The 57,671-nt window shown below is 33.9% G+C and carries 50 protein-coding genes and 1 riboswitch (2 of these 51 only partly in view); of the genes, 20 read left to right on the plus strand and 30 right to left on the minus strand.

Annotated features, from left to right (window positions below; all coding sequences use genetic code 11):
- From FA045_RS04315 to FA045_RS04325, 3 genes are all read left to right on the plus strand, one after another.
- Window positions 1–525, plus strand: the 3' portion of a protein-coding gene (locus FA045_RS04315) for a 3-hydroxybutyryl-CoA dehydrogenase (protein WP_136874833.1). The gene continues 363 nt to the left of window position 1, outside the view; only the last 525 of its 888 coding nucleotides appear in the window; its start codon lies off the left edge, out of view; the stop codon is at window positions 523–525.
- A gap of 72 nt (window positions 526–597) precedes the next feature.
- Window positions 598–1,620: a Holliday junction branch migration DNA helicase RuvB gene (ruvB, locus tag FA045_RS04320; RefSeq protein ID WP_136874835.1), complete on the plus strand. Its 1,023-nt coding sequence runs from the start codon at window positions 598–600 to the stop codon at window positions 1,618–1,620.
- Between the two features lie 79 nt (window positions 1,621–1,699).
- Window positions 1,700–3,208 carry a carbon-nitrogen hydrolase family protein gene (locus FA045_RS04325; protein WP_136874837.1) on the plus strand — a complete coding sequence of 503 codons (1,509 nt, stop codon included), beginning with the start codon at window positions 1,700–1,702 and terminating at the stop codon, window positions 3,206–3,208.
- 42 nt (window positions 3,209–3,250) lie between these two features.
- On the opposite strand, the gene FA045_RS04330 is transcribed toward FA045_RS04325, so the two are convergent.
- Window positions 3,251–3,472, minus strand: a complete 222-nt coding sequence (locus tag FA045_RS04330; RefSeq protein ID WP_136874839.1) for a hypothetical protein — start codon at window positions 3,470–3,472, stop codon at window positions 3,251–3,253.
- A 101-nt stretch (window positions 3,473–3,573) separates the two neighbouring features.
- Here FA045_RS04330 and queG point away from each other — a divergent pair, with 101 nt between their 5' ends.
- Complete coding sequence (gene queG / locus FA045_RS04335) at window positions 3,574–4,509, plus strand: tRNA epoxyqueuosine(34) reductase QueG (protein ID WP_136874841.1); 936 nt, start codon at window positions 3,574–3,576, stop codon at window positions 4,507–4,509.
- The gene (locus tag FA045_RS04340; RefSeq protein WP_136874843.1) at window positions 4,509–5,351 is read left to right on the plus strand and encodes a hypothetical protein; all 843 of its coding nucleotides are present in this window, start codon (window positions 4,509–4,511) and stop codon (window positions 5,349–5,351) included. Before queG ends, FA045_RS04340 begins: the two co-directional genes overlap by 1 nt.
- 186 nt (window positions 5,352–5,537) lie before the next feature.
- On the opposite strand, the gene FA045_RS04345 is transcribed toward FA045_RS04340, so the two are convergent.
- Both FA045_RS04345 and FA045_RS04350 read right to left on the minus strand, forming a co-directional pair.
- Entirely contained in the window at window positions 5,538–7,430 is a 1,893-nt protein-coding gene (locus FA045_RS04345) for a M1 family metallopeptidase (RefSeq protein ID WP_169305015.1), read from the minus strand.
- Window positions 7,431–7,572: 142 nt separating this feature from the next.
- Window positions 7,573–8,529: a 3'-5' exonuclease gene (locus FA045_RS04350; RefSeq protein ID WP_136874846.1), complete on the minus strand. Its 957-nt coding sequence runs from the start codon at window positions 8,527–8,529 to the stop codon at window positions 7,573–7,575.
- Window positions 8,530–8,698: 169 nt separating this feature from the next.
- Between FA045_RS04350 and FA045_RS04355 the strand changes: the two genes are divergently transcribed.
- Entirely contained in the window at window positions 8,699–10,675 is a 1,977-nt protein-coding gene (locus tag FA045_RS04355; RefSeq protein WP_136874847.1) for a transglutaminase domain-containing protein, read from the plus strand.
- Window positions 10,675–12,573 (plus strand): DUF3857 domain-containing protein, encoded by a 1,899-nt coding sequence (locus tag FA045_RS04360; protein ID WP_136874848.1) that lies wholly within the window; start codon window positions 10,675–10,677, stop codon window positions 12,571–12,573. Before FA045_RS04355 ends, FA045_RS04360 begins: the two co-directional genes overlap by 1 nt.
- Here FA045_RS04360 and FA045_RS18810 read toward each other — a convergent pair.
- From FA045_RS18810 to FA045_RS04380, 5 genes are all read right to left on the minus strand, one after another.
- Window positions 12,557–12,718 carry a hypothetical protein gene (locus tag FA045_RS18810; protein ID WP_169305010.1) on the minus strand — a complete coding sequence of 54 codons (162 nt, stop codon included), beginning with the start codon at window positions 12,716–12,718 and terminating at the stop codon, window positions 12,557–12,559. The two genes, FA045_RS04360 and FA045_RS18810, sit on opposite strands and share 17 nt — an antisense overlap.
- Window positions 12,719–12,855: 137 nt before the next feature.
- Window positions 12,856–13,401: a redoxin family protein gene (locus FA045_RS04365; RefSeq protein ID WP_136874849.1), complete on the minus strand. Its 546-nt coding sequence runs from the start codon at window positions 13,399–13,401 to the stop codon at window positions 12,856–12,858.
- A 4-nt stretch (window positions 13,402–13,405) separates the two neighbouring features.
- A complete protein-coding gene (locus FA045_RS04370; protein WP_225871274.1) occupies window positions 13,406–13,909 on the minus strand; it encodes an NlpC/P60 family protein in 504 nt (167 codons plus the stop codon).
- Between the two features lie 60 nt (window positions 13,910–13,969).
- Window positions 13,970–16,579, minus strand: a complete 2,610-nt coding sequence (gene mutS, locus FA045_RS04375) for a DNA mismatch repair protein MutS (RefSeq protein ID WP_136874853.1) — start codon at window positions 16,577–16,579, stop codon at window positions 13,970–13,972.
- A 126-nt stretch (window positions 16,580–16,705) separates the two neighbouring features.
- Window positions 16,706–18,364: a DUF4172 domain-containing protein gene (locus FA045_RS04380; protein WP_136874855.1), complete on the minus strand. Its 1,659-nt coding sequence runs from the start codon at window positions 18,362–18,364 to the stop codon at window positions 16,706–16,708.
- Window positions 18,365–18,482: 118 nt separating this feature from the next.
- On the opposite strand from FA045_RS04380, the gene FA045_RS18940 reads away from it, so the two are divergent.
- A complete protein-coding gene (locus FA045_RS18940; protein WP_205943095.1) occupies window positions 18,483–19,049 on the plus strand; it encodes a hypothetical protein in 567 nt (188 codons plus the stop codon).
- Window positions 19,050–19,159: 110 nt separating this feature from the next.
- Here the strand turns inward: FA045_RS18940 and FA045_RS04390 are convergent, their stop codons facing one another.
- The 4 genes from FA045_RS04390 to FA045_RS04405 all read right to left on the minus strand — a co-directional run bounded on the left by FA045_RS04390 (window position 19,160) and on the right by FA045_RS04405 (window position 22,434).
- Complete coding sequence (locus FA045_RS04390; RefSeq protein ID WP_136874857.1) at window positions 19,160–19,882, minus strand: menaquinone biosynthetic enzyme MqnA/MqnD family protein; 723 nt, start codon at window positions 19,880–19,882, stop codon at window positions 19,160–19,162.
- A gap of 66 nt (window positions 19,883–19,948) precedes the next feature.
- The gene (locus FA045_RS04395; protein ID WP_136874859.1) at window positions 19,949–20,560 is read right to left on the minus strand and encodes a histidine phosphatase family protein; all 612 of its coding nucleotides are present in this window, start codon (window positions 20,558–20,560) and stop codon (window positions 19,949–19,951) included.
- A 61-nt stretch (window positions 20,561–20,621) separates the two neighbouring features.
- The gene (mqnE, locus tag FA045_RS04400) at window positions 20,622–21,815 is read right to left on the minus strand and encodes an aminofutalosine synthase MqnE (RefSeq protein ID WP_136874861.1); all 1,194 of its coding nucleotides are present in this window, start codon (window positions 21,813–21,815) and stop codon (window positions 20,622–20,624) included.
- Window positions 21,816–21,942: 127 nt separating this feature from the next.
- Complete coding sequence (locus FA045_RS04405) at window positions 21,943–22,434, minus strand: lipocalin family protein (RefSeq protein ID WP_136874863.1); 492 nt, start codon at window positions 22,432–22,434, stop codon at window positions 21,943–21,945.
- 101 nt (window positions 22,435–22,535) lie between these two features.
- Between FA045_RS04405 and FA045_RS04410 the strand changes: the two genes are divergently transcribed.
- The gene (locus FA045_RS04410) at window positions 22,536–23,651 is read left to right on the plus strand and encodes a trans-sulfuration enzyme family protein (RefSeq protein WP_136874865.1); all 1,116 of its coding nucleotides are present in this window, start codon (window positions 22,536–22,538) and stop codon (window positions 23,649–23,651) included.
- A gap of 195 nt (window positions 23,652–23,846) precedes the next feature.
- On the opposite strand, the gene cysM is transcribed toward FA045_RS04410, so the two are convergent.
- Window positions 23,847–24,719: a cysteine synthase CysM gene (gene cysM, locus FA045_RS04415; protein WP_136874867.1), complete on the minus strand. Its 873-nt coding sequence runs from the start codon at window positions 24,717–24,719 to the stop codon at window positions 23,847–23,849.
- A complete protein-coding gene (gene epsC / locus FA045_RS04420; RefSeq protein WP_136874869.1) occupies window positions 24,716–25,516 on the minus strand; it encodes a serine O-acetyltransferase EpsC in 801 nt (266 codons plus the stop codon). The genes cysM and epsC overlap by 4 nt, the downstream gene beginning before the upstream one ends.
- A 235-nt stretch (window positions 25,517–25,751) precedes the next feature.
- Window positions 25,752–25,864: riboswitch (SAM riboswitch) on the plus strand.
- 277 nt (window positions 25,865–26,141) lie between these two features.
- Between epsC and FA045_RS04425 the strand changes: the two genes are divergently transcribed.
- The 3 genes from FA045_RS04425 (at window position 26,142) to FA045_RS04435 (ending at window position 29,885) form a co-directional block, all read left to right on the plus strand.
- The gene (locus FA045_RS04425; RefSeq protein WP_136874871.1) at window positions 26,142–27,470 is read left to right on the plus strand and encodes an O-acetylhomoserine aminocarboxypropyltransferase/cysteine synthase family protein; all 1,329 of its coding nucleotides are present in this window, start codon (window positions 26,142–26,144) and stop codon (window positions 27,468–27,470) included.
- 32 nt (window positions 27,471–27,502) lie between these two features.
- A complete protein-coding gene (locus tag FA045_RS04430; protein ID WP_136874873.1) occupies window positions 27,503–28,552 on the plus strand; it encodes a homoserine O-acetyltransferase family protein in 1,050 nt (349 codons plus the stop codon).
- Window positions 28,553–28,643: 91 nt separating this feature from the next.
- A complete protein-coding gene (locus FA045_RS04435; protein WP_136874875.1) occupies window positions 28,644–29,885 on the plus strand; it encodes a homoserine dehydrogenase in 1,242 nt (413 codons plus the stop codon).
- A gap of 550 nt (window positions 29,886–30,435) precedes the next feature.
- On the opposite strand, the gene FA045_RS04440 is transcribed toward FA045_RS04435, so the two are convergent.
- Genes FA045_RS04440 through FA045_RS04450 form a run of 3 tightly spaced genes read right to left on the minus strand, consistent with a single transcriptional unit; the run spans window position 30,436 to window position 35,671 of the window.
- On the minus strand, window positions 30,436–31,773 hold the full coding sequence (locus FA045_RS04440; RefSeq protein WP_136874877.1) for a dihydrolipoamide acetyltransferase family protein: 1,338 nt from the start codon (window positions 31,771–31,773) through the stop codon (window positions 30,436–30,438).
- Window positions 31,774–31,829: 56 nt separating this feature from the next.
- Entirely contained in the window at window positions 31,830–33,077 is a 1,248-nt protein-coding gene (locus FA045_RS04445; RefSeq protein ID WP_136874879.1) for a competence/damage-inducible protein A, read from the minus strand.
- Window positions 33,078–33,082: 5 nt separating this feature from the next.
- Entirely contained in the window at window positions 33,083–35,671 is a 2,589-nt protein-coding gene (locus FA045_RS04450; protein WP_225871276.1) for a putative LPS assembly protein LptD, read from the minus strand.
- A gap of 203 nt (window positions 35,672–35,874) precedes the next feature.
- Here FA045_RS04450 and FA045_RS04455 point away from each other — a divergent pair, with 203 nt between their 5' ends.
- The 3 genes from FA045_RS04455 (at window position 35,875) to FA045_RS04465 (ending at window position 38,591) form a co-directional block, all read left to right on the plus strand.
- Entirely contained in the window at window positions 35,875–36,753 is an 879-nt protein-coding gene (locus FA045_RS04455) for an N-acetylmuramoyl-L-alanine amidase family protein (RefSeq protein WP_225871277.1), read from the plus strand.
- Window positions 36,754–36,794: 41 nt separating this feature from the next.
- A complete protein-coding gene (locus FA045_RS04460) occupies window positions 36,795–37,568 on the plus strand; it encodes an N-acetylmuramoyl-L-alanine amidase family protein (protein WP_136874885.1) in 774 nt (257 codons plus the stop codon).
- 69 nt (window positions 37,569–37,637) lie between these two features.
- The gene (locus FA045_RS04465) at window positions 37,638–38,591 is read left to right on the plus strand and encodes an MlaD family protein (RefSeq protein WP_136874887.1); all 954 of its coding nucleotides are present in this window, start codon (window positions 37,638–37,640) and stop codon (window positions 38,589–38,591) included.
- A gap of 406 nt (window positions 38,592–38,997) precedes the next feature.
- Here the strand turns inward: FA045_RS04465 and FA045_RS04470 are convergent, their stop codons facing one another.
- The 5 genes from FA045_RS04470 to FA045_RS04490 form a co-directional block, all read right to left on the minus strand.
- Entirely contained in the window at window positions 38,998–39,909 is a 912-nt protein-coding gene (locus FA045_RS04470; RefSeq protein WP_136874889.1) for a ribonuclease Z, read from the minus strand.
- Window positions 39,910–39,912: 3 nt separating this feature from the next.
- Entirely contained in the window at window positions 39,913–40,299 is a 387-nt protein-coding gene (locus FA045_RS04475) for an STAS domain-containing protein (protein WP_136874891.1), read from the minus strand.
- Window positions 40,300–40,335: 36 nt separating this feature from the next.
- Complete coding sequence (locus FA045_RS04480; RefSeq protein ID WP_136874893.1) at window positions 40,336–41,289, minus strand: phosphoribosylaminoimidazolesuccinocarboxamide synthase; 954 nt, start codon at window positions 41,287–41,289, stop codon at window positions 40,336–40,338.
- Window positions 41,290–41,511: 222 nt separating this feature from the next.
- The gene (locus tag FA045_RS04485) at window positions 41,512–41,793 is read right to left on the minus strand and encodes a hypothetical protein (RefSeq protein WP_136874895.1); all 282 of its coding nucleotides are present in this window, start codon (window positions 41,791–41,793) and stop codon (window positions 41,512–41,514) included.
- Between the two features lie 42 nt (window positions 41,794–41,835).
- Entirely contained in the window at window positions 41,836–42,807 is a 972-nt protein-coding gene (locus FA045_RS04490; RefSeq protein ID WP_136874897.1) for a PhoH family protein, read from the minus strand.
- 103 nt (window positions 42,808–42,910) lie between these two features.
- On the opposite strand from FA045_RS04490, the gene FA045_RS04495 reads away from it, so the two are divergent.
- From FA045_RS04495 to FA045_RS04505, 3 genes are all read left to right on the plus strand, one after another.
- The gene (locus FA045_RS04495) at window positions 42,911–43,690 is read left to right on the plus strand and encodes an SAM hydrolase/SAM-dependent halogenase family protein (RefSeq protein ID WP_136874899.1); all 780 of its coding nucleotides are present in this window, start codon (window positions 42,911–42,913) and stop codon (window positions 43,688–43,690) included.
- A gap of 333 nt (window positions 43,691–44,023) precedes the next feature.
- The gene (locus FA045_RS04500) at window positions 44,024–44,308 is read left to right on the plus strand and encodes a putative quinol monooxygenase (protein WP_136874901.1); all 285 of its coding nucleotides are present in this window, start codon (window positions 44,024–44,026) and stop codon (window positions 44,306–44,308) included.
- 11 nt (window positions 44,309–44,319) lie between these two features.
- A complete protein-coding gene (locus FA045_RS04505; RefSeq protein ID WP_225871278.1) occupies window positions 44,320–44,853 on the plus strand; it encodes a hypothetical protein in 534 nt (177 codons plus the stop codon).
- Between the two features lie 240 nt (window positions 44,854–45,093).
- On the opposite strand, the gene FA045_RS04510 is transcribed toward FA045_RS04505, so the two are convergent.
- From FA045_RS04510 to FA045_RS04545, 8 genes are all read right to left on the minus strand, one after another.
- Window positions 45,094–46,044, minus strand: coding sequence for a D-2-hydroxyacid dehydrogenase (locus tag FA045_RS04510; RefSeq protein ID WP_205943096.1), 951 nt, complete (start codon window positions 46,042–46,044; stop codon window positions 45,094–45,096).
- 91 nt (window positions 46,045–46,135) lie between these two features.
- On the minus strand, window positions 46,136–47,206 hold the full coding sequence (gene serC, locus FA045_RS04515; protein WP_136874903.1) for a 3-phosphoserine/phosphohydroxythreonine transaminase: 1,071 nt from the start codon (window positions 47,204–47,206) through the stop codon (window positions 46,136–46,138).
- Between the two features lie 114 nt (window positions 47,207–47,320).
- Window positions 47,321–49,759: a TonB-dependent receptor gene (locus FA045_RS04520; protein WP_136874905.1), complete on the minus strand. Its 2,439-nt coding sequence runs from the start codon at window positions 49,757–49,759 to the stop codon at window positions 47,321–47,323.
- Between the two features lie 9 nt (window positions 49,760–49,768).
- Window positions 49,769–50,440 (minus strand): ribulose-phosphate 3-epimerase, encoded by a 672-nt coding sequence (gene rpe / locus FA045_RS04525; protein WP_136874907.1) that lies wholly within the window; start codon window positions 50,438–50,440, stop codon window positions 49,769–49,771.
- 96 nt (window positions 50,441–50,536) lie between these two features.
- Complete coding sequence (locus FA045_RS04530; RefSeq protein ID WP_136874909.1) at window positions 50,537–50,716, minus strand: hypothetical protein; 180 nt, start codon at window positions 50,714–50,716, stop codon at window positions 50,537–50,539.
- 647 nt (window positions 50,717–51,363) lie between these two features.
- Window positions 51,364–53,499, minus strand: a complete 2,136-nt coding sequence (gene pnp / locus FA045_RS04535; RefSeq protein WP_136874911.1) for a polyribonucleotide nucleotidyltransferase — start codon at window positions 53,497–53,499, stop codon at window positions 51,364–51,366.
- A 117-nt stretch (window positions 53,500–53,616) separates the two neighbouring features.
- Entirely contained in the window at window positions 53,617–53,901 is a 285-nt protein-coding gene (gene rpsO / locus FA045_RS04540) for a 30S ribosomal protein S15 (RefSeq protein ID WP_136874913.1), read from the minus strand.
- Between the two features lie 362 nt (window positions 53,902–54,263).
- Entirely contained in the window at window positions 54,264–56,534 is a 2,271-nt protein-coding gene (locus FA045_RS04545; protein ID WP_136874915.1) for a M60 family metallopeptidase, read from the minus strand.
- A 123-nt stretch (window positions 56,535–56,657) separates the two neighbouring features.
- Between FA045_RS04545 and FA045_RS04550 the strand changes: the two genes are divergently transcribed.
- On the plus strand, window positions 56,658–57,077 hold the full coding sequence (locus FA045_RS04550) for an acyl-CoA thioesterase (RefSeq protein ID WP_136874917.1): 420 nt from the start codon (window positions 56,658–56,660) through the stop codon (window positions 57,075–57,077).
- A gap of 327 nt (window positions 57,078–57,404) precedes the next feature.
- Window positions 57,405–57,671, plus strand: partial view of an MATE family efflux transporter gene (locus tag FA045_RS04555; RefSeq protein ID WP_136874919.1) — the 5' end (the start) only. 1,158 nt of this gene lie beyond the right edge of the window; only the first 267 of its 1,425 coding nucleotides appear in the window; it begins with the start codon at window positions 57,405–57,407; its stop codon lies off the right edge, out of view.

The raw sequence follows: 57,671 nt of genomic DNA on the forward strand, positions 1-57,671 counted from the left end.
ATCACTAAAATTGCATCAGTAACCAACCGTGGAGATAAAGTTATTGGTATGCATTTTATGAACCCAGTGCCGGTAATGAAATTGGTGGAAGTAATTAGAGGTTACGCTACAAGCGATGAATCTACAGCATTGGTGATGGAGCTTTCTAAAAAATTAGAAAAATCTCCTGTTGAGGTTAACGATTATCCAGGTTTTGTTGCAAACAGAATTTTAATGCCGATGATTAACGAAGCAATATACACTTTATATGAAGGTGTAGCTGGTGTAAATGAAATTGATACGGTAATGAAATTAGGGATGGCGCACCCAATGGGTCCATTGCAATTGGCCGATTTTATTGGTTTAGATGTTTGCTTGGCAATTTTAAATGTCCTTCATCAAGGTTTTGGCAATCCTAAATATGCACCTTGCCCATTGTTGGTAAATATGGTTACCGCTGGTAAAAAAGGAGTAAAATCTGGCGAAGGTTTTTACGATTATAGCAATGGTGTTAAAGAAGCAAAAGTGGCGGCTAAGTTTCTATAATTATTGTCCATAGCTTATAGTCAATGGTCCATGGACTATTAACTATTAACTATTATCTACTATCTTTACAAAATGAACGAAAATCTTGACCCTTCTTCAGAAAGTTTAACTCCTATTGAACGTGATATTGAAAAGGTACTACGTCCGCAAGAGTTTGAGGATTTTACGGGTCAGGATAAGATTTTAGAAAACTTAAAAATTTTTGTTAAAGCTGCTAAACTACGTGGCGAGGCATTAGACCATGTACTTTTGCATGGTCCACCCGGATTAGGAAAAACCACACTTTCTTATATTATCGCCAATGAAATGGGTGTTGGTATTAAAGTAACATCTGGTCCGGTTTTAGATAAACCAGGCGATTTAGCTGGTCTTTTAACTAATTTAGAAACTGGCGACATTCTGTTTATCGATGAAATTCACCGTTTATCGCCTTTGGTAGAAGAGTATTTATACTCAGCCATGGAAGATTTTAAGATTGACATTATGTTGGAGAGCGGACCAAACGCTCGTTCGGTACAAATTGGTTTAAATCCATTTACTTTAGTTGGCGCCACTACTCGATCTGGTTTGTTAACGGCACCTTTAAGAGCAAGATTTGGAATTAATTCTCGCCTAGCTTATTACGATGCTAAAATATTAACTACCATCGTTTTACGTTCATCTGCCATATTAAACACACCAATATCAGATGAAGGAGCGTACGAAATAGCTCGCCGTAGTAGAGGCACTCCTCGTATTGCCAATGCATTATTGCGTAGAACAAGAGATTTTGCACAAATTAAAGGAAACGGCAGCATTGATACCGAAATTGCTCGTTATGCTTTAACTGCTTTAAATGTTGATGAACACGGTTTAGATGAAATGGATAACAAAATTTTGTTGGCCATTATTGATAAATTTAAAGGCGGACCAGTTGGATTAAAAACCATTGCAACCGCAGTTGGTGAAGATGACGGGACTATTGAAGAAGTTTACGAACCTTTTTTAATTCAGGAAGGTTACTTGATGCGTACCGCTCGTGGCAGGGAAGTTACCGAAGCTGCCTACAAACATTTAAACAGGATTAAATTAGGGCAAACAGGCAAACTTTTTTAGTGCTTATTGTGTTCTTTAATTAACAACATTTTTTTCTGAACTTAGGTAAGAAGTTTCTTTCTGCCTTTTAACATATTTTATGAATATAGAAATACGAAAACTCACCATAGAGGATTATAAGGATTTACGCGAATCGATGGTGCAAGCTTACGATACCAGTGGTAATGGAATTTGGAGCAAAGCCAACATACAAAATTTACTTAATATTTTTCCAGAAGGCCAGCAATGCATCTCAGTTGATGATAAAGTTGTAGCTTGTTCGCTATCAATTATTGTAGATTACGATATTTTTGGTGATAACCATACTTACGAACAAATTACTGGTAAATATACCTTCTCTACACATACTGCTAGCGGCAATGTATTATACGGAATTGAGGTGTTTGTACATCCTGAATACCGCGGTTTACGTTTAGCCAGAAGATTATATGAGGCTAGAAAAGAGCTTTGTGAAACTTTAAATTTAGAAAGTATTATTGCCGGCGGCAGAATTCCTGGCTATCATGAACATGCAGAGAAATTAGATCCTAGACAGTATATAGATAGAGTAAAATCAAAAGAAATTTACGATCCAACTTTAACTTTTCAAATCTCCAACGATTTTCACGTTCGTAAAATTTTAAAAAATTATTTACCCGGCGATTTAGAATCGAAAGAATTTGCTACGCTAATTGAGTGGAACAATATTTATTATCAAGATAATGTATCTGCCCGATCTGCAAAAACCATAAGATTAGGTTTGGTGCAATGGCAAATGCGTTTGTTTCCAGATATTGACGCTTTTTACGAGCAGGTAAAGTTTTTTGTTGATGCAGTAAGCGGTTATAAATCAGACTTTATCATGTTTCCTGAATTTTTTAATACGCCATTACTAGAGCCATACAATCACTTACCAGAAATGGAAGCAATGCGTAAATTGGCAGAAAGTACCGAAGAAATTGTAAAAAGAATTCAAGAGTATGCTGTTTCTTATAATGTAAATATCATATCGGGCAGTATGCCAATTATTGAAGATGGTAAACTTTATAACGCCACCTATTTATGCCATAGAAATGGATTAACTGAAGATTATAGAAAAATTCATATCACACCGAACGAACAAAAATACTACGGCATGAGCGGTGGGGACAAAATCGGCGTTTTTGATACTGATTGTGGTAAAATTGGAATTTTAATTTGTTATGATGTTGAGTTTCCTGAATTGAGCAGAATATATGCCGACCAAGGAATGCAAATTTTATTTGTTCCCTTTTTAACTGATACTCAAAACGGTTATACCAGGGTTAGAAGATGTGCACAAGCTAGAGCCATAGAAAACGAATGTTATGTAGCAATTGCCGGTTGTGTAGGTAATTTACCAAAAGTAAACAACATGGATATTCAGTTTGCGCAATCCGCAGTATTTACCCCATCTGATTTTGCTTTTCCTACTAATGCAGTTAAAGCAGAAACTACACCAAATACAGAAATGATGTTAGTAGTAGATGTTGATTTACATTTATTAGATGAATTACACCATTTCGGGACGGTGAAAATATTAAAAGATAGACGAAAAGATTTGTATGAAGTGAGATTGTTAAAATCTTAAATTTAAAGGCAGAGATTTTAAAACATCTCTGCCTTTTTGCTTTTAGTTAGAAACGTTATTTCTAAAGAAAAGGAAATATACTACAAGCAGTACCACTACAATTATTGGAATAATCCATTTCATAGCTTGTCCTGCTCCTTCATTATCAGGTTCGTTAACTGTTGGCGCTGGCCCTGGGTTTTCTTTATGTTTCTCGTAATCAGTTTCAATTGGCGGAACTGGTTTGTTTGGATCTTCGGTATGGTTTGGCGTTGAATTTTCCATGATTTTATAATTTAAATTTATGAGATTAGATTTTTCCAATCAAATACTAAACAAGCAGAAAGCTTAAAAGGTTTTTTGTTCAAAAGCCTATCTTTACCAAAATGTTAAATAATTCTGCAAAATATAGTCGAATGATTAAAGCCGAGGCTTTACGCCTAGGTTTTATGGCGTGCGGAATTAGCAAAGCTGATTTTTTAGCAGAAGAAGCGCCAAGATTAGAAGATTGGTTAAATAAAAATCATCATGGCGAAATGGCTTACATGGCTAATCATTTTGATAAAAGACTTGATCCTCGTTTGTTGGTTGATGGAGCAAAGTCTATAGTTTCGCTAACCTTAAATTATTTTACTGATCAACAACAAGCAGATATTAATGCTCCAAAAATATCTAAATACGCTTTTGGAACCGATTATCACACTGTGATAAAAGAAAAACTACAAGAGTTAATGGCTTTTATAAATGATAACATTGGCGAAGTTGGTGGGCGATGTTTTGTAGATTCTGCTCCAGTAATGGATAAAGCTTGGGCACAAAAAGCTGGCTTAGGTTGGCGTGGTAAAAACTCGAATTTAATTAGTAAATATGCAGGTTCTTTCTTTTTTATAGCAGAGCTGATTATAGATTTAGACTTAGATTATGATACTCCTTTTGCAGCTGATCATTGCGGCTCTTGTACACGTTGTATAGACGCCTGCCCTACCGATGCTATTGTTGCTCCTTATACAGTTGATGGCAGCAAATGTATTTCCTACTTAACTATAGAATTAAAAAACGAAATACCAACTGAATTTAAAGGTAAAATGGATAATTGGATGTTTGGCTGCGATGTTTGCCAAGATGTTTGCCCATGGAATAGATTTGCAACCCAACACAAGGAACCAGCATTTGAACCGGCTATGGAATTGCTAAATCTTAAAAAAGAAGAGCTAATAGAAATGACCGATGAAGTTTTTAAACAGGTTTTTAAAAATTCGGCTATAAAACGAACAAAGTTTAATGGGTTAAAAAGAAATATAGATTTTTTGAAGGAGTTGTAATGAAATATTTAACTATCATATTTATTTTAATCTCGCAAAATTTAACTGCCCAAGTTTTACATTTAAAACCACTCAAAGCGGATGCAATAACTGGTTCAGCATTTGCGAAATCAATTGCTGATAGCTCGCTTACTTTAGAACAGAGAGAAAAAATCATTTTTAATGAAATTAAGAATGGAAATGTGCCTAATTTTTTAAGAAAACTAACGAAAGTAACTCATAGTAATGAATGGGATTTAGGAGATGATAAAATTTCTGTTAGTTATTATGTGTTACCAGATTACTTTTGCATTGGTAGCGATGAGGATTTTTTCTATGTACCAATGACGCCATTATTAGCTCAGAAAATAGCGTATTTAACCAAATGCAGCCTACTCACGAGGAAAATGGTTGATAAAGTTTATAAAAATGCTACGATTAAATTAGAACCAAAACCTATTCCGCCTACAAAAGCTATGACTACTGTGCCTGTTTTTATTGCTCACAATGAAATCATTAAAACACAATTGAAAGATTTTGATGCTCAACATAAAAATAGTGAACTAACAGCTGGACACAAAAAAGACATCATCATCTCAAACAAAATTTATGGTGAGCAAACACCCAGAGTGGTGATTTATGGTTGGCACAAATTAGACGGAAAACCAATACAGCCGATGTATAATAAACACACAAATACTTGGGCAGATTATAGTCACGGTGTTAGATTAGTACAACAAAACGTTTGGATTAACGGTAAAAAGACAAAAATTGCTAAAGTTTTAAAAAATGAAAAATTGAGCATTTTACTAAGTGATGAAGGAAGGATAGAAAAACCTTTCTATCCTGCGACTAAATATTAGCACTTTGCAACACTAAATAATTACAATGTTTTTTCTTAAATAAACAGGATTGAAGCGGAAATACTTTTTGTTGCATCGGCACTTCGACTACGCTTAATGTGACAAAGGCAAAAAGATTGCAGCAAACCTGCCTTCCGGCAGGCAGGAAGCCCGACTAGTATCAATCGGGCTTGTGTTTTTGCTTTACTAATTTTTAACCGTAAAGGTATTATCGCTTTTGTCTTTATCAGGTACGTGACTACTTCCCAAAATAACTTTTTTTAAGCTTTTATTGGTTTCAATATTTTTAATAAACTCTTTACTTCCATCTTTCCAGGCTACAATACTGGTGTTTATTTTTTCGGTAGTGCCATCTTGATAAGTTAACATTAGGTGAACTGGCAAAGGATTATTGCTTTTATTTTGCACAACAATTTGATAACCTTTTGCAGTTTTAACCACATCTTTAATTGCCAAATCTAAAATACCAGTTTCAAAAAACCATGGTTTCCAAAACCAATCTAAATTTTCTCCAGCGCCAGTATTTATGCTGTAAAAGAAATCAAATGGCATTGGGTGTTTTCCACTCCAATTTTTAATATAATGATGCAAGGCTTTCGTGAAGCGCTCCTCACCCAAATATTCCTTTACGAAAAGGTAACCAAAACCAGGTTTAGGGTAATTATTGATAAATGCTCCCGCTCCTTTTAGTTCAGTTGTTAAAGTCACAATCGGCACATCATCCTTTCCACCAGAAAGGCTGCCAGTTTGTGCAACTCCATAATCATCAACAATTGTGGTATCTATCATTGGCGAGATCAACCACTCTCCTATGGTTGCCCAACCTTCATCCATCCAACCATATTTGGTTTCATTTATGCCCATGTAAAATGGAAACATGGTATGAAAAATTTCGTGATCTGTTAAAGTAATGGCATCAAAAGTATTGTCAGTTGGGTTATCATTTACCATCATTGGGTATTCCATTTGGTCTAAACCATCAAAAACTGTAATGTGAGGATATGGAAATGGCCATTTTGGAAAATCATAACTCATGGCATGAACAGTTTTACGAGCAAAATCTATTACTTCATAATAATCTTTATGTTTTGCATTAAAAACTGCATCAACCCTAGTTCTACGTTTTGTTACGGGATCTACGACCAAACTATTCGATTTCCATAAATAATGATTGCTGGTTGCAAAAGCAAAATCAACTACATTTTTAGCATCAAATTTAAAAGTATTAAAAGACTTTTGAGCGGTTACAGCGTTATTAGCTAAATCGCTACTATCAATTACATCAATGGTTGTTTCACTTTTTTCGGCTGCTTGTAATTTTTTAAAAACGTTCTTGCTTAAAACTTCGGCTCCATTTACCAAATCTCCAGTGGCCCAAACGCCATAATTTTTTGGCACTGTAATGGCAACTTGGTAATTTCCAAAATCGTTATAAAACTCTTCTGCTCCGCTATATGGTATTTTATTCCAACCATCAACATCATCATAAACCGCTATACGGGGAAAGAAATAAGCAATAAAATGTGCGCCATCATCAACTTGTCCGGTTCTTTGGTGCGAACCTTTATTTAAAACATATTGATAATCAATTTTAAAACTCATTGATTTTCCAGCAGACAAAGTTGGTACTTTGGTATGCATATTGGTGCCATCAATAATTAAGCTAGCTGTATCCCTTGATTGATTATTTACAGAAATGCTAGTTATTTTTACACCTTCACCTAAATCGCGTTCGTTAAATTTGGATTTACGAGGTACTCCTTTTTTATAGAGATTGGGATATAATTTAAACCAAATTCCCTCTAAATTATCTGGACTGTTGTTGGTGTATTTAATTTCCACCGTTCCTTTAATCAACCTTGTTTCTGGATTGAAGTTGATTTGCATTTGATAGTCAGCTGTATTTTGCCAATAGTTTTTTCCGGGAGCGCCTGAAACATTACGAGTGCCTTTTTGGTAAGCACTTTGAAAAACAGGAGCTACAGGAAGTTGGGCATTTACATGGCTAGATATTGCAATTGTAAGCATCAAAGAGGCGAAGATGCTAAAGCAGAAATTATGATAAATTTTATTGATCATTGATATTATAATGTTGTAATAAGTTATTTTCACCACCTAAGAACCCTAAGATCACCCTAGCTAATTTTAAGTCTATTTCTATTCGTGAGACACCAATGCATAGAAAGAGGATACTGAAATAAATTCAGTATGACGAAGTGCTCTATTTCCCAAATTTCATTTTCAACTGCTCTAACATATCAGTGTTAATAGGTTTTGCAGGTTCTTGAGGTTTTGGCGTACGTGGGGTTTCTGGTTTTCGAGTGTCTGCTTTTGGAGTTTGACTTTGTTGTTTAGCTTGTTTAGCTTCTTCTTTCTTTTTGCTCCAACGAGCCCAAATTTCATCTAACTTCTTTTTTGTGTACAACGGAAAATCGCCTTGTTTCATCCAAGCATAATAGCTAGGTTCTACATCTAAAACAGACTCTACAGTTCTACCTTTATGTTTACCGAAATTAATTACTTCTTCGCCATTTTCGTTATAAACCATTCTTCCAGCAAAATCTACCACCTTGTTCATATTGGTAAATTCATGCAAAGCATCAACGTTGTTTTGTACAGGTTTACTTCTTACACCTTTTTTATCTTCAAATTCAGTATGCTGATATTTATCCAATTGCGCCAATAAAACTTCATAAGTTGCTTTAATATCAGCCTCAGCAGAGTGTGCATTGATAATATCTTTTTCGCAATAAAATTTATAAGCAGCTTTTAAAGTTCGTTGCTCCATTTGGTGAAAAATGTTTTGCACATCAACAAATTTCCTATCAGACATGTCAAAATCAATCCCCACGCGTAAAAATTCTTCTAACAACATCGGGATATCAAATTTATTTGAATTATAACCAGCTAAATCAGCATCGCCAATAAATTCTGCAACCTCTTTTGCCGCTTGTGCAAAAGTCTGTGCATCTTTTATATCTTCATCATAAATACCATGTATTAATGAGGTAACCAATGGAATTGGGATTTGTGGATTAATTCTTTTACTTAGAATTTGCTCAGTACCATCGGGCATCGCTTTTAAAATAGCAATTTCTACAATTCTGTCTGATCCAACATTTATCCCTGTTGCTTCTAAATCGAAAAAAGCTAACGGACGTTTTAAGTTTAATTTCATTTTTTTAGCTGTAAATATTTAAGCTAGGCTGATGCAACAGCTATTACTTATAGTTTCAAAAATGCTAAAAAGGTTTGGTTAGTTTGCTACAAACCATCTAAAATTTTACTTCATTTAAATTTCATATTGTAAACTCGAAGATTTAAATTGCTAAAAATAATATTCCTTTATGAAATCCTTTTTAACGCTGTTCTCAATTCTAATTTTAACGCATTTTTCTACAAAAGCACAAGACTTTACATTTGGTGCTATCGATTATGATGAGTTTAGCTTTGATAAAAATAAAATTGATAGCAATGCAAACGCAGTAGTTTTAAAAGAATTTGGTACCGCCAGATTACAAATTGATGATGCAACAGGTAGTTTAGTGTTAATCTATGATTATCATGTTAAAATAAAAATTTATAATAAAGAAGGTTTCTCTCAAGCTAATATTGTTGTTCCGCTATATAAAGATGGAAATAGACAGGAATATTTACGCGATTTAAAAGCAAGCACATTTAATTGGGTAAATGGCAATCCGGTAGAATCTGTAATGGATAAAAAAGCTTTGTTCGAAGAAAATAGATCTAAATATACAACCTTAACAAAATTTACACTTCCAAATATTAAAGATGGATCGATTATAGAATACAGATACAATGTCCAATCGCCGTTGCTATTTAATTTTAGACAATGGGATTTTCAAAGTGACATACCAAAAGTAAACAGCGAATATGTAGCTTTTATACCTGCAAACTATAACTATAATGTTGTTTTAAGAGGATTTTACAAATTAAGTGATCAAAAATCTGAAATAAATAGAGAATGTTTGAGAATTAACGGAGTGAATATCGATTGCTCAAAAATGACTTACATTATGAAGAATGTTCTGGCATTTGTGGAGGAAGACTACATGACGGCCGCGAGTAATTTTAAGTCGGCCATGTACTTTGAGTTGTCTGATGTGCAAATGCTAAACGGATCTAAACAAAACTATACCAAAGATTGGAAAAGTGTAGATTACGACCTTATCTCAGAAAAAAGATTAGGAAGCCAAATGAAACGCAAGGATCTTTTTAAAGATTTAATGCCAGAAATATTAACTAATACCACAGACGATTTAAGCAAAGCAAAAGCCGTTTATAACTACATTAAAAAGCAAATTAAATGGAACAATTATTATGGAAAATATAGCGAAGAAAGTATTAAAAATGCACTAGATACCAGATTTGGCAATGTTGCAGATATCAATTTAAGCCTTATTTCTGCGCTTTCTGCTGCAAATTTAGATGCTGAGGCTGTAATTTTATCTACAAGAGATAACGGAAACGTAAATAAACTGTATCCTGTAATTTCCGAATTTAATTACTTGGTTGCTAAAGTAAATATTGGCACAGAAAGTTACTTGTTAGATGCCACCGATCCTTTGTTGCCATTTGGTTTATTACCCTTACGTTGTATCAATGGTCAAGGGAGGGTTATCAATCTAAAAAAACCATCTTATTGGATAGATTTAAAAGCAGCTCAGAAAAGTACAACTAGTTATGTTTTAACAGGAAAATTAGGTGATGATGGTAAAATTAAAGGTTTATTAACCTCTACAACTGTTGGATATGCTGCTTTTAATCGTAGAAAAGAGATTAAAAAATATAATTCAATTGATGAGTTTGTAGAAAAATTGGATGAGTCTTTACCGAAACTAAGTATTAAAAATCATGAAATTTTAAAAGTTGATAGTGTAGAATTTCCGCTGATTGAAAGCTACGAGGTAGAATTTGCAGTTTATGATGGTGCTAAAAAAGAACAGCTTTTTATTAATCCATTCTTCATTAATCGAATTGCTAAAAATCCTTTTAATTTAAACGAAAGAACTTACCCTGTAGATTTAGGTTCAGTTTCTGATGAAAGAATTGTAATTAACATTAACCTACCAGATAAGTATGAAATGGTTGAAAAACCAAAAGACATGGCGATTGGTTTGCCAAATGGCGGAGGAAGGTATTTATTACAATCTACTGTGAGCGATAATCAGTTAAGTTTAAACCAAATGTTGCAGTTTAATAAAGCAATATATAGTTCTGATGAATATTTATATTTAAAAGAATTTTACAGCAAAATTATCCAAAATCAGAAGACAGATTTAATTATTAAATCGACTAAATAATGAGATTTATCATCTTGCTAATTTTTTTAACTACATCGCAAATAGCGCTTGCACAAGACAATTATGATGCAGATTTAATTCCATCCGCTTTGCGCAACAGAGCAAATGCAACCATTAGAAATGAAGAAACAGTTGTTGATATGCGAGCTAGAGATAATGTACTCTATTCGGTAAAACAGGCCATAACTGTATTAAATAAAAATGGTGATGAAAATGCAAGGTTAGTTTTATTTTATGATAAAAATACTTCAATAAAAAGTATTAAAGGTGAGGTATTTAACGAAGTTGGAAAATTAACGCAAAAATTTTCGCAAAGCGATTTTAAGGATGAAAGTGCAGTACAAGGTTTTTCGTTATTTGAAGACAACAGGGTAAAGCATTTTTTACCAGCAGTTAATTCTTATCCTTACACAGTAGTTTACACCTACGAAATTCGCTTTAAGCAAAATTTAAACATCCCGAATTGGATACCAAAACCGGCAAGTGATGTGTCTGTAGAGAAAAGCACTTATACTTTTATTTGCAAGCCTACCGATACTGTTAATATTAAAACACAAAGTATAGCAAAGGCTGAAGAAAAAATTGATGATAAACAGAAAATAATGATTTGGCAGGCCAATAATTTAATGGGGGCTAAATCAGAACCTTTTAGTCCGCTTGCAGATACTTACCAAACCTATGTAAAAATTGCCCCTCAACAATTTAGTTATTACAATTATAAAGGAAGCTACTCAAATTGGCAAGAGCTTGGCAAATGGTATTATGACAACCTTTTAAAAGATAGAGATGAACTGCCTATTCAAACCATTAACTTAATTAAAAATTTGGTTAAGGATGAGAAAAACGACAAAGATAAGGCTCGAAAAATCTATCAATACCTTCAAGAAAAAACCAGGTACATTAGCATACAGGTTGGCATTGGTGGTTACCAGCCTTTTAAAGCAATTGATGTAGATAAAACGGGTTATGGCGATTGTAAAGCACTGGTTAATTATATGAAAAGCCTTTTAATCGTAGCAGGCATAGAATCATATTATTGTGTGGTGCAAGCTGGCTCCGAGAAAAAAAGTTTAGATGCAAGTTTTGCTAGTATGAACCAAGGAAATCACATCATTTTATGCCTACCATTAGAGGGCGATACGACTTGGTTAGAATGCACCGACCAAAAAATACCTTTTGGGTTTTTAAGTGATTTTACTGATGACAGATCTGTTTTAGCTTGTACAGAAAATGGAGGTAAACTCTTAAAAACACCAAAATATACTACCTCTCAAAATTTACAAATTCGCAAAGCGATGTTGGTAATTGAAAAAAATGGAGATATTAAGGGTGATGTAATTACAAAATTTAGTGGTACACAATATGATAATCATTTAGAGTTGGTAGAAAAATCTGCGATTGAACAGAAAAAATCATTAAAAGCTTATTATAATTTAGATAATATTAACTTTTCTACTGCTTCCTATGAGCTTGAAAAAAATATTAACCCAACTTTAACTGAGAAATTAAATATTGATATTAGAAGTTATTGCAGTTTGAGTGAAAATAAAATGACCATTGTTTTAAATGCATTTAATGTAAAGTCTGCCATTCCAGAAATTAGAAATAGAACAATGCCGATTTATTTAAATAGAGGTTACACCGATGTTGATAGCATTACTTACACATTACCTGAAAATGTTGTTCCTTTTATCGAGCCAATTAGCAAAGAAATTAAAACCAACTACGGTACTTATAACATAACTGCAATAGTGAAAGATCGAAAATTGATTTATTACAGAAAGTTTGTTCTTAATGAAGGAACTTATCCAGCAGCTGAATATGAACAGTTTTTTAAGTTTATTAACGATGTTAATATTTCTGATACGCTAAAACTGATTTTTAGCTTAAAAAAATAATGCCCAAAGTAATACCGATAATCATGATGAGGTACATTAAAATTTCGGTACTGGCAAAACGTTTGTATTTAGACCAAAATGAATAATCTTCTTTAGGTTTAGGCATAAAAAATCCCGAATGTTTGTTCGGGATAAATTTAATCAATTATTAATGCTTGTGCCTTCTTTTTTACATTTGATGCTGCATTAATAAATTAATTATTTGGAACTTTAGTATATTCATTAAATAGTTTAGGTACACTATTTAAACGTAACATTATCTTAATTAATGCATTAACAGTGTTAAAGCATTTTATTAACCGTTTGCTCTACAAATTTGTTTTTGGCAACTTTTTTAGTATCCATTTCATCATCAATTCTGCCGATGTATTTAATTAAGTAACCCTTGGCATTCTTTTGTAGTACAACAGCAGTTGGAGTTTGCTTAATACCTAACAATGTGGTGTATCTAAAATTATCATCTGTTAAATAAGGAAAAGTAAAGCCTTTTTTAATGGCTACTTTTTTCATTTCTGGCATCGCATCTAGCGGATATTTGATTGGATTATCGCCATACGGACCAATAGCAACAACCGGAAAACCTTTTGTTTTATATTTTTTATCCAATGCCATCACCCTATTCTCATACATAATGCAATGATCACAAGTTGGCGTCATAAAAACCACAATAAAACCTTTACCATTCTTTTGGGCATTAAAATCATAAACAGTTCCTTTAGTACTTAGCAAGGCTATATTTGGTAAAGTTTGTCCAACTTTTAAAACCTGCTGCGCAAAAAGGTTAGAAAATAAGCTAACAAAACAAAGGGTGAAGATAAGTTTTCGCATAATTTTAATTTAAAGTTCCTGTTTTAACAATTGCTTTCTGGTAAACAGGCAAATTCAGATCATCAACAACAACACCTCTGGTAGTTGATGCATGTACAAAAAAGTTATTATTTAAATAAACGCCAACATGATCAACAACACCTCCACCAAAAGCAAAAAAGATTAAGTCTCCTTCTTTTAAACTACTTTGGTTTACTTTTTTTACAGCATCAGCTTGATCTCTTGATCTTCGAGGTAAGCCATGTCCATAAATATCCTTTTGAAGTAACAAAGCAAATCCAGAGCAATCAATTCCTTTTTTATCTAAACCTCCTAAACGATATTTAACCCCTGTCCAATCGGTTATGAAACGATATAAGTCTTTGCTTTTTAAATTCGCCATTGCATCTGCAGCTTTTGAAGCTTTACTATCAGATTTAACCGTATATTTTTTAGATCCGCAAGAAGATAAAGCAATTGTAAAAAATAAAAATATCGAAAAGAAAATTACCGTCTTTAATTTTATCATTCTATACATTTTAACTTTAAACTTAGCAAAGCCCTTCACTTTAGGGAGGGTTTGGGGATTTTAGGTCTTAATCAACCTTTGTATTTCGTCTAATTTTAACAAAGCTTCTACAGGAGTTAACGTATTTACATCTAAATTATTGAGGGTATCTCTAATTTTTACCAAAACTGGATCATCAATGGCGAACATTTGTAACTGGTAAGCCTGATTTTGAACTTTTTTGATACTGTCTTTGACACTTTGTCCTTCGGTTCTATCAATTTCTAAACGCTTTAAAATTTCGTTAGCACGATTAATTAATTTTGATGGCATACCCGCCATTTTTGCCACGTGGATACCAAAACTGTGTTCGCTACCACCAGGAACCAACTTACGCAAGAAAATCACTTTGTTGCTCATTTCTTTAATGGTTACATTAAAATTTTTAATGCGGCTCATGGTATTTTCTAACTCATTTAATTCATGGTAATGCGTTGCAAAAAGTGTTTTAGGCCTTGCTGTTGGGTGTTCATGTAAAAATTCAGCAATTGCCCAAGCAATAGAAATACCATCGTAAGTACTTGTTCCGCGGCCAATTTCATCCAGCAAAATCAAACTCCTATCCGAAATGTTATTTAAAATACTGGCCGTTTCGTTCATCTCTACCATAAATGTACTTTCGCCACTCGATAAATTATCTGAGGCTCCAACTCTGGTAAAAATCTTATCAACCAAACCAAAACTAACATCTTTTGCAGGCACAAAACATCCCATTTGGGCCATTAAAACAATTAATGCAGTTTGCCTTAAAATGGCCGATTTACCCGACATGTTTGGACCAGTGATGATAATAATTTGTTGATTATCGTTATCTAAAAAAACATCATTGGTAATGTATTCTTGTCCAATAGGCAGCTGTTTCTCTATTACTGGGTGGCGTCCGCCTTTAATGTCTAAATCTTTTGTATTGTTTAGCGTTGGTTTTACGTAATGATTTTTAACAGCCAACTGAGCAAAACAAAGCAACACATCTAATTTAGCAATAAGGTAAGCATTTAACTGAATGGGCTTAATATATTGCGCAACTTGATACATCAACTCGCCATATAAACGTATTTCAATCGCCTGTATTTTTTCTTCAGCCCCTAAAATTTGTTCTTCGTATTCTTTTAGTTCAGGCGTAATGTATCGCTCTGCATTAACCAAAGTTTGCTTACGTATCCAACTTTCAGGTACTTTATCTTTATGAGTATGTGTTACTTCTAAATAATAGCCAAAAACATTGTTAAATGATATTTTTAAAGATGGTATGCCAGTTACAGCAGCTTCTCTTTTCTGTATTTCAACCAAATATTCTTTTCCGCCAAAGGCGATTTTTCGCAATCGGTCTAACTCATCATCAATACCATCGGCAATTACATTTCCTTTAATCAGCAAAGCTGGAGGATCTTGATTTAGTTCACGTTCTAATTTTTCTTTAATGCTTAAACACGGATTTAATTGAGAAGCTAACACAGAAAGAAACTGATTTCCAGTTTTTTCGGCAAGATTTTTAACTTCATCAATATGAGAAAGTGCTCTTTTCAATTGCACCAATTCTCTCGGACCAGCCTTTTGCAAACCAACTTTAGAAATTAATCTTTCTAAATCGCCAATTGGTTTAATGTGACTTAAAAATTCTTGCAATAAATCATCATGGTTAACCAAATACTCCACCATCCCAAGGCGCTCCTGTATAGGTTTAAGTTCTTTTAGCGGCATAATGATCCACTTGTGCAACATCCTAGCTCCCATCGGCGTGCTAGTTTGGTCAAGCACATCAAAAAGTGTTACACCATTATCATTTGCAGTACTTACCAACTCTAAATTTCTGATGGTAAACCGATCTAACCACATGTAACGGTCTTCTTCCAATCTCGAAATTGAAGAAATATGCTGCAAATTGCGATGTTCGGTTTCACCTAAATAATAAAGCACAACTCCAGCAGCTACAATACCCGATTGTAATTTATCAACCCCAAAACCTTTTAAAGAGTTTACTTCAAAATGTTTCGTTAATATTTCATTCGCATAGTCATTTGTAAAAGCCCAATCATCAAGCGTGTAGGTGTAAAATTTATCACCAAAAAGATTTAAAAATTCTTGCCTTTTACTTTTCTGAAAAACAACTTCTGTTGGTCTAAAACCTTGTAAAAGCTTGTCTATATATTCTGAATTACCTTGTGCAACCAAAAATTCGCCAGTAGAAATATCGCAAAATGCAACACCTAAAGTTTGTTTATCAAAAAATACTGCAGCTAAATAATTGTTAGATTTCTGACTTAAAATATTGTCGTTATATGCAACACCAGGAGTTACCAATTCCGTTACACCACGTTTTACGATTGTTTTTGTTGTCTTTGGATCTTCTAATTGGTCGCAAATTGCAACTCTTTGTCCAGCTCTAACTAGTTTAGACAAATAATTTTCTAATGAATGGTGCGGAAAACCTGCCAATTCTAAAGCGCCATTTGGTCCAGTTCCTCTTTTGGTTAAAACGATCCCTAAAATATTGGCGGTTTTAATAGCGTCTTCTCCAAAAGTTTCGTAAAAATCGCCTACTCTAAATAACAATAATGCACCAGGATATTTCGCCTTAATGGTATTGTATTGCTGCATTAATGGGGTTACGGTTTCTTTTGCTTTAGCCAAAATCTTAAAAAATTACTAAGTTGTAAAGATAGCATCTTGAGCCTAAGCCATGAAGTTTTTGTTGATAAATTATTAGCTTGTGGAGAGGCAAAAGTATTTAATATGAATAGTTAATATGATTTATTGTTAAAATAAACTTTGCTGAGCTTCTTGTTTGGGTGGCTTACCTAAAAATTTAAAATCTGCTGAAAAGATATCATATTGCTTTTTTTCAAAATTGAATTTTCTTAACACAAGATTTTCGCAGTCAAAATCCAAATTTACATCCTTAAAAATTTTCAATGCTTTTTCAACATTTTCTGAGCTTAGTTTTCTCCCAATTGAAATATGAGGATCTTTACTATTATAAGATTTTTTAAGTGTAAGTTCTTTCTGAATTCTAATCATCAGAGCTGTTAATGTTATTTTAGTTTCTCCATGAGGTTTTAAAAATACAGCACCGTTTGAATAATTGCCTACCCCATCAAACTTCAGATGTAATGGTTTTTCATGACTAGCAATCTCCTTAATATTTTCAATAATTTCATTAAGATCATCCTCCTTCGCAGTAAATTCTACAATTGTAAGATGTGCTTTTGAATTTCTACTATTATACCAGTTTATCTCATTAAATAACTCATCTTTAAGTTTAGTTACATATTCAATTCCTTCTAGTGATGGTACAATTACTAAAGAATATAAATCTTCCATTATTTGATAATTAACATTCCTTCCATCACCCAAAAAAGGAAATATTCCTAATTCATTTAAGGACTGTAAATCTCTAGTTGCTGTTGCTTTTGAAGCACCAGTAATACTCATGTATTTTTTGGCAGTCATTCCTCCTTCAAAACCACTTACTCCAGCATTAAACATCTTATTAATCGCTTTAACTTGTCTCGAATTTAATTCATTTTTATATGCATCAAAAAATTTAACTTTTTGGATCGTAAAATCTATTAACTCCCTAATTTGCTCTTGTGCTTTTACAGTTATCTCTGCAAAGTAGACTAACCAATTTGTAATTTCATTACTTATTGAACCTTTTTGCAAAGCGCTATAATAAGCTTTTCTATCTTCTTCAATAACTTTAGATAGACTTAAAATAATTGGGCGTTTTAACGTTTGAGATAATGCTTTTTGGGCGATAGCTCTTCCAATCCTGCCATTCCCGTCTTCAAAAGGATGGATACTTTCAAAATATAAGTGAGCAATTGCAGCTCTAATTATAGCATTTGATATTTCCATTTTTCCATTTGGAGCTGTATCATTAAACCAGGTAATAAATTTCACCATTTCAGTTGGAACTTTTGAAGATGGAGGAGCTTCAAAATGAATATTTTCTTTTCCTACAGTTCCAGATATTACTTGCATCGGCTCATCTCCTTGTCTCCAATCACCAATTATTATCCTCCTTTGTTTAAAAACCAAATAAGAATGCCATTCAAATAATTTTTCTTTTGTTAAATTTTCTTTATAACTATATCTAACATCAGTCATTAATTTGGCAATACCTGCCGCTTTTTTATCACTTACATGTTCTAATTTATCGTTAAGATCTAAATTATTTTTAATGGAAGACATTACATCTTGCCTACTTAAATACTCATTTTCAATTTCAGATGTTTTTAGTGCCTCCATTAATATTGTTTGCACTAAAATCTCATTATGAGAATTTTGATCTGTCGCTTTTAGCATACCATTTACCAACCCTAATTCTTCAGCGAATTTGTAAAAGCTACTTTGTATAGTATCCTGATTGAAACTAAAATTTGGCCAGTCTGGCAGTTCCCAATTATACTTCATGAGCCGAATAATTTAAATAATCGGCTCAAATATAATCAAAAAATGAGCCGATTAATCAAATTATTCGGCTCAAAATATTTTTTTAATATACCTATATTTGCCACTCATAAAAAATAGAATGGCAATTTTACATCATAAAGAAGAAAAAATACAAGTAGTGTTAGGTAGGCTGCCTAATAAATATACGCATGAACAGTTTGTAGAAATGTTTATTAAGCTATATTCTAAAGATTGGGGCAAAATTAAGTCGGCATTTAATAAACAAAATCAAGATAAAGAACCTGGTACAGTAATTAATATGCCTAAACCAGATCTTTATTTGAAACAACTTTTAGAGACTTACGTAGCTGCTAATCCAGCGAAAGCTGAAGTAATGGAAGTTGAGGCAACTCCACCAGTAAAGCCTAAAGCTGCTCCAAAGAAAAAAGCTATAGTAATTGAAGAGGCAATAGTTGAAGAAGTTCCTGTGGTAAAAGCAAAAGCTGCTCCAAAGAAAAAAGTTGAAAAAAATGTTGAAAACGAGGAAGTTGCAGATCAGAAAAAAACTGTAGCGAAAAAGAAAGTAGCTAAAGAAAAAGTGGAAGAAGTGAAAGAGCCAAAGAAAAAAGCTGCCGCAAAAAAAACAGTTGAGACAGAAGAAGTTGCTCCAACAAAGGCGAAAAAAGTAAAAGTTGAAAAAAAATAAAAAAAATTAACATCCAACACAACAATTTTAATTTTTGGATGTTTATATATACGAGAGCGTTAATTTAGATGACGGGGATAAAATCGGTATGATTTAATCCCCGTTTCTTTTTACAGCTTTTTGATATAATCTAGAAACAAATCAAGCGCTTTTCTCTTCTCTTCAGTTAGCTCAAAATCTAATTTATTGAACAAATAATCTTTGAGGTCAAAATTATCAATTGAAGGAAGCTCTTTTAGCACTTCATCTCTATGCGCTAATCCTAATTTTAAAGCAGTGTCAAATTCTTCAATAAATAAAGCTGAAATTTCTTTATTAGCAACCCAAGCTGCGTAAACAAAAGGCAAACCAGTAAATTTCATCCATTCCTCGCCCAAATCATACGCAAAAGCAAAATCATCTTTTTTGCCAAAAGTTCGGTCGCCTATTAAAACTATGGCATCTGTTTTGGAATCATTAGTAACAAATTCAACATCTTGTTTAAAATGAAATTTCAGTAAAACTTTGGCCAAGTTATTTGATGTTCTCGACTGCGAATCAAACTTAATCGTTTTGATTTTACCCACTTCTACATCGGAAAAAATAAACACCGAATTAACGGCTCCCACAGAACCGATACAATACGAACCGATAATATTTGCATTAGGCACAAATGGAATAGCAGCTACGGGAATTAAACCTATATCAACTTTATAATCAATTAGTTTGGCAGCACAATCTGAAGGAATATCTAAGCTTAAATCAATCTGGTTGATGATTTCGCTGTGCTCAATTCCATAAATAAATGGTTTGGTATTGGTGTAAGAAACTGCTGATATTTTTATTTTATTCACTTTTTGATTTATTCTTTTTAACCACCTAAGAAACCTTAGAAAACCTAAGAAATAAGCAGTATAACTTTAATCTTTTAAATGGATCGTATTGTTAAAATCTAGAACAGAAAATTTACCATTTTCATAACCCATTCTGTATAGAGTTGTATTTTGATGAGGGAATTCGCCCATTTCACTTAGCTCTTTTTCCATCAATAAACACAACAATAAACGCATTGCTCTGCCATGCATACAAACTAAAACACATTGTTCGTTGGTGTTGCTCGTAATTACATCCATAGCTTCCTGCAATCTTACCTTTACCTCATTCGGACTTTCGCCTCCTTCAAATTTGGCCTCGTAATTTCCACCAATCCATTTTTCGGTTACTTCTCTAAAAGCAATTCTAGCTTCTTCCGTATTCGGCTGCCCTTCCCACAATCCCCAAGCCAACTCATCTAAGCCGCCTAATTTTTGCCATGGCAAACCCAAATCTAAAAAATGTTGCACGGTTTGATGCGTTCTTTTTAAATCGGAAGTATAAATTTTATCAAACTTGATGTTTTTATAATGATGATAAAATGCTTCGGCTTGCGTTCTGCCTGTATCATTTAAATCGCTATCTACACCTCTGCCTTGTACAATCCCTAACCTGTTTAATTCTGTTTCGCCGTGGCGGATAATGTATATTTCTTTCAATTTTTTAAATTTTGAATGATAGAATGAGTGAATTTTGAATGAAAAATTTCATCATTCTAAATTAATTTATTACCGGTAATTTATAGTAAGATGGTTTTACTTCGTTTTCAAAAACTACATCAGTATAGTCAGTTACTACATTGTATAAAGTATCTCTTTCAATAGGTTTTCTGCCTACTTGTTTAATCAGAGCCACTAATTCTTGCGTACTCATTGCCGGATTTTGCTCTTCAGCACCAGCCATGGAGTAAATTTTGGTCGTATCATCTAAAGTACCGTCAATATCATCAACCCCAAAACTTAGCGACATTTGTGCAGTTTCTCTACTAATCATTGCCCAATAGGCTTTAATGTGATCAAAATTATCTAAGTAAATTCTACCAATGGCATAATTTCTCAAATCTTCAATAACCGAAACCTCAGGCACATTACTCATTTGGTTGTGCTGATTTCTAAATTTCAATGGAATAAAGGTCTGAAAACCACCTGTTTTACCTTGTAGTTGACGCAATTGCTCCATGTGATCTACACGGTGTTCGAAACTTTCGATATGACCATAAAGCATTGTTGCATTTGAGCGCATCCCGAGTTTATGCCATTCTTCATGTATAGCTAACCATTGTTCACCTGTACATTTATCTTTTGCAATTTGTTCTCTAATTTCTGGATGAAAAATCTCTGCTCCACCACCGGGAATAGATTCTAAACCTGCGTCTTTCATCAATTTCATACCCGTAGCGTAATCAATTTTCGCTTTTTTAAAGATATAATGATATTCTACTGGCGTTAATGCCTTTACATGCAACTCTGGTCGGTGTTTTTTGATGGCTGTAAACAAAGCTGAATAAAATTCAACATCGTATTGCGGCAATACACCACCTACAATGTGAACTTCGGTAACAGGTTCATTATCATACTTTTTAACCACATCGAGCATTTCATCTAAAGTTAATGCCCAACCTTCTTCTTTTTGCTTAATTAAACGAGAGTATGAACAGAATTTACAATCGTAAACACATAAATTAGTAGGCTCTAAATGAAAATTACGATTAAAAAAAGTTTTATCACCATGCTTTTTTTCTCTAATGTAATTGGCTAAAACTCCTAAATAACTTAACTCTGCATTTTTATATAAGTAAACGCCATCATCAAAAGTGATACGTTTTCCATCCGCTACTTTTTGAGCAATTGCTTTTAATTCAGATGAAATATTTTGATGGTTAAGAAGAATAGCTAAATCTTGCACGGTGTAAATTTATTGTTCATACAAAAGTACAATATTGCCCTAATTCTAAATCATTTTGTTGTAAAAATGGCTAATTTAGCAATAAAAAAAAGCCTTCCGATTATTCGAAAGACTTTCTAAAATTTATTTTGATGTCTTATTTTGCTGCTTTTGTAAAATTCATTACAATATATGCAGTTCTGTTGCCGTATTCAATTGGCGATTTGATGACCATATTGTTTCCATCAGCAGATGCTAAAGCCAAACGGTAACCAGAAGTAACTTCTTTAGCTTTTTCTCCTTCAAATATTTGCTTGTATTGGAATGTTCCATCAGCAGGACTAACAGACCAGAAAATAGTTTGTGTTTTAGCTGCACATGTTGTACTAGATGGTAAACTATAGCTACCATTTCCGCTATTAGTTAGATTCCATGTACTACCAACAAAACATTTATAAGATGCTTCGCCTAAAAATGACTTCACTGCAATTTCAGGAATACCATCAAAAGTAATGTCGTTTACTACCCAATTACCAGACACATCACCTCTTTTTGCTGCTACAGCACCAGTTGTTGTTTTCGGAGAACAGCTTTGTAACACTATTATAGAACTACAAATTAACGCTGCTATTAAAAATATTCTTTTCATATACTTGTTTTTTGATAAGCTGATTACATAAATCTTGCCAAAACAAAATAATTGACCAGATTTAAATTTTAGCTTTGTGCTAATCCCCTTAAAACTTAAAAATGAAAACAGAAACAATTGCTATCCATTCACAAAATATTGTTAAAAGTGCTACGGGCGATGTAACGATGCCTATAAGTTTATCAACAACGTTTTTAAGAGATGAAACTGGCGGTTATCCTGGCGGACACATGTATAGCAGAGTAAGCAATCCTAATCGTGAAGCTTTAGAGGAAGTAATTTCAAAATTAGAATTTGGAGAAGCTACCTGTGCGTTCTCATCAGGTAATACTGCTGGCATGACTGTTTTTCAAGCTTTAAAAGCTGGAAGTCATATCATTGCTCCTGATGATATGTATTGGGGTTTGAAAAAACAATTACTCACTATTTTTAATGATGTTTTAACTTTCGACTTTGTGGATTTAACAGAGTTGGATAAAGTCGCAGCTTTTATTAATCCCAATACGGCGATGATTTGGGCTGAAACACCATCTAATCCATTATTAAAAATAACTGATATTGAAGCTTTGGGCAAAATTGCAAAAAGCAATAATTTGATATTTGTGGTTGATAGTACATTTGCTTCGCCAATTTTACAAAATCCAATTTTATTAGGAGCGGATATTGTAATGCACTCTACCACGAAATATATCGGTGGGCATAGCGATGTTTTGGGAGGATCTTTAACCACAGCCAAAAAAGATGAGTTTTGGGAAAGAATTTTAAATGTGCAACAAACGGGCGGTGCCGTTCCATCTCCATTCGATTGTTTTTTATTGCTACGTAGCATTAAAACATTAGCCTACCGCATTAAAGGACATTGTGAAAATGCAATGAAATTGGCAGAATATTTAGATAATCATCCAAAAGTTGAAGCAGTTTATTATCCTGGCTTAACCTCACACAAGCAGCATGAAATTGCTAAAAAACAAATGAAAGATTTTGGTGGAATGATGTCTATTTTAGTTAAAGGAGATGGAGATAACGCCCGGAAAGTGGTTAATAGTGTGAAAATATTTGCGCAAGCTACAAGTTTAGGGGGTGTAGAAAGTTTAATTGAACATCGTGCATCTGTTGAAGGACCAGATACTAAAACTCCTCAAAATTTAGTGAGAATTTCTGTTGGTCTAGAGCACATTGACGATTTGATTGCAGATTTGGAGCAGGCTTTGGGGTAGTCGATTTCGTCATGCCCAACTCGATTGGGCATCGTAATGCTATATTAATAGCTATAAAAATTACTTGATTTTCGACAAACTAACTCTAAACTGTAAATTTATTTAAATAACAGTGTTGATTTTAATAATTCCTATTATCCTATTTTTAGCATTACGATTGCCAGTCAAGCTGGCAATGACGAAGCACTATTAAAATTACCCAAACAAAGTACTACTCAAATACCGATCTCCCCTATCACAAGCAATAAATACAATTAAACCACTTTCTAATTCTTCGGCTAACTGTAAAGCGCAATGTAATGCGCCTCCACTACTCATGCCGGCAAAAATACCTTCTTTTTTCGCCATAGCTCTTGCAGCCATAGTTGCATCTTGCTGTGAAACGTCCATAATTCGGTCTACACGCTCTGGCTCATAAATTTTAGGTAAATATTCAATTGGCCAACGGCGAATACCCGGAATAGAGGATTCTTCTGTCGGTTGGCAACCTACAATTTGAATACCTGAATTTTTCTCTTTCAAATATCTTGAATTACCCATAATACTGCCTGTTGTACCCATACTGCTTACAAAATGAGTAATTTCACCATTGGTATCATCCCAAATTTCTGGACCAGTAGTTTTATAATGCGCTAAATAATTATCGGCATTGGCAAATTGGTTTAACAAATAATAACCAGTTTGATTGCCCTTTTCTTCGGCATAATCTCTACAAACTTCAATCGAATCGAGCAAAGTAACTTTAGCGCCAAATGCTTCCATGGTTAAAGTTCTTTCTCTGGTAGAGCTAGATGGCATAACCAATTCAATCTCTATTCCGTAAATAGAGGCAATCATAGCTAAAGCTATGCCTGTATTTCCGCTGGTAGCTTCAACCAATTTGGTGTTTTTATCGACTTCGCCACGCTCCATTGCACTGCGAATCATATTTAAAGCTGCCCGGTCTTTTACACTTCCACCCGGATTATTTCCTTCTAACTTGGCATAAATTTTAACATTAGGATTGGTATTTAAATACCTAATTTCAGCAAGCGGAGTGTTTCCAATACAATCTATAATCGTTTTCATGATGATTTAATTTTAATTTCTGCTTGATGATAAACTATAGAATTTTCTGGAACGCTACTGGTTATCCAAACATTTCCTCCAATAATACAATTGTTGCCTATAAAAGTTTCTCCACCTAAAATTGTTGCACCAGAATAAATTACTACATGATTACCAATAGTTGGATGCCTTTTAGTGTTCGACTTTGATTTATCAACACTTAAAGCGCCTAAAGTTACACCTTGATATAATTTTACATAATTGCCAATTACCGTAGTTTCTCCAATTACCAAACCCGTTCCATGATCTATGTATAAATATTCGCCAATTTCTGCTGCCGGATGAATGTCTATTCCAGTAACGGTATGTGCATATTCGGTTATGATACGAGGTATGTAAGGTACTTCGAGCAAATATAATTCATGCGCAAAGCGATACATCGCGGTAGCAAAAAAACCAGGATAACACCTAATGATTTCAAACTCACTTTGAGCCGCTGGATCGCCATTTGATAATGAAGATAAATCAGTATTTAGTTTACAATAAATTTCGGGAATTTGCTCAAAAAAACCATCGGCAATAGCTTTATGACTATCTGATTTGCAATCTTTTGTAGATTTTAAAATAAGTTGTAATTCTTCTTTTAGCTCAAAAAATACACCTTTCAGTATTTCTTGCGTATAATTTGTTGATGCTCCTCGTTCTGGAAAAATCAAATTAAGCAAATTATGAGCCCAATTAGCAATAGTTTGGTTTGATGGCACCACTTGTTGCTGTTTTTGACGAAAAATGATACGATCTAAGAATTGATTATCCACAGGAGAAAGATTTAATTTAAACTACAAAGTTACTATACTTTAGTTTGCTAAATAATTATTTAAGTCAGTATAATGCCAAATTAAAAAAATACAATAAAAAAATTGCAGTAATTTACTTAAAATCAATATTTTAAAAAATAATCAGAATTTAATTTTGCATTAGTAAAAATTTCATTCTATATTTGAAACATTATTTGGAGAAACCAAGTAAAAGTCAATTACCAACATGGTTATTGATTTATAAAGAAGTGGCGAGAGACAGGCTCTATAACCCACTGGCAACCCTCCCTTACGGAGAAGGTGCCAATTCCTGACCACTCAACATGGTGTTGTTTGGAAATATAAATTAAGAAGATGAAAACATTACATTCTACTTTGCCTGAGGGCGATGCGCTTCAATTAAAACCTACGAAAAAGGTTTCATTATCTATTTTAAATCCGCTTTACTGTAATAACGTTGCAATGAATTGTATGTGCAATTGCATGTACTAATCTCAAAATCTTCGGCTTTGTAACATATTCACATTTCTGAAGGTCCCGATTAACGGGATACGCAATTTAAGATGTTTATGGATTTCCAACAACATTTCAACTTTACAAAATTTCAACTTTAAAACATCAAAACATGTCAACTCAACATAAATTCGAAACACTACAACTACATGCTGGTCAAGAAATTGACCCAACAACTGGCTCAAGAGCGGTGCCAATTTATCAAACTACATCTTATGGCTTCAAAAATTCTGAACACGGTGCAAATCTGTTTGGATTAAAAGAATTTGGAAACATTTATACCCGGTTAATGAACCCAACTACAGATGTTTTTGAGAAAAGAATTGCTGCTTTAGAGGGTGGTGTTGCAGCTTTAGCAGTTGGTTCTGGTCAAGCAGCTCAGTTTATCGCGTTAAATAACATCTTGCAAGCTGGCGACAACTTTGTATCATCAAATCATTTATATGGTGGCTCATACAATCAATTTAAAGTTGCTTTTAAACGCTTAGGTATCGATGTTAAATTTGCAAATATCGATGAACCTAAAAGTTTTGCTGATTTAATAGATGAAAATACAAAAGCACTTTATCTTGAAACAATTGGTAATCCTGCTTTTAGTGTTCCAGATTTTGAACAAATTGCAGCAATTGCTAAACAGCACGATTTACCTTTAATAGTAGATAATACTTTTGGTGCTGGCGGATATTTATTTAGACCCTTAGAACATGGTGCACATATTGTTGTAGAATCTGCCACAAAGTGGATTGGTGGACATGGAACTAGCCTTGGCGGTGTAATTGTTGACGGTGGAAATTACAATTGGGCAAACGGAAAATTTCCTCAATTCAGCGAACCGTCTGAGGGTTACCATGGTTTAGTTTTTGGGGATGTATTTGGCGAGAATGGACCTTTCGGTAATATTCAATTTATTATACGTGCTCGTGTAGAAGGTTTAAGAGATTTCGGCCCTGCCATTGCTCCTTTTAACTCATTTTTATTGATACAAGGTTTAGAAACTTTATCACTTCGTGTGCAACGGCATGTTGAAAATGCTTTGGCTTTAGCCACTTGGTTAGAAAATCATCCGGCAGTTGCCAAAGTAAATTACCCAGGTTTAGAAAGTAGCCCATATCATGCCAATGCCAAAAAATATTTAAGAAATGGTTTTGGCGGTGTTTTATCTTTCGAGCTAAAAGGGAACAAAGAAAATGCCATCAACTTTGTTGACAACTTAAAATTAGTGAGCCACTTAGCCAATGTTGGCGATGCAAAAACGTTAATTATACAACCCTCTGCTACAACGCACCAACAATTAAGCGAAGAAGAACAATTAACAGCCGGAGTTTATCCAAATCAGTTAAGGGTTTCTGTAGGTATCGAACATATCGATGATATTAAAGCAGATTTTGAACAAGCGTTTTCAATTATCAGTTCTCAGTTAGCGGTTGACAGTTTAGCATAACGTTTCAACATTACAACATTTCAAATTACAATATGCCTACGTATAAACATCCAAAAATATTCAAACTAGAAAGTGGCAAAAAACTGCGCAATCTAGAAATTGCTTACCAAACTTTTGGGAAACTAAATGACAAAAAAGATAACGTAATTTGGGCTTGCCATGCGCTTACCGCAAATGCTGATGTTTTAGATTGGTGGAAAGGATTATTTGGAAAAAATGATTTATTTAATCCTGACGAGCATTTTATTATCTGTGCTAATGTTATTGGTTCAAATTACGGAACCACCAATCCGTTAAGTTTAAATCCAATTACTGGTCAACCTTATTATTTATCTTTTCCAGAGTTTACCATTAGAGATTTAGCTGCAGCACATAATTTATTAGCCAACCATTTAGACATTAATAATATAAAGGTTTTAATTGGAGGATCTTTAGGTGGACAACAAGCACTAGAGTGGTCGCTGGCAAAAACACAAACCATAGAAAACTTGATCCTTGTTGCTACAAATGCTGTTCACTCACCCTGGGGTATTGCATTTAACGAAAGTCAGCGTTTGGCAATTAGTACCGACAGAACATTTTATGCCAACCAGCCAGATGGCGGTTTAAAAGGATTAAAAGTAGCCAGAAGTATTGCATTGTTATCTTACAGAACATATCAGGCTTATGCCGATACGCAAGTTGAAAGCGTAAATGATAAAACCACAGGTTACAGAGCTTCATCGTACCAAAATTACCAAGGAGAGAAACTTTGTAAACGTTTTAACGCCTACAGTTATTGGTACTTAAGCAAAGCGATGGATAGCCACAATGTAGGTAGAGGTAGAAAAAGTATTGTTGCAGCATTGGCCGAAGTAAAAGCTAACACACTTGTTATCGGAATTGAAAACGATGTACTCTTCCCTATTGTTGAGCAAAAGTTTTTAGCAGAAAATATTACTGGCGCAGAATTTAGCGCTATAAACTGCGCTTACGGACACGATGGTTTTTTAATTGAAACTGATAAGTTAACCAACATTATCGGCAATTTTTTAAAAAACAATGCGAACAAAAAGATTATAAAATTAAATAGAACAGCTTAAAGCTGAAATTATAAAGATTAAAAAAGTAAATCGTAAAAACTAGAACAGATAAATCAGTGAAATCATTTTATCTGTGTAATCATAATAAAAAATGAGTAAAAAATTAAAAATAGGATTATTTGGTTTTGGAGTTGTTGGACAAGGATTGCATGACATTATCCGTGGACAAAACTTAAACTTAGAAGTAGTAAAAATTGCTATTAAAAACCCTGATAAGCAAAGAAGTTTAGACACTAGTCTTTTTACGACCAATCACGATGAAATTTTAGACAACCCAGAAATAAATACCATTGTTGAATTAATTGATGATGCTGATGCGGCTTTTAAAATTGTTAAAAAAGCTTTAAGCAACGGAAAAAATGTAGTTTCTGCTAACAAAAAAATGATTGCTACCCACTTGGCAGAATTGGTAAAATTGCAAGAAGAAAATGGCACATCATTACTTTATGAAGGTGCGGTATGCGGTAGTATTCCAATTATCAGAAACTTAGAAGAATATTACGACAATGAACTTTTACACGGCATCAGTGGAATTTTTAACGGTTCATCTAATTATATTTTATCGAAGATATTTAATGAAGGTTTAGCTTATTCAACTGCTTTAAAACAAGCACAAGATTTAGGGTTTGCAGAAACTGATCCGATTTTAGATGTTGGAGGCTATGATCCTAAATTTAAGTTAACTATTGCAACGGCTCATGCTTATGGCTTGTTTATCAATCCAGAAAATATCTTAAATATAGGCATCCAAAATATTTCTGATGCAGATATTCAATATGCAAGAGAGAAAAATTTTAAAATTAAATTGGTGCCAACTGCTCGTAAAATAAGCACCAAACAAGTTGTTACTTTTGTATTGCCAAAGTTTGTTAAAGCTGATGATTTTCTTTACAATGTTGAAAATGAATACAATGGCGTAACAGTACAAGCAGCATTTGCTGATAAACAATTCTTTTTCGGTAAAGGTGCAGGTGGGCACCCAACTGGTGCAGCTGTGCTTTCTGATATTGCGGCTTTACGCTACGATTACCGTTATGAATACAAAAAATACCATCAACAAAATGGACTTATCCATACAGATAAAGTTAGCGTTGAAGTTTATTTACGATATGTACATGAGTACACTGTTGAGAAACTAGAAGTTGAAAATATTTCTGAACGTTTTTCTCGCAACGATTATAAATATGTAATTGGCAGTGTTAGTCTTAAAAATCTAATTGCAAATAGAGATTTACTTTTAAATAAAGATGTATTTATTGCACAAACTGGCAAACTGACTTATAGCCAACAAGATATTGCAGCTATTGCCGAAGAAGGCGTATTTGCTAACTAAATTATTTTTCTATCTGCTTTTTTGCAGGTATTTTTTGTTTTGTTTTGAAATGCAAAGCCTCGATGGATTTCGGGGCTTTTGCTTTAAGCGTAGTCGTTTTTGTGAGGAGGAACCACAGCCTGTCCCGACTTCTCGGGAAAGCAATCTTCTTTAGTAGTTACTACTAAAAATAACCGCAAAGACACAAAGAGCGCAAATAAAATTATAGCATCTTTTCACTTTGGTTTATGAAATTTATTAACCTGAGTTCGATAATTATTCATATAAATTACAGCTATAATAAGCCTAATTTATCGTCTGATCGTCATGCTGAATTTATTTCAGCATCTGTTTAGCATGAAAGACCCTGAAATAAATTCAGGGTGACGAACAAGTTAACCCAAAACGTAGTTTAAAACTTCAAAACCAATATTTAATAATCGAGCTCAGGTTATTAGAATAAAAAAAGGTCTATGAAAAATTCACAGACCTTAAGAATAATATAACAATCGAATTAAGATTGTTTTCCCGAAAAATCGGGATAGGCTAACTTTTATAGCAATGACGAGTTTTATGAAATCTCTCTATTGATATCCCAATTCTCTAAATAATCTGCCACTCGGCGAACAAAAGAACCACCTAAAGCGCCATCAACCACTCTGTGGTCATAAGAAAGTGATAAAAACATCATGTGGCGGATAGCAATTACATCACCATATTCGGTTTCCAAAACTGCAGGTTTCTTTTTAATGGCACCAACTGCTAAAATTGCTACTTGTGGCTGATTAATAATTGGTGTTCCCATCACATTGCCAAATGAACCAACATTTGTTAATGTAAAAGTTCCATTTTGTGTTTCGTCTGGTTTTAATTTAGAATTACGAGCACGTGTAGCTAAATCGTTAACCGCTTTTGTTAAGCCAACTAAATTCAATTGATCTGCATTTTTAATAACAGGCACAATTAAATTTCCGCTCGGTAAAGCTGCCGCCATACCAATATTAATATCTCGCTTTTTAATAATTTGTGTGCCATTAACGGTCACATTAATCATCGGAAAATCTTTAATTGCTCTAGTTACCGCCTCAATAAAAATTGGGGTAAATGTGATTTTTTCATTTTCGCGTTGCTCAAAAGATTTTTTCACTTTATCTCTCCATTTTACCATATTAGTTACATCAGCCTCTACAAATGAAGTAACGTGCGGAGAAGTTTGTTTACTCATCACCATGTGCTCGGCAATCAGTTTACGCATCCTATCCATTTCTATAACTTCATCGCCACCACTTACAGATACTGCTGGTTTTGGAGCTGGCGTAGTTACATTAGGTGTCGGAGCTGGAGTTGCAACAGGAGCTGGTGTACTTGCAGGTTGTTGTTTTACTTCACCACCAGATTTGCTTTGTATGTAATTTAATAGGTCATCTTTTGTTAAACGACCTTCCGCTCCACTCCCTTTAATATTTTCTAATTCAGCTAAAGCGATGTTCTCTTGTGCTGCGATGCTTTTTACCAACGGAGAATAAAAACGATCTGAATTTTTAAAATCTTGTGATTGATGATGATCTGCAGTTGGCAATTGTTCTACACCTGGAATATTTTCAACTTCTTTAATTGGCTGTGGTACTTCTTCTTTTGCCGCTGGCGCAGATGGTGCACTTTCTCCACCTTCAGTTTCTATAATTGCAATTACAGCACCAACTTGCACCACATCATCTGCTGTAAAAAGTTGTTTCACTAATTTACCCGAAACCGGAGAAGGAACTTCTGAATCTACTTTATCTGTAGCGATTTCTAAAATGGTATCATCTAGTTGAATGGTATCACCAGGTTGTTTTGTCCATTTAATAATTGTTGCCTCAGCAACACTTTCGCCCATTTTTGGTAACAATAATTCGTATTGAGCCATATTGTTTTGGTGTTTATAATTGGTAATCAGCCGCAAAAGTACGCCTTTTTAACCATTTAATTCAAATCTTGTTTTAACAGGTTGAGCAACAGTGTTAAAGCCGCTGTGGCAGAACGTTCTATGTTTTGAATTCTTTTGTTGCTAAATGTAAAAAGCTTGGCAACTACAGTATTTTTTGAAGCGATAGCAATCCACACTGTGCCAACTGGTTTACCTGGTAAACCACCATCTGGACCAGCAATGCCACTTACTGCAATTGCATAATCAGTTTTAAAATGAGTTATTGCTCCTACTGCCATTTCTTTTACAGTTTGCTCACTTACTGCACCAAATTCAGCTAATGTTTGGTGCATTACACCTAAAACCGATTCCTTTAAATCGTAAGAGTAAGCTACGGCACCGCCAGCAAAAACTGCTGATGAACCTGCATGTTGTGTCAATAAATGAGAAATATAGCCTCCGGTACAACTTTCTGCAGTAGATAATGTTAGCCTATTTGCCTTCATTAAATCTAAAATGGCTTTTTCTAAGGGCACATCATCCTCCGCTGCTACATATTTTTTAGCTCTTTCAATAATTTGCTGAGCATAAATATCTATTTCTGCTTTTAAAGCTTGTTCGTCTGGTCCAACAGCACTTAATCTTAACCTTACCTGACCTAATTTTGGCAAATAAGCTAATTTAATGTGACTTGGCAAGCTATCTTCAATATCTTCTATCTGCTGTGCTAAAAACGATTCGCCTTGGCCTACCGTTAAGATGGTTTTATGAACAATATATGGAAGATCAAAGTTGTTTTTTATTCGAGGTAAAATTTCCTCCTCCATCAAATACATCATTTCAAAAGGCACACCTGGCATCGATACAAAAATTTTTCCATTAACCTCAAACCACATGCAAGGGGCTGTACCATTTTTATTTTGTATAACGGTACAACCATCTGGCACATCTGCCTGTTTAATGTTTACATCAATCATTGGTCTGTTAAACTTTCTAAATAATTCTTCAACATGAGCTAACGTAGTTGCATGTTGCCTAAGCGGCATATTAAAATATTTAGAGAGTGTAAGCTTGGTAATATCATCTTTTGTTGGACCTAATCCGCCAGTTAATAAAATGATATCAGCTCTTTTTTGTGCTTCATTTAAAGCTGCAACAATGTGTTCGGCGTTATCAGAAACTGATGTAATTTGTTTAACACTAACCCCAATTTTATTTAATTCTCTACCCATCCATGCAGAATTGGTATCCACAATTTGTCCGATTAGTATTTCATCGCCTATGGTAATAATTTCAGCTAGCATAATGATTAATATCTGGTGTAAAACCCTTTACGTTTACTTAATTTTAAGTCTTGAAGGATTGATGCTTTAACTTTGATATCTATAGAATAACTTTGGTACTGCCCAAAAGGCACCCAACTTGCGCTTAAATCCCAGCAATGTAAATCTCTATAAATAGAAAACGATGTAGGCGAAATTTCACTTCTAACCAAATCATAACCAGAAGTAAATTGTATCTTCCATTTGGGCGTTAAATTAAAATCGCCATTAAAGTTTAAACTATTGCTAATGGTTCTAGTAGATCTTTGCCCTAATGGATTACTATAATTAAAACTATAACTTAAAGCGATATTCCACGGAATATTAAAATCTACAAAAGCATTAGGATCTCTGCTAATTGAAGCAAGTTGCTCAATTTGTTCTTGAGTTCTATTACCGTTATTGTTCACATCGTTTGCATTTTTAACGGCATCCATGTTTTTATTTCTGCTTTTTAAAGCATCTGGATTAAAACTAAAATCGGTTGAAAAGTTTAAAGACACCAAACGAGGAAGTTTTCCATCTTGCCAAACATACCTATCTACCTCTTGAAAACTTGAGGAAGTAAATTGCGAAGCACCTGAACCGGTGGTTGTTTGTACAAAATCTACAGCGTAAGGACTTAATACCCCACCAAAGTTAAACCCTAATTTGTCAGTAAACTGAGATCGACCACTAAAATTTATAGGCGCCAATTTTTTACTTGGAGCAACAAAATTGTAGGCGCTTGAAAAAGTTAAACCTTGTATAATCGGTATTTTTCTTTCGCCCGTACCTGTGGTATCTTTTGAAGACAATACTTTTAACTCAACATTATTATCTACCGAGAAGTTTAAACCAGCATATTTTCCTGCTGATGGACCTCCAAAAATTCCTTGTTCAAAAATTGAGTAGCGCAACGGCTGTCCATTAGCACCTCTTACAATTTGAGAACCATCATTCGCAATCGGAACACTTTTACCTGGTCTAATATCATTGGTATAATAAACCTGATCACGATAGTAATTGTAATTATTTGATGAAAAATCTGGACGGTACGAAAAGCCAATATTTGGAGTAATTACGTGTCTAATAGCAGCTATATTGCCAATAGGTTTTTTAAATTCTCTCTTGCCATACAATTTGGTAGACATACCTAAGTTTAAATTATACTCTCCAGCTCTTTTAAAACCACTTACAGTATCTATTTTAACACTATCTGAGGTAGCTAACCTGATATATCTTTTTTCGATAGTTTGAAAATACCATCGCTCTGTGTAATTGGCACTTGTATTAAAGTTTAAGAACTGCAACACATTAAATGGTAAACTGATGGGAATATTATGTTGAAATCCGTTTTGAAATCTGCTTAAACCTCCTTTAGCAAAAACTAAACTCTCTTGATCACTAACTGTATTTTTAGCCTCTAAATTGTAACCAACAGTTAATTTTTGATAAAATTTTTGTGTACCTACCCTATCTTTTGGATCGAAAGGATTGATGGTTGACATATTTAAACTTACCGATGGTAAGGTTAAGGTTATTGTTTTAGCCGATGTTTCTTGCGAGTGTGTTAATGCTGATGTTAAATTGAATAAACCATCGCCAAACGTTTTTCCATAAGCAATACTCGAGCTCAGTGTGTTTCTTGCAATTTGATCAAAATCATTTGTGGCATTTGCTCCAGTTACTCTAAAATAGCTAGCTGTACCAGCATTAACCGAGGCACTAAAAGTAGATCCAGGTCTTGCTAACGGATTTTGGCTATGTGTCCAAGCAATGTTAAAGTTTTTTTGCGGCGTATATTCTGGCGTACCTTCTAAACCATTTCTAGTACTCGAATAAGCAAGGTTAAAATTACCATTGTGCTTATATCTTTTCATGTAATTGGTTGCCAAGTTCAAATCGTAAGATCCATTGGTAAATATATTACCTGTTATCTTTGCATCCCAATAATCATTTAAAGCAACGTAATAACCGCCGTTTAATAAACCAAAACCTTTAGTTGCATCTTCTTGTGGTGTGGGTAATATAAAACCAGATGACTTTTTATTGGGCTTAGGAAAAAATGCGAATGGCAAACCTAAAGGCATAGGTATTCGTTCAAACTCCATATAAACCGGACCAGTTATAATTTGATTTTTTGTAATAATCGCTTTTGTAAAGTGTATCCCAAAATGCGGTTCGGCCAAATTACAAGTACTAAAAGTTTGTCCGAGTGAATGAACTTCTTCATCGGGTTGTATTTTGGCAATTCCGCCAGAAAAGAAACCTCCTTCTTGTTCGGTAGATACGCCATAAACTATACCTTTTCCTAACTTAGTATTATAATTAATCGAATCGGCTAATGAAGTACCTTCTTGCCCCATTTTAAAAATAGGTCTACCAGTATATTTGCCTTTATCGTTTTTAATCCCACGAGCAAAAATGGTATTATTTCTCGAATCGAACCTGATGTATTCTGCATCGAGTTCAAATTCATCGTAAATAACACGAGCACTACCATAAAGTTGCATTATTCCGTTTTTTCTATCAATGTCTGTGGTATCTTTGGCGTAATATTCTAGTTTATCATCTAAACCTCCACCCTTTTTCATTATTTTTTTGGTGGTGTCACGCTTAGTGCTATCTGTCTGTTGTACCACCTGTTGAAACGAATATGTGCTTAATGCGTACGACTCATTATCAACAGAAGTTAATAAAAGAGCGCAAAATGATAAAATGATGTACCTAAAAAGTTTCAAATTTGTGTATGAATGTTATTTTTGCAATAATGTCTATCACAAAACGTTCAAAATTAATGAAAAATATACCATTGCTTAAGTCAAATAGAATTTTGATGTTAATTATTTGTGTAGTATTAGTTTTAACTACTGATAATCAACTATTTGCACAAGAATATAAAATAAAAACAATTGTAATTGATGCTGGTCACGGTGGCAAAGATGGCTCTACAAGAGGCGCATACTCTACCGAAAAAGAGGTTGCACTTAAAACTGCTTTAAGATTAGGCAAGGCAATTGAAGAAAACATGAAGGTTGTAAAGGTAATTTATACCCGTAGCACCGATGTTTTTATCCCGCTTTACGAAAGAATTGCGATAGCCAACAACGCAAAAGCAGATTTATTTATTTCAATCCATTGTAATGATATGCCTGTTGTAAGCTCTCGTTACATTAGCAGTTACGTACGTAATAAAAAAGGTAAAAAAGTGCCTGTGTATAAAACTCGGTATGCAAAAAGCACATCCACCAGAGGTGTAGAAACTTTTGTATCTGGTAGTGGCAGATTAGATGAACAAGATGATGTAATTAAAAGAGAAAATGCTTCGATGTTTTTAGAAGATAATTACAAAGAAAACTATCAAGGTTTTGATGCCAATGATCCAGAGTCGGCAATTATTCTTTCGTTGATGAAAAACACCTTTAGAACCCAAAGTTTAAAATTAGCCAAATTAGTACAAGATGAGTATGTAAAAGTTGGCAGAGTAAATAGAGGCGTACAAGAGAAAAGTTTAGCCGTTTTGGCAAGAGCCGGAATGCCTGCTATATTAACAGAAATTGGGTTTATTAGTAACGCTGGAGAAGAAGATTACATGAACTCTGAAGCTGGCCAAACTGAAATTACCAATTGTCTTTTAAAAGCAATACAAGCTTATAAAAACAGTGTAGAAATATAGTTTATAATATTTATTATAAATTTGCAGCAAACACACCATAAATGAAATTTAAATCCGTCCTATTATTTATTTTAATTCTCTTTTCAATTAGGCCAAACGTAGCAAATGCGCAAGGCTACAAAATTAAAACAATAGTTGTTGATGCCGGACATGGAGGCGTTAAACCAGGAGCTGCCGGAAAATACTCTTTAGAAAAAACTATAGCTCTTAAAGTAGCTTTAAAATTAGGCAAAATGCTTGAAGATGAATTGCCTGGTGTAAAAATTATCCAAACCCGTAAAACGGATGTTGATGTAGATTGGTACAGAAGGGCAGAAATTGCAAATGATGCAAAAGCAGATCTTTTTATATCTATACACTGCAATTCGATGCCAAAAGGTAATAATTATACCAAAGGAACGGAGACTTTTGTTGGTGCTTATCGCCGTATAAATGAGATGGATGCTGGTATTAAAGAAAATGAAGATATTTTAAAAGATAAGGATTATAAAAAGAAAGGTGCCTATGATCCTACTGATCCTGAAGAATTAATTATGCTATCTTTGTACAAATCTTTATTCAGAACTAAGAGTTTGGTTTTAGCGAAACTAATTCAAAAAAACTATACCGAAGTAAACAAAAGAACCAATAGAGGTGTTAAAGAACAAGGATTATTAATTTTGCAGCGAGCGGCAATGCCTTCGGTTTTAACAGAGATTGGATTTATTTCTAATGCCGCTGAAGAAGATTATTTGAACTCGCAAGAAGGACAGGAAGAAATTGTTACCGCCATAGTAAATGCCGTTAAAGAATATAAAAAACAAATAGAAAATTAAAAAATACAACAGCTTTGCTTAATTAAAAGTTAAACAACGCTAAATACCATTTAACACGCTACAACACAAATGAAAATAAAAAATGAAACCAAAGTAGGCGTATTAGCAGCATTTGCTATTGCCTTATTGATAATTGGCTATAACTTTCTAAAAGGAAATTCTATTTTCACTAGCGAAACAGAATTGTATGCACTTTATACCCAGGTTGATGGTTTGGGTGTTTCTAAACCAGTTTTAATTAATGGTTTTCAGATAGGTAGAGTTGACAAGCTCGAATTGCAAGCGGATGGTAAAATTAAAGCTACCCTAAAAATCAGAGATCAGTATGAAATTCCAGTAAATACCGTTGCAAGATTAGAAAGCACTGATTTATTAGGCGGTAAAGCCGTTGTAATGGTATTAGGTAATAGTAAAGAGTATGCGCAAGATGGCCACATATTAAATACAAATGTAGAAAAAAGCTTAATGGAATCTGTTCAACCAGTTCAGAAAAAAGCAGAGCTGATTATTGCTAAAATGGATTCAATCCTTACTAGTGTAAACTCAATCTTAAATCCTAGTTTTCAGAAAAATGTGGATAAGAGTTTTACTAGCATTGCATCTACCTTGGGTTCATTAGAAGCTACATCTAAAAAAGTGGATGCTTTAGTTGGCTCAGAAAGCGCAAAATTATCTGGCATTTTATCTAACGTAGAAGCCATAACTTTAAACTTTAAAAACAACGGAGCAAAAATTGATGCGGTTTTAAATAACTTAAATACGGTAACAGATAAAGTTGCAGCATTAAATTTCAAAACAACCATCGACAATGCCAATAAAGCTGTTGCTGATTTACAAGGAATGGTTTCTGAACTAAAAGCTGGTAAAGGATCTCTTGGAAAATTACTAACTGATGAAGAAATGTACAATAACTTGAACAATGCTTCTAAAAACTTAGATGCGTTAATGATTGACTTAAAGGCTAATCCGAAACGTTACGTACACTTCTCTGTGTTTGGAGGTGGAAATAAAAAAGATAAGTAACCTAGAAAAATATATTATGAAGAAGGCTGGAAATTTATTTCTGGCCTTTTTTGTGCGATAGAAATTTAAAGCAATTCAGCTGGAAGATTTTAGTTACTATTTATGTAGCTCATTTAAATAATTTTCTTTATTTAACAAAAAAATTTAGCTGAGCTGAGCACTTCGTGGTTCTCCTCGTGAAAAACTCGTTCGAAATGACGCTACATGAGCAAGATTAATTTACTACTATGAGGGGCTTTCAGTAGCAGAAACCTTCGTTATCTAGCCCTGTATGCAGTGGATATATTTTTGTGTCATGCTGAGCGTAGTCGAAGCACACAAAAAAATTGGAACAAAAAGCAGGACTAAATTAATATTTGCCTCTGAAACTGAGCTTCAAAAACAATAGATAGAAAATGGTAATTACTTATATTTTAAAAGTAATTCCTTCAATTGCTAAATCTGTGTTGGTAAAAACGGATTTAGCCTCGTCTAATAGCTCTACTAATGTCTTGTAACGAGATGAAAAGTGACCAATCAGTAAATGTTTAGCGCCAACTATATTTGCAACCTCAGCGGCTTGCAAAGCGGTGGTATGATGAGTTTCTTTCGCCCGTTCTAACATCTCATGCAGAAATGTAGCTTCATGATAAAGTGTATCACATCCTTTTATAGTTTCAAAATACACTTCATCCATCAAAGTATCAGAGCAATAAGCGTAAGATTTTGGTTCGGCGGAGTCGGTAGTATAATCTAAATTTTTAATCACATCTCCATTTGGTAAATCTAAGTCCACTCCTCTTTTTAGTAATGGATACAATTCAACCGGCACTTGATCTTGTTCTAACTTATCTATCAATAACTTTCTTAAGCGTTTTTTCTCGGTAAATTTAAATCCTGTACAAGGTATTCGATGGTTTAACACAATAGTTTCTACTGTTACATCGTTGTTTTCGAAAATTACTTCAGATTTGGTGGCATCAGTAAAAGTATAAATTAGTTCATACTTCAAATGCGTATCTGAATGTTTAAATTGAAGCTCTAAAATTTCTTGTAGTGCTTGTGGGCAAAAAATATGTAAAGGTTTTATCCTTCCATTTAAATGTAAGCTAGAGAGTAAGCCAATTAAACCAAAATAATGATCTCCGTGTAAATGACTAATAAAAACGTAATCGATTTTTGAGGCTTTTAACCCAAATTTAATCAATTGTTGCTGAGTACCTTCTGCACAATCTATTAAATAAAATTTCTCATTGCAATTTAATAACTGCGATGTTGGGTTTCTATTAAAAATTGGTGTTGCCGAGCTACTGCCTAAAATGGTTACTTCAAATGTCATTAATTATCCTTTATCTACACTGCCACGTAATTCTTTCTCTATTTCTTCCATAAAGATTAAATCAGTTGCTTCATCAATTTTGTTTACAAATGTAACCGAATGATGGAGGTTAGATATTTTAACAATATTTGCGATGGTATTGTTTACACCAGATACAACGAATATACCGCCGGCACTTTTGCAAAGTCTATCGCCAACTAAAAGACAGCTTAAATCTTGCGAATCGTTACATTCTTTAACATCAGATAAATCTAATACAATGTTTCGATAGCCTTCGGTATTTAATAAGATAAATTCCGATTTTAAAGCTGGTGTATTGGCGTTGGTGAAGTTTGGTTCATCCAATTTTAAAACAACATATTTTTCGTGTTTATCTGTAGAAAATTTCATGGTTATTAAGTTTATGTAAAGCGAAAGTAGCTATTTTTAATTTGATAATAAATTAGAAAGCGCATTATTCACGTTGGTTTCTATTCTTTCCAAAATATTTGATGATGTATTTTTCACAAATTTATCGCCTGTAATTTGCTCGTACAATTCAATGTAACGATCTGATATTGAAGCTACAATCTCTTCTGTCATTTCTGGTACAACTTGCCCATCTTTACCTTGAAACCCATTTTCAATTAGCCATTTGCGTACAAACTCTTTGCTCAATTGTTTTTGTGGTTCGTCAGATTGTTGTCTTTCTTTATATCCATCAGCATAAAAATAACGAGATGAATCTGGAGTGTGAATTTCATCAATCAAGTAAATGGTATCTCCTACTTTACCAAACTCATATTTAGTATCAACCAAAATTAAACCGCGTTCGGCAGCCATTTCTGTACCGCGTTTATAAAGTGCATGAGTGTATGCTTCTAACTTTTCGTAATCTAACAAAGAAACAATTCCTTTTGCTAAAATATCTTCTTTAGAAATATCTTCATCATGCCCAACTGCAGCTTTTGTAGTTGGTGTAATAATTGGCTCGGGTAATTTATCGTTTTCTTTTAATCCTTCTGGTAGGGCAACGCCGCAAACCGATCTTTTGCCTAAGCTATACTCACGAGAAGCATGACCAGCCAAATATCCTCTAATCACCATTTCAACCTTAAACGGCTCACAAATGCGACCAATTGTTACCATTTCATCTGGTGTAGCTAAAACCCAGTTAGGCACGATATCTTGTGTAGCAGCTAAAAATTTTGCTGCTATTTGGTTTAAAACTTGTCCTTTAAAAGGAATAGCTTCCGGTAATACCACATCAAATGCTGATATTCTATCGGTTACCACCATTGCCATTAATTGATCGTCTATAGTATAAACATCACGTACTTTACCTTTGTAAAAATTGCTCTGTTTTGGAAAATTAAAGTTGGTTTCTTTGATTGCTTTCATTGGGGGATAAAAATAATAAAAAGATATGAGTATTGAGATATGAGATGTGAGACTTAATTGCTTGATTAAGTTTTAATGCACACTTTTTGGAACTTAAATTAAAACAAAAAGTCCGAAAACGAGATTTTTACAATCTTATCTTCGGACTCAACGTGTTTTGCTGTAATGAACAAACCATTAAAATTATTTTAATAACCTATTACTTCCTTCATCGACAAAGTATTAATTATTAAATGCATCCAGTACTTCTTCAAAAGAATTTGATGAGATTACACCAATAGATTTATTTTTAACCAAAACTTCAATAATGCCACCAATTTTCTTAAGCTGCAGCCTTCCTTTAAAAATATGAGCTTGCTCTTCTGCCAAAAAATGCTGTAAATTTTTATGCTTTTCTTTTCGGCAAACCAATTCTTCACCGGCATCAAAAATAATTAACCTTAATTTATTACCTAAAGGTTCAAAAGCTAAAGTTAATTTTTCGTTAAGGATGATTTGGCGCATATTTTAATGTCTTACTACTCGATATTCAAATCTTGCTACTCGTTATTGTATATCCCCATAAGCTTTCAAAATCGCTTTTACCAATTTATGTCTTACCACATCTTCTCCAGTTAGGTAAATTACATCAATACCTTTAATGTCTGTTAAAATACGTAGCGCATTGTGTAAACCAGATTGTGCTTTTTTAGGTAAATCGATTTGAGTAATATCACCAGTTACAATAAATTTTGCCGTTGGACCCATACGGGTTAAAAACATTTTTAACTGCAAATCTGTAGAGTTTTGGGCCTCATCTAAAATCACAAAACAGTTATCTAACGTTCTACCACGCATAAATGCCAATGGTGCAACTTCAATGGTTCTGTTTTCTAAATACAATTTTAGCTTTTCTGGCGGAATCATATCATCCAAAGCATCATAAAGCGGGCGTAAATAAGGATCCACCTTTTCTTTTAAATCGCCCGGCAAAAACCCTAAACTTTCTCCTGCTTCTACTGCTGGTCTGGTTAAAATAATCCTTTTGATTTCTTTGTTCTTTAATGCTCTAACCGCCAAAGCTACCGCAGTATAAGTTTTTCCCGTTCCGGCAGGGCCGATGGCAAATAAAACATCGTTTTTATTGATGCTATCAACCATTTTACGCTGGTTGGCGGTACGAGCTTTAATCATTAAACCATGATTACCAAAAACAATTACTTCTCCAGAACCTGCATTTACAGCTGCAGCAGTTGCTGGAGTATCCTCAGTTTTTGTAGCTGATTTTTTAGAACCCAATATTGATTCTACATCGTTGTGCGAAAGTGTACGGTATTTATCTAAATGAGCAACCAACTGCTCAAATTTTTGCTCAAATGCCTTTAACTCAGCTTCATCTCCTAAAGCTTTTACGTCATTTCCTCTTGCTACTATTTTTAATTTCGGAAAAGCTGCTTTAACCAACTCATAGTGCTCATTGTTAGCACCCCAAAATTGTACTTGATCTGTTGTCTCTAATGTTAGCTTTAGTTCGTTCAAAATATTGTATTTTTATTTTAGCAGTGTGTATTTCGATTTAAAAATTGAATATTTGTAGGCGATTTGCCTATACACAAGAATAAGAATAAATATTGAATTTTTAATGGCCATAATAACATTAACAACAGATTTAGGTTCTAAAGATTTTTATCAGGCTGCTTTAAAAGGCAGTATCCTGAATATCTTGCCTACAGCTAATATTGTGGACATAACGCATGAAGTTCCTTCATTTAATATTCAGTATGCGGCATTCGTTTTAAAAAATGCATACCCCTATTTTCCTAAAAACACGGTTCATTTGATTGGTATCGATTCTGTTTTTAGCGAAAACACCAAATACATCGCCCTGCGTTATAAAGACCATTATTTTGTAGGGGCCGATAATGGAATTTTTTCTTTGCTATTGGATGAGATACCTGATGAATTAGTAGAGTTAAATATTATGCAAGATTTAAAATATTTACACTTTCCGTTGGTAGATATTTTTGTAAAAGCTGCCATTCATTTAGCTAAAGGTGGTAAATTAAAAGACATTGGTGTACCTACAGGAGAAATTGAGCAACGTATGCTTTTGCATCCTGTAATAGAGAGAGATATAATTAGAGGAAGTGTAATTTATATTGATACTTTTTGCAACGTAATTACCAATATCACCAAAGATTTATTTACCAAAATACAACGCAACAGAGATTTCACTCTATACTTTAGAAAGAGCGAAACTATTACGCAATTAAGTTGGCATTACAACGAAGTACCAGAGGGAGAAAAGCTTTGCTTATTTGGCATAAGTAACCATTTAGAAATTGCCATTAATAAAGGTAAAGCAAGTGGTTTATTGGGTTTACATTTGAGCGATATCGTAAGGGTTGAATTTCATCCTTAAAGAATGCCCCACCCAACCTCCACAGAATATAGGACTTTAAAAGAGTTGTCACTGAGGTGTAATTTATTACGTAGAAATCAATATAAATGACGTTAAATTTAGCCCGCTTTGTCATCCCGAACGCAGTGAATGATCTCTATAAGAGATTCCTTTCCGAAAAATCGGGACAAGCTGTGCCTCGGAATGACAAAACTTTTTTACACTAAACAATTGAATTACAAAAGGTTAAATAAAAACGTCACCGATAGCGTAATCGAAGTATTAAATTATAGGTCTTCGACAACCAGCCACGGCAGGCAGGCGCTCAGACTGACATTAACTTAAAATAACAATATGCTAGTTAGAGTAGTTAAAATGCAATTCGACATCAATTTCATTGATGAATTTAGAATCTTATTTACTGACGTAAAACCTAAAATCTCAAACTTTGAAGGCTGTTTAAGTGTTCAACTCTTACAGCATGAAAATGAGTTAAGTACATGGTTTACCATTAGCAAATGGCGCAGTGCGGATGATTTGGAAAACTATAGAAAATCTGATTTGTTTATAAAAACATGGGCTAAAGTTAAACCCAATTTTGCTGCAAAAGCTGAGGCATGGAGTTTGCTTGAACAATAAAAAACGAAAAAATGATTAAGAAGATAACATCCATATTGATAATTTCATTAGTATTTTCATCACTTTCTTTTTCGCAAGAAATGTCTGCTTACGAAATACAACGCACCAAAATTAATGCGCTTTTGGCTGAACGGAGTGCAAAATTTGGACAATACGACGAGAGCTTAAGTGCGAGAACTGGAATTTTTGGTTTTCAAACTAAAAGAGACATTAAAAACTCAAATGAAATTTTACGCCAAATTGCTTTAACTGATAATGAAATTTTTACGCAACTCAAAGTTTTAATGGATTATAAAGACCTTCAGGTAGAACAGGTTAAAACAGTAGCAAGCAGCAATTCTGAAAGTATATTAAACTATCGTAAAACCATTAAATCGCTACAAGAACAAAACATAATCCTCACAGAAAACCAAGACAAAGTAGAAAACTCGAGAGACCTGGCTTATTTAATGATGTTTATATTTTTGGTAGGCTGTGGAGTTTTAGCCTATTTATTTAATTTAAAACGCAAAAAATTAAAGCATTATGAAACAAAAAGCTTTTAAATTATTGGTTAAGTTAAATAACTTGATTTTACCTAGTTATTATCAGAAAGACCCGATGAAATTAAGCAATTTTGAAAAAGCAATATTGGGTTTCAGGTATTGGGCGCTTACAAATTCTATGAAGTAGGTGTAAGTAAATAATATGCGTCATATCGAATGAGCAAAGCGACGAGATATCTATTCATATTAAATAATACCTTAAGATTTCTCCTCGTTCCTCGTTCGAAATGACGCTTATACTTATTTCTTAAAAAATTCTATAATCAAATTAGCTAGTTCTGTACCAACTCGCTCTTGTGCTTCATTAGTAGCTGCGCCAATGTGAGGAGTTAAAGAAATTTTCGGGTGGTTTAGTAATTGTTTAATAGGCGTTGGCTCATTATCAAACACATCTAAACCTGCAAAAGCAACTTTACCTGAATCTAAAGCTTCAATTAAAGCTTGTTCATCAATTGTACCACCACGAGAACAGTTTACAATACCTACACCTGGTTTCATAGCTGCAAATTCATCAGCACCTAAAATTGGTTTATCAGCAAATGGCGTATGCAATGAAATGAAATCACTCTGTGCAATTACTTCTGCTAAACTCACCGTTTGTACAGGAATATCAACTTTAATTCCACCTTGTAAATTTAAAGTGATGTTGCCAGCAAATGGAAATAAATCGTAAGCTAAAACATTCATCCCTAAACCTAAAGCAACGGCTGCAGTTTCTCTACCAATTCTGCCAAAACCAATAATACCAATGGTTTTACCACGTAACTCGATACCTTTTGCGTAAGCTTTCTTTAAATCGTTAAATTTGACATCTCCATCTAAAGGCATTTTACGGTTGGCATCATACAAAAATCTAACACCTGTAAACAAATGTGCAAAAACCAGTTCGGCAACAGATAATGAGGATGCAGCAGGGGTATTAACTACAGCTACACCTTTGCTACGAGCATAATCTACATCAATATTATCCATACCAACACCGCCTCTACCAATTAACTTAATATTCGGACAAGCATCAATCAATGCAGCTCTAACTTTTGTTGCACTACGAACAGTAATTGCATCATAATTTAATAATGCTTGTTCTAATTGATCTTGTGGAATGGTTTCTGTATCAACTTGAAAACCTGCTTCTTCTAATAATTGTTTTCCTATTGGGTCGATGCCATCATTGGCTAGTATCTTAATCATATTGTATATTTTATACCAAAGGCATCCCTTTGGGACGGATTAAATCGATTAAACAATGTTAAATGCAATCGATTATATATTAAAATTTAAACTAATTTTTGTTTTGTTTTTCTTCAAATTCTTGCATCAAATCTATTAAAGCATGTACGCTTGTAATTGGCAATGCGTTATACATCGAAGCTCTAAAACCGCCAACACTTCTATGTCCTTTTAGTCCTTCAAAGCCGTTATCATCGGCAAATTTTGCAAATGGTTTTTCCAATTCAGGATTTTCCATTACAAAACAAATATTCATTCTTGAACGATCTTCAACTGCACAAGTGCCTTTAAATAACGGGTTTCTGTCAATTTCTTTATACAATGCATCAGCTTTTGCTTTATTTTCTTTCTCAATTTCAGCAACGCCACCTTTAGATTTTAACCAATTTAGGTTCAGCATTGCCGTATAAATAGAAAATACTGGAGGGGTATTGTACATCGAATCATTGTCTTTATAAGAAGCATAATCTAACATCGATGGAATTGCTCTTCCACTTTGGCCTAAAATTTCATCTTTTACAATTACAATGGTTAATCCGGCAGGGCCGATATTTTTTTGAGCACCAGCATAAATCAAATCAAACTGCGAAACATCAATTACCCTACTCATAATATCTGATGACATATCACAAACTACGGGTACAGTTGTTTTTGGCACTTCGAAAAGTTCTGTTCCGTAAATGGTATTATTTGAGGTATAATGAAAATATGCTGCATCAGCAGGAATAGCAAAATCTTTAGGGATAAATGAGAAGTTAGCCTCTTTTGAGCTAGCAACAACTTCTGCTTTACCAAAAAATTTAACTTCCTTAATTGCTTTGTTAGCCCAAACTCCAGTTTCTAAGTAAGCAGCTGTTTTTCCTTCGGGCAATAAATTCATTGGCACCATTGCAAATTGTAAACTAGCGCCACCTTGCAAAAATAAAACGGAATATCCTGATGGTACATTTAAAAGCTCTTTAACCAATTTATTTGCCTCTGCCATTACGCCTTCAAACTCAGGACTGCGATGTGAAATTTCTAAAATTGATAATCCATCTTTAAAATCTAAAATAGCTCTAGAAGCTTGCTTAAACACTTCCTGCGGCAAAATACAGGGACCTGCACCAAAATTATGTCTCATTTTCTATTTTGTAAATATGTTATTCATTGGTTTTAAAATATCAAAATTTTGAAATTAAACATGATATTTTAAGTAATTTTTATAAGTGTAAATCTAACACTTTGCTATTAATTTTTATTGATTTTTGAACTTTAATATCAATTTAAAGTTGAACTGCCGCCCAGTTAAATAATTTGGGACAGCATATTGAACGTTATCTACATCTTTTAACCATAAATATGAAACAGTGTTATTTACATTTAACAAATTAAATACTTCGATATAGGTGATAAACGAACTAAAATATTTTTCTAATAATTTGGGTTTACGCAAGGCGAAATCATCTAAAAAATCTTTAGAAAAACCGATGTCAACTCGCTTGTACGCAGGGATTTGAAAATCATCGCTATAAGTATTGCTTTGTGGCGAACCAATTGGTAAACGAGAACCATAAAGCATGGTTAAGTGAACCTTATAGGTTGGACTATTCAATAATCGATCTTGAAAAAACACAGAAAAATTTACACGCTGATCTGTTGGTCTTTTTAAAAACCCAGGATAAACAGTTGTAGGCACACCAACATTACTTTTAACAACATAAGAATCGCCAAGAATATCCTGATTGGCTTTCATAAATGATACCCTAAAGTAAGAAACCAAATCTTTAACAAACTCGCCTCCTATGCTAAAATCAGCTCCTAAAGTATTGCCAATTGCCGTTTGTGTAGAGAGGTATTTGATCCTAACATTATCAATTACATAGGGTATTAATCGATCTGAGTATTTGTAATATGCTTCTGAACTGAATTTTAAGCGTGTACCTAAACCATCAAAAGCATAATCAAAGCCAACAGATGTATTGTAGGAGCGTTGTGCTTTTTGGTTTAAATTTAAACCTCCATCAAATGCCCTAATGCTTCGGTAAGTTGGAGCTTGCTGATAAATACCTGCCGTAAAACGTAAAATTTGCTTATTATTATTTGGGCGGTACGCCAAAAGTAACCTCGGACTAAGTAATAATTGCTCACTTAAACTACTATAGCTCCCTCTAACACCCAACTGTAAATTGGTATTACTAGATAAACTATAACTATCCTGAACAAATGCAGTAAAATTATTAATATTTACTTGATTGGTTTGCTGTATAGATTGATCTAAATAAAATAAACTGGCATCGTTTGGCAAAATGTATCCAGCAGAATCAGTAAGGTGATATTCGATTAATTCATCCTTAAACCTATTTGCTTCAAACCTTAAACCCCATGAAAATACATGATTTTCAAAGTTTTGGTCTGCTTTAATCTCACTACTTATTGTTTGTGAATTTAAACTGTTACGAGCATAATTTAGGTAAGTACCTATTCCTCTATTTACACGAACAGATGTAAAATTATTGGTATTTAAGCCCGTTTCCAATTCATCAAAAATATAACGTCCTTCAATATCAAATCGTTCTTGCTCTTTCGTGTTAAAATAACTATTGATCCATTTAATTACCAAGTTTGGTTTCGGACTAAAAGTAGCAGTTACCGCACCGCCAGCTGTTTGATAGCTATCTATTTCCTGTCCGTTGTATGCAATATTTAACCTTAGTTGAGTATTTAATGTTCCAAATTGTGTTTCTCTATCTTCTGGAATTAATTTAAACTGCCCAATATTGAAATTACCCAAAGCGCTTAAACTAAATTTATCAGAAAAATTATACTGATATAGCAACTGGATATCACCAAAATTTGGATTGTAACTTCCTTTATTATCTTGTTGATTAAGTACACTTGCGTTATTCTTATACCTCAGCCCTGCTAAAAAAAAGCTTTTCTCGTTTACAAACTTTGTTGTTAAGGAAGTACCCAAAAAACCAGTAGTTAAAATAATTTGGTTGCTATCTGGCCTATCATATTTCACATCTAAAACGGATGACAATTTATCTCCATAACGAGCCTCAAATCCACCAGCAGAAAATTTGGCTCTAGATACTAAATCACCGTTAATAAAACTTAATCCTTCTTGTTGCCCGTTTCTAATTAAAATTGGTCTGCTGATTTCTATATCATTAATATAGGTTAAGTTCTCGTCAAAATTTCCTCCTCTAACACTGTACTGCGAACTTAATTCGTTGTTGGTAGAAACACCAGGCAATGTTTTTAAAATTGCTTCAAAATTACCAGAAACTGATGGCAATGATTGTAAATCTGCAATATTAATGGTACTCGTATTACTTAGCTGATTTTGCCTATTCGTTACGGTAACCTGCTCTAACTCGTTGATATTGGGCTCGAGAAATAAATCTCTAATAATGCGACCTGCTGCTTTTTCATTAATTTTTAGCAATACTGGTTTATACCCTAATAGATTATATTTTAAGGTAAAAGATGTGGTTTTAGAGTAAATGGTATAGTCTCCATTTGCATCGGTTAACGTAGATTCTTGCTGACCTAATACCGCGACGGTAACTTGCTGTAATGGTGTAGATTTTGGATCTAATATTTTACCTGTAACCCTTACCAATGGCTGAGCATTTACCAAAGTAAAGCCAAATACAAAAGTAAAAATCAACAGATATAATTTTCTCATTAAAAGAGATTAGATTTGATAGCTAACTTCAGGTCTATTTTTCATATCAGCAATCATCTGGGTCTGATCTGCTGCAGCAAAAATTGCATTACCAGCAACAAATGCAGTAGCTCCTGCGGTAATTAAGGCATCTATATTTGAGATACTAACGCCTCCATCTACTTCTATAATTAAATCTGGATGAATTTCATTTGCCATGTTTCTTAGCTCAGTAATTTTATTAAATGATTGTTCGATAAACTGCTGACCACCAAAGCCTGGATTTACAGACATGATTAAAACCATATCTAAATCTGCCAAAATATCTTTTAACAAAATTACTGGTGTATGAGGATTGAGCGCCACACTTGCTTTGCAGCCATGAGATTTGATTAACTGAATTGTTCTGTGTAAATGCGTACAAGCCTCGTAGTGAACAGTAATTATTGCAGCACCATTTTTTGCAAATTCTTCTATATATTGATCTGGATTTACAATCATTAAATGAACATCTAATGGTTTTTTAGCGTATTTATTTACTGCTTTCATTACTGGAAAACCGAAAGAGATATTAGGTACAAAAACACCATCCATTACATCAATATGAAACCAATCAGCTTCACTGTTATTGATCATTTCGATATCGCGTTGCAGATTAGCAAAATCAGCAGAAAGTATGGATGGAGCTATAATGTGTTTCATTTTTATTTAGTTTATCGTCATTGCGAGGCACGAAGCAATCTTAAAGCGAGAGTAATTTAGCAGATTGCTTCGTGCCTCGCAATGACGCGTTTGTTATTAATCCATTTTTTTATGGATAACCTTTGCAGATTTCAACATGATATTCATTTTCATCAGCCTTGCCATTGTATAAAACCTTTCTATGTAGGAGCTGGATAAAGCTTTACGCATTAAATCATCTTCAGCTTTTTTATAATCAGCTATTGGTTCTTCAACTATGTTAGTTTTGCTTTTCATATCAATACATGCAAGTTACAAAAGAAGTGGGGAACTTTGTAGTGGCAGGCTTAAAATATTGGTACTGCCTTACTTTTATAAACTGGATTGCAGCGGCATCCTTTTTGGCTGTCATCCTGAGCGCCTGCCTGCCGTGGCTGGTAGTTGAAGGATAGCCACAAAAGATACAGCGAGCCAGACTGCCTATGCTACAAAGTGATGGACTTGCTTTTCAAAAAATCATAACAGTAAATCGAGATTCTTCGCTGCGCTCTGAATGACAAATCTCAGAAACAAAAAATTGTCATTCCGAGGAACGAGGAATCTATTAACCTGAGCTCGATTATTATTTATTGTCTTTAAACACCTCGGTCTACGACCACCCCTCTGAAAGAGGGGAATGGAGTGCGCAATTCCCCTCCTTTGGAGGGGTGCCCAAAGGGAGGGGTGGTTGAAACAAAAATAAATTACTTAAACGGCACAACAATGTATACTAATAATCGAACTGAGGTTATTAAGTCTAATCCTTCGACTACGCTCAGGATGACAAATCTCAAAAACAAAAACCCTTCCAGTAAAACTGAAAGGGCTGATTTCGGTGGGTGGAGACACCCAACCGATAGAACTTATAAACTTCCTACTTTCCAACTTCCGGACTTTCGGACTTTTTATACTTGTGGAGTTGCAGGTTTCTCAGGGCGTGGCAACAAAACTTTACGAGAAAGCTTCATTTTACCTTGTTTATCTACATCTAACAATTTAACTTCTATTTTATCGCCTTCTTTAAGCACACCATCCATAGTTTCTAAACGCTCCCAAGAAATCTCAGAGATGTGCAATAAACCATCTTTACCTGGCATAATTTCTACGAATGCACCAAATGGCATGATAGATTTTACTTTACCTTGGTAAGTTGCGCCAATTTCTGGTTTAGCAGCAATCGCACTAATACGTGCTACCGCAGCATCAATAGCAGCTTTATTATCAGCAAAAATCTCAACAATACCTTTGTTACCAACTTCTTCAATAGAGATTGAAGCGCCAGTTTCACGTTGCATTTCTTGAATAATTTTACCGCCTGGACCTATTACCGCACCAATAAATTCTTTATCAATAGTTAATGAAACAATACGTGGAGCATGTGGTTTCATATCTGCATTAGGCTCAGCGATGGTTTTCTTCATCTCTCCTAAAATATGTAAACGACCTTCTTTAGCTTGCAATAAAGCTTTAGTTAATACTTCGTAAGATAAACCATTGATTTTCAAATCCATCTGACAAGCAACAATACCTTTTTCGGTACCAGTTACTTTAAAATCCATATCGCCTAAATGATCTTCATCACCTAAAATATCAGAAAGGATAGCATATTTACCAGTTTTCTCATCAGTAATTAAACCCATTGCAATACCAGAAACTGGTGCTTTGATTTTAATACCAGCATCCATTAGTGCTAAAGTTGCAGCACAAACAGTTGCCATTGATGATGAACCATTAGATTCTAAAATATCAGAAACGATACGGATTGTATATGGATTATCTGCTCCTTCTGGTAACACTTTCTTTAACGAACGTTGTGCTAAAGCACCATGTCCTATTTCTCTTCTACCAGCTCCTCTGTTTGGTCTAACCTCACCAGTACTAAAACCAGGGAAATTATAGTGTAATAAGAATTTGTTGTAACCATTAACAAAAGCACCATCAATCATTTGCTCATCATCTTTGCTACCTAAAGTAACCGATGTTAAAGATTGCGTTTCGCCACGTGTAAACACTGCCGAACCATGTGCTGCTGGTAAATAACCTACTTCACTCCAAATTGGGCGAATTTCTGTTGTTTTACGACCATCTAAGCGAATACCTTCATCTAATAAAAGATTTCTAATTGCATCGTACTGCACATCATGATAATAATGTTTAGCCATTGCTTTAGTTAAATCTTCCGTTTCTTCTGGCATTGCTGCAAAGAAATCGTTAATTATAGCAGTAAAACCAACTTTACGCTCGTCTTTATTAGAACCAGATTTAGCTACAGCATAAACTTTATCGTAAGTTGCAGCATAAACTTGTTGTTTTAAAATTTCGCTATGGTCTTCGTGGTTATATTCACGTTTTACAGTTTTGCCAGTAGCTTCGGTTAATTCTAATTGAACGGCACATTGAACTTTAATTGCAGCATGTGCAAATTTCAACGCTTCAACCATTTCATCTTCCTGAATTTCATCACACTCACCTTCAACCATACCGATATCGTTAGCCGAACCAGCAACCATAAATTCTAAAGTTGCACGCTCTAATTCGCTAGCTTTTGGATTGATTACCAATTTACCATCAATTTTAGCTACACGTACTTCAGATATTGGGCCGTTAAAAGGGATATCAGACACTGATAAAGCTGCAGATGCCGCTAAACCAGCTAAACAATCTGGCATAATATCTTTATCTGCCGAGATCAATGAAATCATTACTTGTGTATCAGAGTGATAATCTGAAGGGAACATAGGGCGTAAAGCTCTATCAACCAAACGAGAAATTAACACTTCATAGTCAGATAGTCTTGCCTCACGACGCAAAAACCCTCCTGGAATACGACCAGTAGCCGCATATTTTTCTTGATAATCTACCGATAAAGGTAAAAAATCTGTACCTGGTTTGGCACCAACGGTAGATACTACAGTTGCTAACAACATGGTATCGCCCATTTTAACTACAACAGCACCATCAGCTTGTTTAGCCAATTTACCTGTTTCAATTTCTACAATTCTTCCATCGCCCAAATCGAACGATTTTTTTATTACATTCATATTTAATTGTTGTGATCTGCTTTTCCTCTTTCGAACAGATCGAGTTTATATATATTTTCTTCGAGTATTAAACTAAAAAAGCCATCTGCTTTTAAGGCTGATGGCTTTTAATAAGCATTACAATGATTTAATGATATCTCTTAGCGATAAAGCTTTGATAATAGCACGATAACGAGTAATATCTTTTTTGTATAGGTAAGCCAAAATACCACGGCGTTTACCTACCAATTTTTGAAGTGACAACTGCGTAGAGAAATCTTTACGATTTTTCTTTAAGTGTTCTGTTAAGTGCGCAATACGGTATGTAAATAACGCTACTTGACCTTCTGCAGAACCAGTGTTGGTTTCTACTTCGCCGTGTGTTTTAAAAATTTCGGCTTTCTTTTCTGTACTTAAATACATTCTTGAATAATATTAAAGTGATATTTATTAATTAATTGTGGCGCAAAGATAAGGTATTTTAGTTTAAAAACAAGAGTTTAGAAATATGCTTTTTAATTATTAACATTAAGAAATTAAGGTAATTAAGCCGCTGGCAATCGCAACAAACCACAACTCAATCCTTCTCAATACCTTAATGTTTAATTAGAAAACAATGCCAGTACTACTTGACAATTGCAGCCCCACCCTCGCTTCTGCCGTGAAGGCGGCATCTCGCTAAGTCGGGTTTATTTAACAAAGGAAGTGGTTCTTTTGTTGGTTGAATATTAATTGCTGATTTAAGGTTTTTATGATGTGATTCTTTAAAAGAATTGTATTACATTTTACTTAAAGCCCATTAATCCAGAGCTAAATTCTACTGGTAGCCATACCCTTAAATTTGCAACCTCTCTTTTTGCCTCATTTGAAATTGGCAACTTCCATACATCGAAAAATGAACTTAGATTAGTTTTTGTAGCTTTAGAGATGTTTATAAACCAAAAGTCTATCTTTTCTTGTTGTGATTTAGGATAATTTGATAAAGGTAAATTCCTATAAACTTTATTTACCTCCTTAATTGGCTTCCAACCAAAGTTTTCAATTAATTGAATATACATACATAATGCAGTAAATGGATCGTCTTTCCATTTTTCAAAAGTTGGTTTGTTATTCAGGTACTTTTTAATACGTTTAAAAACAACTTCTCTACTTGAGATATTATCTGCACTATAAATTCCCTTTTTCAACACCTGATCATACACATACATCGAAAATAAGTTCACTGTTACTTCGCCCAGACCATCAAAATCAATTCCCCAAAACTGATGTCGGTGTCCAAGTTCATGAAAATGCCCCCAAGAACCTTTAGTCAGTAAAATATTTTCATTCAACATCCAATCACAGCTTTCTTCAGGCACAACAATGCGATCTTGATCAGTAAACATAAATCCAAAGGCAACCTGATCATCTACAATGATTCGTTCTTTGTATTTTCTTTCTCTTGATACTATTGCTAAATCTGCATCTGCATCTAATACTTTATCCCAAAACTGCATTAATTGTTGTGGATGATCTAATTTTAGAATTCGATTTGATGGAATAATCAAACTGACCTTCTCACTACTCAGTTCTGCCCATGGCGCTTTATGACCTTTAATTTGAGCCTTCCACTCATCTTCTGTAGTTTCGCCTAGTTTAAAATAAGGAGACTTAACAGCCCCACTTACCGTTAGTTTAATAAATTTTAAAGCTGATGTATCAGCAACTTTAATTGACAATAAACCACCATAAGGAGAAAAAATTACTTTTTCAGTTGTATTCAGTTCAAATTCACGAGTTAAATCAAAACCTAATCTAGTCAATTCATCCTTATGCATTAAATCATTGTTGTGCACACCAATCTGAGCCTTTAAACGTTGTCCAATCAATTCATCAGCAATCGTAATTTTAACTTTTTCACCAGCGGGAACGTAAAATCCAGTACTTTGCGGCCTGTAAAAAACACTTTTCGGCTCCCATAATCCTTGAATACCTATTTTCACTGGAATAGTTATTTCCTCAGTTATTCGCTTTACATCTTTATCTACTTCACCAGGAAAAACGTGATAACCAGGTGCTTTTACAAATGTATCCGTTCCTAATTTCAACTGATTAAATTTTCCCTCTAAAATATAAGCAAGCTTTTCTTTACCTGTTGCAATACTAATCGGGTGTAATTTTGATGGATATCTTATTGAATCAGATAAATTAAACATGGTTCTGATTTCTTTTAAAATTGGTGAATTGAGCATATTTGCCTTAAAAATCAAATCAATTGTAGTGTTAACCGCATACAGTTTTTCTTCATAAGAAATATCCGTAATCGCTGTGTCACTTAAATAAGGAAATAGCGTGTTTGGATGAAGGTAATACGGAAAGTTGGAGAGTATGAGGTTATTGTTTTCTTTAGTTTGTTTGATTAATATATTTGCATTGAAAATGCCCGCTTTCATTAAAAGTTGATTGATTTTTAATTCATGAGCACCAGATTTAACTTTTAGTATTTCATTATATGGAGATCCGAAAACTAATGTTCCTCCAGAACGAATAAAATTTTCTAACTTTTCACGTTCCAATTTATCTTCCAAATCCTGATCTAAAAAGATGATTTTCGTTCTTTTACCAATTTTAAATTTCTTGATTTGACGGATTTTATAAGCATTAAAAAAGGCCTCAATCCCAGGTTTTTCAGCTCCAATCAGACCTATTTCTAGTTTATCTTTGTCATCACCCTTACTCCATTCCACCACATTTTTTATAAGTATTCCAACTTGATGATTACCCAACATTGGTAGTGAAAAATAAGCTGGTGAACCGAAAACGATAATTTTTCCTTTACCCAATCTGGAGGTTGTTATTGCATTTAGCTTAATACCAAAACCTTCAACATTAATCGCTGCAATGATTGTTGGATCATTATTACCTATATAAAAACCCGAAACCATTGAACCATTTGTTGGAAATGGAATTTGAGTTACACCATTTAATAAAATTGAACGATCAGTTTGTTGCGCTTTAATAAGATGAGTAAATCCACATAAAAGAAATAAATAAATTATACAAAACCGTTTATACATAAAATGAATGATTTGAAGGATGATTAAATATAGATCAAATCAAAACGATTAATATTTATTTAACAGAAATTAACTTATGACTAGATTCAATCACAAATTCCCCAATTATCGTAATTTCGCATTATGATTAAAAACCAATACAGCATTTTCGAAACCGAGTTAAATGTTCGCCCTGATGATATAGACATGTTTAACCATGTACACAATAGCAAATACCTTGATTATGTATTGGCAGCCAGGTACGAGCAAATGGAGAAATTTTATGGCATGAGCTGGGAAAAATTTTCAGAACAAGGTTATGGTTGGGTAGTTGCAAAAGTGACCATCAACTTTAAACGTCCCTTAACTATGGGCGATAAAATGTTGGTTAGAACAGGTATTTTAGAGATGAACGAAAAAGGCAGCAATGTACAATTCGAAATAATCAATAAAACAACAGGCAAAGTATCTTCAGATGGCATTTTTGATTACGTGATGATCGATTTAGCAACTCAACGCTCTTGTAAAGTAAATGAAGAGATGATTAAGGCTTATAGTATTTAAAGTGATTAAACTGATTTTAGGAGATTTCACAGATTTCATTTCATGTCATCCTGAGCTTGTCGAAGGATCTCCTAAGCCGAATAAACATTCAAATTATTTTCTAAATCTAATTGACAATAATTAAGAAAATGTTAACTCCCTAAAATATTGATAATCAATATTATTTTTTGCTCCTTAATTTTATTTTCTATTTTTGTCTTATTAAAATCTAATGAACCATGATAGCTTCGAGGGCAAAATTTGGCTGTTAAAAGCTAAATCCACATTCTTTTTATCAAATAACGGATGCTTTTCTAGCATCAAATGGTTTATATCTTATTTTTCAAAATGTCACAATCATTAAAGACTAAAAACAGTCTTACAAATTTCTTCTCCCTACTTTGGGATGCTATAACTGGAAAAGAAACAGATTATACAACAGTAAGTATTCGCAAAGCAATCTTTCTTTTAGCCATACCAATGATGCTAGAAATGATGATGGAATCGGTTTTCGCTCTGGTAGATTTATATTTTGTTGGTCATTTACCTAATAGCAGCAATGCCATCCAAACCGTTGGTTTAACAGAATCTGTATTAACAATTATTTACTCACTA

The organism is Pedobacter cryotolerans (assembly GCF_005116475.1).
Classification (GTDB): domain Bacteria; phylum Bacteroidota; class Bacteroidia; order Sphingobacteriales; family Sphingobacteriaceae; genus Pedobacter; species Pedobacter cryotolerans.

Coding starts and splice junctions, on each gene's coding strand:
- ruvB (WP_136874835.1), top strand. CDS start 598: ATGAACGAAAATCTTGACCCTTCTTCAGAAAGTTTAACTCCTATTGAA.
- FA045_RS04325 (WP_136874837.1), top strand. CDS start 1,700: ATGAATATAGAAATACGAAAACTCACCATAGAGGATTATAAGGATTTA.
- FA045_RS04330 (WP_136874839.1), bottom strand. CDS start 3,472: ATGGAAAATTCAACGCCAAACCATACCGAAGATCCAAACAAACCAGTT.
- queG (WP_136874841.1), top strand. CDS start 3,574: ATGTTAAATAATTCTGCAAAATATAGTCGAATGATTAAAGCCGAGGCT.
- FA045_RS04340 (WP_136874843.1), top strand. CDS start 4,509: ATGAAATATTTAACTATCATATTTATTTTAATCTCGCAAAATTTAACT.
- FA045_RS04345 (WP_169305015.1), bottom strand. CDS start 7,430: ATGATCAATAAAATTTATCATAATTTCTGCTTTAGCATCTTCGCCTCT.
- FA045_RS04350 (WP_136874846.1), bottom strand. CDS start 8,529: ATGAAATTAAACTTAAAACGTCCGTTAGCTTTTTTCGATTTAGAAGCA.
- FA045_RS04355 (WP_136874847.1), top strand. CDS start 8,699: ATGAAATCCTTTTTAACGCTGTTCTCAATTCTAATTTTAACGCATTTT.
- FA045_RS04360 (WP_136874848.1), top strand. CDS start 10,675: ATGAGATTTATCATCTTGCTAATTTTTTTAACTACATCGCAAATAGCG.
- FA045_RS04365 (WP_136874849.1), bottom strand. CDS start 13,401: ATGCGAAAACTTATCTTCACCCTTTGTTTTGTTAGCTTATTTTCTAAC.
- FA045_RS04370 (WP_225871274.1), bottom strand. CDS start 13,909: ATGATAAAATTAAAGACGGTAATTTTCTTTTCGATATTTTTATTTTTT.
- FA045_RS04380 (WP_136874855.1), bottom strand. CDS start 18,364: ATGAAGTATAATTGGGAACTGCCAGACTGGCCAAATTTTAGTTTCAAT.
- FA045_RS18940 (WP_205943095.1), top strand. CDS start 18,483: ATGGCAATTTTACATCATAAAGAAGAAAAAATACAAGTAGTGTTAGGT.
- FA045_RS04405 (WP_136874863.1), bottom strand. CDS start 22,434: ATGAAAAGAATATTTTTAATAGCAGCGTTAATTTGTAGTTCTATAATA.
- FA045_RS04410 (WP_136874865.1), top strand. CDS start 22,536: ATGAAAACAGAAACAATTGCTATCCATTCACAAAATATTGTTAAAAGT.
- cysM (WP_136874867.1), bottom strand. CDS start 24,719: ATGAAAACGATTATAGATTGTATTGGAAACACTCCGCTTGCTGAAATT.
- FA045_RS04425 (WP_136874871.1), top strand. CDS start 26,142: ATGTCAACTCAACATAAATTCGAAACACTACAACTACATGCTGGTCAA.
- FA045_RS04430 (WP_136874873.1), top strand. CDS start 27,503: ATGCCTACGTATAAACATCCAAAAATATTCAAACTAGAAAGTGGCAAA.
- FA045_RS04435 (WP_136874875.1), top strand. CDS start 28,644: ATGAGTAAAAAATTAAAAATAGGATTATTTGGTTTTGGAGTTGTTGGA.
- FA045_RS04440 (WP_136874877.1), bottom strand. CDS start 31,773: ATGGCTCAATACGAATTATTGTTACCAAAAATGGGCGAAAGTGTTGCT.
- FA045_RS04445 (WP_136874879.1), bottom strand. CDS start 33,077: ATGCTAGCTGAAATTATTACCATAGGCGATGAAATACTAATCGGACAA.
- FA045_RS04450 (WP_225871276.1), bottom strand. CDS start 35,671: ATGAAAAAGGGTGGAGGTTTAGATGATAAACTAGAATATTACGCCAAA.
- FA045_RS04455 (WP_225871277.1), top strand. CDS start 35,875: ATGAAAAATATACCATTGCTTAAGTCAAATAGAATTTTGATGTTAATT.
- FA045_RS04460 (WP_136874885.1), top strand. CDS start 36,795: ATGAAATTTAAATCCGTCCTATTATTTATTTTAATTCTCTTTTCAATT.
- FA045_RS04465 (WP_136874887.1), top strand. CDS start 37,638: ATGAAAATAAAAAATGAAACCAAAGTAGGCGTATTAGCAGCATTTGCT.
- FA045_RS04470 (WP_136874889.1), bottom strand. CDS start 39,909: ATGACATTTGAAGTAACCATTTTAGGCAGTAGCTCGGCAACACCAATT.
- FA045_RS04475 (WP_136874891.1), bottom strand. CDS start 40,299: ATGAAATTTTCTACAGATAAACACGAAAAATATGTTGTTTTAAAATTG.
- FA045_RS04480 (WP_136874893.1), bottom strand. CDS start 41,289: ATGAAAGCAATCAAAGAAACCAACTTTAATTTTCCAAAACAGAGCAAT.
- FA045_RS04485 (WP_136874895.1), bottom strand. CDS start 41,793: ATGCGCCAAATCATCCTTAACGAAAAATTAACTTTAGCTTTTGAACCT.
- FA045_RS04495 (WP_136874899.1), top strand. CDS start 42,911: ATGGCCATAATAACATTAACAACAGATTTAGGTTCTAAAGATTTTTAT.
- FA045_RS04500 (WP_136874901.1), top strand. CDS start 44,024: ATGCTAGTTAGAGTAGTTAAAATGCAATTCGACATCAATTTCATTGAT.
- FA045_RS04505 (WP_225871278.1), top strand. CDS start 44,320: ATGATTAAGAAGATAACATCCATATTGATAATTTCATTAGTATTTTCA.
- FA045_RS04510 (WP_205943096.1), bottom strand. CDS start 46,044: ATGATTAAGATACTAGCCAATGATGGCATCGACCCAATAGGAAAACAA.
- serC (WP_136874903.1), bottom strand. CDS start 47,206: ATGAGACATAATTTTGGTGCAGGTCCCTGTATTTTGCCGCAGGAAGTG.
- FA045_RS04520 (WP_136874905.1), bottom strand. CDS start 49,759: ATGAGAAAATTATATCTGTTGATTTTTACTTTTGTATTTGGCTTTACT.
- rpe (WP_136874907.1), bottom strand. CDS start 50,440: ATGAAACACATTATAGCTCCATCCATACTTTCTGCTGATTTTGCTAAT.
- FA045_RS04530 (WP_136874909.1), bottom strand. CDS start 50,716: ATGAAAAGCAAAACTAACATAGTTGAAGAACCAATAGCTGATTATAAA.
- pnp (WP_136874911.1), bottom strand. CDS start 53,499: ATGAATGTAATAAAAAAATCGTTCGATTTGGGCGATGGAAGAATTGTA.
- rpsO (WP_136874913.1), bottom strand. CDS start 53,901: ATGTATTTAAGTACAGAAAAGAAAGCCGAAATTTTTAAAACACACGGC.
- FA045_RS04545 (WP_136874915.1), bottom strand. CDS start 56,534: ATGTATAAACGGTTTTGTATAATTTATTTATTTCTTTTATGTGGATTT.
- FA045_RS04550 (WP_136874917.1), top strand. CDS start 56,658: ATGATTAAAAACCAATACAGCATTTTCGAAACCGAGTTAAATGTTCGC.